We start from the raw sequence: 56,941 nt of genomic DNA, 5'->3' as shown, positions 1-56,941 counted from the left end.
CCCGAAGCGCCGTGGATCACCCGTTGATCCTGCTCCGGGCCCCGGCACGTTCCTCCGCCCTGGAACGAGGTGCCGCGGAACCGCCGGACCGGGCTCGGGGCGGTGGGGGCGGCCGGTCAAGCCCCGTCCCGGACCGCCGGGGGCCGGCCCGGGGCCCTGGGAGACGCCCGGTCGGACCCCGTCCCGGACCGCCCGGATCGTACTCAGCGGGCGCGCGGCACGGCGTTCGCGTTCTCCGGCAGCGGGTAGGCGGCCGGGTTGACGGCCCCGGGCAGACCGATCGCCGGACGGCCCGGAGCCCCTGGGTCCGACAGGGACGGCTGGGCGGGCGGGGCCGGTACCTCGTCGAACGGGATGCCGGGTGGTGCCTGTACCGGAGTCGTCCGGCCCCCGGGCGGCACCTCACCGCGGCGGGGGGTGCCGCAGCCCGCGAGACGCTCCAGGGCGGCGGGGCTCTGGCTGGCCGGCCGGTTGCCCGTGAAGCAGTTGCCGGGGTCGGCCGAGGCCAGGACGAGATCGGTGCCGTTGCCGGTGGCGCGGTTGTCCTCGACGCGGTTGCCGCTCGCCGGATGGCCCGGTGGATCGGTCACGACCACGCCGGCCGCCCGGTTGCCCCGGACCAGGTTGCGCTGGACGCTGTTCCCGGTGCCGCCGCCGATCCCGATGCCGATGCCGAAGCCACCGTCCGCCTGCTCGGGCGTGTCGGGCGCGTTGTTGTCGACGACCGCGTTGCCGGCGATCACAGCGCCGCGCTGCGGGGAGAGGGCTTCCAGGTCATTGGAGTTGACCGTGATGCCGACCCGGTTCCGGGCGACCCGGTTGCCGAGCACGAACAACCGGTCCGACGCGTTGGTCAGTTCGACGCCGACGGCGTTGCGCTCCACCGTGTTGTCCCGGACGACGGTGTCGCAGGGCTTGCACTGGCCGACGTAGATACCGGAGTCGGCGTGTCCGGAGGCGTACGAGCCCTCGATCACACCCTCGCGCGCGTCGAAGGCGTAGATGCCGTACAGGCCGTTGTTGTACGCCGTCACCCGGCTCGCGCGGAAGCCCCGGAGAGCGGGGAATCGCTTGGTGTCGAGCGGGTCGTAGGCGGAGCCTCCGGCGCCGCGCTGTTGCAGTCGTTCGTCGGTCACGCCGGTGAACAGCACGCCGTTGGCGAGATAGCCGCGCACGGTGAGGTTCTCGACCACCGATCCCGCACCGGTCACCGTGATGCCGTTGGCCAGTCGCACACCGCCGTCGAACACCACCTTGTCGCGGTCCGTTCCGCGCAGAACCACACGGGGCTTGGTGACGCGGACGCTCTCCCGGTACACGCCCGGGCCGATCAGCACCGTCTCGCCCTCGCGCGCGGCGTTCGCCGCCTCCTGCACGGTGGGGTAGTCCCGCGGGACGCGCAACACGCTCCCGGCGGGATGCCGCGCGTCGGAGGACGCCGTCTCCGGGCCGGAACAACCGGTGGCGGCCAACGCGGTCGCGACGACCAGTGCCGACAGCCGCCGAACAGTCCGCCACCCGCCCGATGGGCCGCCCGGACGTGCCAACGGACCTCGTGAACACAGGATTTGCATGGATGCTGTTTTATCGTCTCCAATAAGCGTATGCCCACCGATCAGGGAAAAGAGCAGGATTCAGCCAGGCCCTCGGCCCGGGTGGGGCGGCGCAGGGCGCTTCTGGCCGGCGGAGCGGTGCTCGCCGCCGGGATCGGCGCGGCGGGCGGTGAACTGGCGCGCGGCGACCGCGCGGACGGCCGATCCTCCGACGACGCCCCCGCGGGTCCGATCCCCTTCCACGGTCCCCGGCAGTCGGGCGTCACGACCCCCCAGCAACCGGCCACGCAGCTGCTCTCCCTGGACCTCCCGCGGACCTCCGCCACCGCCGACCGGAAGACCCTGCGCGACGTCCTCGGGGCGCTGACCGGTCCGCTCGCCGCCGCCGCGTCCGGTGCCCCGCCGGACCCCCGGCTCCAGGGCGGTGAAACGACCCGGCTCACCTCGCTGGTCGGCGTCGGACCCGCGCTCGCCGCCCGCCTCCGTCTCGGCGTCCCCGCTTCCCTCACCGAGCTGCCGTCCTTCCCCGACGACCGCCTCGACCCGCGCCGCAGCGACGGCGACCTCCTGGTCCAGCTGTGCGCGGTCGACCGCTGGACCCTCACCGTCGTCGCCGAGCTCGTCGCCGCCGCCGCGCACGGCGCCGGAGCCACGACGCGCTGGACCCAGTCCGGTTTCCTCCCCCACACGGCCCCCGGCACCACCCCCCGCAACCTCTTCGGCGCCAAGGACGGCACCGCCAATCCCGACCGGACGGCGGCCGAGCGGTGGGTCTGGGGTCCGCCCGGAGCCCACCGGAACGGCACGGTGCTGGTCTACCGGAGGATCCACATGGACGTGGCGGGCTTCGCGGCCCTCCCTGAGGCGCACCGCGACCGGGCGATGGGACGCCGCATGCGCGACGGAGCCCCCCTCAGCGGCTCGGCGGAGCACGACGAGCCGGACGTCTACGCCAAGAACCCGAACGGCTCCTACGTCATCCCCGCCACCGCCCATGTGCGTCTCGCCAGCCCGCGCCTCGACCGTGGCGCCCGCATGCTCCGGCGCAGCTACAGCTACGACGACGGCCCGGCCGACCGCGGACTCCTCTTCTGCGCGTTCATGCGCGACCCGGAGCAGTTCACCCGCGTCCAGAACCGCCTGTCCGCCCGCGACGCCCTCAACCCCTTCCTCGAACACCGGGCCTCGGCCGTGGCCTACGTCCTGCCCGGTGCCCCGCGCACCGCCACCCTCGGCGAACAGCTCTGGACCTAGCCGGCCGAGGCGGAGTGCCCGGAGGTCCGAGACCGCCGCGCGAGCCCTTCGTCACCGAAAGTGACGGTGCGCTCACCGGTGCCGGTGGCGTCGACGCGGAAGCGAACGCCGACGCGGGCGTCGGCCGGTCGCCCTGGGAGCCCGGAACCGGCGCGGGCCGGGGGGTGCCGGAGGCCGCGCGGACCCCCTGGCGCGCGGGCGGGCCGGTCGCGTCCGCACCCTTTCCGGGGGATTCCGGTCGGGGACGATTTCCGCAGAGGGCGGAGGTGCGAAGGCACCTCCGCCCTCTTCCGTTCCCGCCCGCTCCCGTCCCCGAAGGGGACTGCCGCGCCGCGTCGTCGAGTTTCGGCCGATGCTTCTCAGCCGGTCGTACGAGGGGTGATACCGGAGCGGGCAGGTCAACAGGTAAGTTTGCCAACTGCGCACCGCACATGAATGGTTGACGACTACAGTGTGTGGTCGGTGATCATCGGTAGGCTCATCGCACCACCGTCTCCACCCCCTCCGTCTCCACCCACCGAAGAAGTACGTAAGCGACCCCCGCAACGCCGATTCCTGGGCACGTACCAAGGACACTCATGTCTCAACTTCGCGCACCCGCCTCGCGGTCCGATCGACGCGAGGGCGGGCGGCACGGCCGGCCAGGCGCCCGCTCCGCCCCCGGCACCCCCAGCACCCCCCCGGCACAGCCCCCCGCGCCGCACACCACGGAAGCCCGCATACGCCCCCAACTCCTGCGCACCTCCGTGCTCCCCGCCGTCGCGGTGGCACTGGGCGGGGCGGCGGCCATCCTCTTCACGATCCGTTCCACCGGCGCCAGCCCCACCCCCGGCCTCTGGGCCGCGCTCACCGGAGCCGCCGCCCTCACGGTGGCCTCCGTGACCGCCGCTGCGCTCGGCGCGGACCGCGCCGCCAAGGCGGTGCTCGACCGCTGCAACGCCCTGCGCCGCTCCAGCGCGGTCGGACAGGGTGAACTGCGCACGGTCCTCGAGCAACTGCGCAAGGGGGAGGGCATCCCGCCCCGCCCCGCGCTGCCGACGAGCTCCGGCGGCGACGAGTTCGACCTGCTCTCCCAGGAACTGACGCGCTCTCACGAGGCCGCCGTGGCTGCCGTCGTGCAGGCGTCGAAGCTCTCCAGCAGCGTCGGAAACGAACAGAAGGTCGAGGTCTTCGTCAACCTCGCCCGGCGCCTGCAGTCCCTCGTCCACCGCGAGATCCAGCTCCTCGACGAGCTGGAGAACGAGGTCGAGGACCCCGACCTGCTCAAGGGCCTGTTCACCGTCGACCACCTGGCCACCCGCATCCGCCGTCACGCCGAGAACCTCGCCGTCCTCGGTGGCGCCATCTCCCGCCGCCAGTGGTCGAACCCGGTCACCATGACCGAGGTGCTGCGCTCCTCGATCGCCGAGGTCGAGCAGTACCCGCGTGTGAAGCTCGTACCGCCGATCGACGGTACGCTCCGGGGCCATGCCGTGGCCGACGTCATCCACCTCCTCGCCGAACTCGTCGAGAACGCCACGCTGTTCTCCGCGCCGCACACCACGGTGCTGCTCCGCGCGCAGTACGTCACGGCCGGACTCGCGATCGAGGTCGAGGACCGCGGTCTCGGCATGCCCGTCACCGAGCAGAACAAGATGAACGCCCTGCTCGCCGACCCCGACCAGGTCAACGTCGCGCACCTGCTCCAGGACGGCCGCATCGGACTCTTCGTCGTCTCGGCGCTGGCCCGCAGGCACGGCATCAACGTACGCCTCCAGTCCAACATCTACGGCGGGGTCCAGGCCGTCCTGGTCCTCCCGCAGGGCCTCCTCGGCGCCGACCCGGAGGGGCTGGCGCAGCACGAGCGCCAGGCCGCCGCGACCGCCGGTTCCTCCGCGGTCCCGCCGAACCAGGTGCAGATGCAGCCTCCGACACCCTCGCAGCCCGCTCCCGCCACGCCCGTGACGGCCTCGGCACACCCCCAGGTGCCCGCGCCCCTGGTCATGGGCCCCACGGCCGGCACGGTACCCGTACCGCCGTCCACGCCCTCCCCGGAGCGGGCCGCCGCCCGCCACGAGGAGACCCCCGCCCCGCTCGCCTACCCGGGTACGGGTGCGGGGAACGGTGCGCAGCCGGGCGCGTACGGCGACCCGACCCGCACCACCGGCGGCTACGGGGACCCCGAGCGCACCTCCGTCGCGAGCGGGTACGGCGAGGTGGACCGTACGTCCGCCACGGGCGGTTACGGGGACATGGACCGTACGTCCGTTCCGAGCGGCTACGGGGACCAGGACCGCACCACCGCTCCGAGCGGCTACGGGGAGCACGGCCACACCCCCTCGGCCCACGGCTACGGCGAGTCCGGCCGCACCCTCGCGACCGACGACTACGGCCACGCGCCCGCGACCGACGGGTACCGGGAGTCCGGCCACGCGCCGGCGACCGACGGTTACGGCGATTCCGGCCACGCGCCCGCCGTACCGGCACAGCCCGCCGGCGCCGACCGCTCGGGTCCGCCCGCCTCGCTCCTCTCGCCGCTGCCCCCGGCGCCCGAGTCCAACGGCCGCCCCCTGCTCCCCAAGCGGCGCGCCCAGGAGCACATCGTCCCGCAGCTGCGCGACGAACCCGTGGCCCGCAAGCCCGAGGAGCACGCCCTGCACGACCCCGGCTTGATGGCCGCGTTCCAACGCGGCATCGGTCTCGCCGAGTCCCAGCCCGCCCCCCATGAATCGCTGCGTCCAGGCGACGCGCACAAGGAGTAGATCACCATGGCGAGCAATGTGCCGACCGGCCATTCCTCGGATCTCGACTGGCTGTTGAGCGGCCTGGTCCAGCGGGTCCCCTACACCCGCAACGCGGTGCTGCTCTCCTCCGACGGCCTCGTGAAGTCCGTGCACGGTCTCGACCCCGACGCCGCCGACCACATGGCGGCGCTCGCCTCCGGGCTGTACTCGCTCGGGCGCAGCGCGGGCGCCCGGTTCGGTGACGGCGGCGAGGTGCGGCAGGTGGTCGTGGAGCTGGACTCCACCCTCCTGTTCGTCTCCACGGCGGGCTCCGGCACCTGCCTCGCGGTCCTCGCGGGGCGCGAGGCGGACGCGGCCGTCCTCGGATACGAGATGGCGATGCTCGTCAAGAGCGTCCGGCCGTATCTGGTCACCCCGGCGCGGCAGGCGGCCGGCGCGGTCGGTGGCCGCGGCCGGTGAAGGTGACGTCCCCTCAGGATGGGCCCTGGCTCGACGACGCGGCCGGCCGGCTGATCCGCCCGTACACGGTCAGTGGTGGCCGTACCCAGCCCACCACCGCCCTGGACCTGCTGTCCATGGTGATGGCGACCGGCTCGTCACCCCAGGCCCACATGGGTCCCGAGCACAGCCTGGCCCTCGGGCTGTGCGGCGGGCCCACCTCGGTGGCGGAGATCGCGGCGCACTTACGGCTTCCGGCCGTGGTCACCAAGGTCCTGCTCTCCGACCTCGTGGACTGCGGGGCGATCACCGCCCGCGCCCCCCGATTCCACGCCAACCCAACCGACCGTTCCTTGCTGGAGGCAGTGCTCGATGGCCTACGACAACGGCTCTGAGCGCCACGACAGTGCCACGACCGACGCCTTCCCCACCGCGCTCAAGATCCTGGTGGCGGGCGGATTCGGCGTGGGCAAGACGACCCTCGTGGGCGCGGTCAGCGAAATCGAACCGCTGAGCACCGAGGAGCTGCTGACCTCGGTCAGCGCCGCCACCGACAGCCTGGAGGGCGTGGAGTCCAAGACCACGACGACCGTGGCGATGGACTTCGGCCGCATCACGCTCGACGACCGCCACGTCCTCTACCTCTTCGGCACCCCGGGCCAGGAGCGCTTCTGGTTCATGTGGGACGAACTCTCCGAGGGAGCGCTCGGAGCGGTCGTCCTCGCCGACACCCGCAGGCTCCAGGAGTGCTTCTCCGCCGTGGACTTCTTCGAGCGGCGGGGCATCCAGTTCGTCGTCGCGGTCAACGAGTTCGACGGCTCCTACCGCTACGAACCGGACGAGATCCGGTCCGCCCTCGACCTCAAGCCGGAGGTGCCGGTCGTCCTCTGCGACGCCCGGATCTCCAGCTCCGGCATCCGCACCCTGCTGACCCTCGTCCAGCATCTGCTCACCACCCTCCCGGCCGCCGCGCCGAGCTACGGAGCCACGCCATGACGTACGACCCGACCGGTCACCTCCTGCTGACGCCCGTCGACAAGGACGCGCCCGCCCGTGTGCAGCGGCTGCGCGAACTCGGTCTCGGTGAGCGGCCGGAACCGGCGTTCGACGAGTTCGCCCACCGCCTCGCCGAGGTCACCGGTGCCCCGTTCTCGATGGTCAACTTCATCGACGAGAACCGGCAGTTCTTCGCCGGCCTGCACACCCCGGAGGGCACCCACTCCGGCAGCGACCTCGGTGCCGCCGCGGCCGGCGCCGGTGGTGTCGGCCGGTTCATGGCCCGTGACCACGGCTACTGCCCGCACGTGGTCGTGCGGCGGAAGGCACTGGTCCTTGAGGACGTCTGCGACTACCCGCGCTTCGCGGGGAACCCGGTCGTGGACGAGATCGGCATCCGCTCGTACATGGGGGCGCCGCTGATAGACCGTACGGGCGTCGCGCTCGGCACCATCTGCGTGGTCGACACGGACGTACGGCCGTGGGGGCGCGCCGGACTGGAGACGATCAAGACCATGGCGGCGGAGCTGATGGAGCAGATCAACCGCCGCGAGGACGGTATGTTCTGACCGTCGGCGTCCGGGACACGTTTGGGACGCGGGGAGCCCCGGTACGGCATCGGCCGTATCGGGGCTCCCGGCATGTCGAGGCGCGACGCGCGGGGGTCGGGCGCGGACGGGTGCCGGGTCCGGGGCGCGGTGGGGTGTGAACGGGTACGGGGTCCGGGGTGCGGAGGTCAGGCGTGGACGGGCTCCGGGGCCGGGGTGCGGACCAGCTCGGACAGCCGCTCCGACCAGCTTCCCTTGTCCTGGCCGAGGGCGACCTCGGCCAGCCGCAGCAGCTGGATGTCGGAGGTGCCGGCCGGGGCGAAGATGTGGTGGGCGTCCCGGAGGTAGCGCTCGATGGCGCGGTCGGTGAAGAGGCCGGCGGCGGCGTGGATCTCCATGGCGTTGCGCCCGGAGTCGATCGCCGACTCGACGTTGACGAGCTTGGCGTTCATCAGCTCGGCGTCGCAGGAGAGTCCCTGGTCGAGCAGGTGCACGGCATGGTACGCGGAGAGCCGGGCGGTCATGAGGCGGGACTGCATCTGACCCAGCTTCAGCTTGACCGTGGGGAGGTCGTGGAGCGGCTTGCCGTAGCGGATGCGCTCGGAGGCGAAGCGGGTGGTCTCGTCCAGGATCGCCTGGTGGATGCCGAGCGAGACGGCGGTGAGGTTGGCCCGTCCGTACAGGACGCTGGAGGAGTACGCGACGGAGAGGCCGTCGCCCTCGTCGCCCAGGCGGTTGGCGGCCGGGATCCGGCAGTTCTCGAAGATCAGCTCGCCGAAGCTGAAGCCGTGGAGACCCATGGCCTCCTGCTGCGGACCGGTCCTGAAGCCGGGGCGATCGGATTCGACCAGGAAGGCGGTGAGTCCCTTCGAACCGGGGCCGGTTCTGACCACGACGCCGTGGAGATCGCCGACGTGGCTGTTGCCGACGAAGACCTTGCTGCCGTTGAGGATGTAGTCGTCGCCGTCCCGCACCGCGCTGGCGGTCATGCCGAGGACGTGGCCCCCGGACTCGGGCTCGGTGACCGCGATGGTCGGCAGGCACTCGCCGGCGGCGATGGCCGGGAGCCAGGTCTTGCGCTGCTCGTCGCTGCCGAAGTGGACGATCTTGGCGGTGCCCAGCTGGGAGGCCTGGACCATGGCGCCCATGGCGCCGCTGACCCGGGACAGCTCCTCGATGATGATCGTCTTGGCCAGATGCCCGGCGCCCATGCCGCCGTACTCCTGGTTGATGGTCGCGCCCAGCCAGCCCTGTTCGGCGATCAGCCGGGACAGCTCGTGGTGGACCGTCCGGGACGCCTCCATCTCGGCTATTCGCGGACGGACCTCCCGCTCCGCGAAGTCGCGGACCGTCTCCCTGAGCTGATGATGCAGTCGACTGCTGAAGTAGCCGTCCATCCGAGTTCCTCCCCTGCGAAACGCCTGGTCGGTCGTCCGGCCAGGTGGTGCATCGGCAGTGGTCCCGTCCCGAACAGGCCGACACTTCATGGTGTTGATCTTTCCAGGAGGGAGCAATATCGCCACGAGATTTGTCCGAAACCCGAACGGTTGACGATCGGATGCGACTGTGATTCCGGCGGTCCCGCCCTGCTGGGGTCGATGAGCACGGGATTCCGCTTAAGCGTTTTTCTGCCACATGCCAACGGCAAAGGACTCTCCGGCATATGCCCATGAAACCTCCTGTTCGCCACACGGGCCCCTTCCGTACCCAAGACGGTTCATCCCGGAAGTCCCCCGGTCGCCGCTCCACCCGATGCGCCGCGCCTCGGAAGCGCTACGGAGAGTGACGCACACCCCTGCGCATGTCCTGCCGTCCGAGGCGCCCGGAAAGGGGTTCGTGACCACCGGGGAAAGTGCGGTATTGTTCTCATGCGCGTTCAGCCAGGGGAAACCCCAGGTCAGACGGGCACCGGGACGTGGCGCAGCTTGGTAGCGCACTTGACTGGGGGTCAAGGGGTCGCAGGTTCAAATCCTGTCGTCCCGACTTGAGAGAGTCGGAATTCGAGGGGCCGTTTCAGAGCGATCTGAAACGGCCCCTCGTTCGTCTCCTGGGGCCGGGCTCCGCCCCTTCGTGAGGTGGGCCGTCCTTCCGGAAGTGTGGGTTCCTGGTCCTCCATGAAGGGGTGGTGAAGGCGACGGCTCTGCTGGACGGCACCGGCCGCAGAGCGACAGGGAGTTCGCCGCCCCGGCGGACCGCCCGACCCGGCCGGGGACGCCGGGCCGGCGTTCGGCGGTGGATCGCGAATCCGTGGGGTCGGCGCTCACTGTGTGTGTCGGTGGCACCCCGTACGGCTCTCCCCGGCGAAGTGTCGGAACGCCCTCGACGGGCCGCGCCGCGACGAGGCCCTGGGGGCGGAGGTCCGGCGGCAGGCGGTCGCCGAGGCCCGGCGGGAGCCCCGGGGTGGTGAGGGGAGGCGGCGGCTCCTCGTCGTCCGGTCGGCGATACCCGGTCCGTACCGGAACCACTACCGGATTCTGCGCCAGTTGCGGGCCGAACAGGCCGACCTGGAGCCGGAGTCCTCGCGGCGCTCGCCGCCCTCGACCGGATGGGTCCCAGCTACGGTCGCTCTGGCCGTCCTCCGCCCCTCGGTGCGAGGATGCTCCTCGTGATCAGGAGCCCCCGATGAACCCCCGCCCCGCACCGCCGTCCTGGCTGACCTGGTGGGAGCGGCCCTTCCCGAACGCCAACACGATCCTGCTGCACGGGCGTCGACCCGCCCTGATCGACAGCGGGTTCGTCGGTCACGCCGAGGAGACCGCCGCCTGGGTCCGTGGGCGGGCCGGCCGGGTCGACCTGGTCGTGAACACCCACTGGCACTCCGACCACGTCGGCGGCAACGCCCTCCTCCAGGCCGGCGGAGCCGCCATCGCAGCCGGCGCCCCCGAGGCGGAGGCCATCACCCGCCGGGACGCGGGCTGTTGCTCCGCCGAGTACCTGGACCAGCCCGTACCCCCGTACACCGTCGACGTGGCCCTCGACGACGGCCAGGTCCTCCGGCTCGGCGACACGGACTGGGAGGTCGTCCGCACGCCGGGGCACACCCCGGGCCATCTCGCCCTGTGGCAGCCCGAGGAGCGGCTCCTCGTGGTCGGGGACGCGCTCTCGGACCACGACGTCGGCTGGGTCAACCTCGCCCTCGACGGGCCCGACGTGGCCACCACCGCACTCGCCTCGCTCCAGCGGCTCGCCGACCTCGCACCCCGTGTGGTCCTGCCGTCCCACGGCCCGGTCCCCGCCGACCCGGCCAGGGCCCTCGCGGCGGCGCTGCGACGGGGACGGCGTCTCGTCGACGACCCCGAAGGAGCGGTCCGGTACGGGGCCCGGCGTATCTTCGCGTTCGCCCTGATGATCCGCGGCGGCATCCCGGCCGACGAGGTGGAGCCGTATCTGCACGCCCGCGCCTGGCTGACCGACGCCGCGCGTCTCCTCGGCGTCGGCCCCGAGGCGCTCGCCGCCGACCTGGTCACGAGCATGCTCGCCAGCGGCGCGACCGTCCTGCGCGACGGCCGGTTCCATGCCGCCGCCGACCACAGCCCGGTCCCGCCCGAGACGCTGCGCGTGCCGTACCCCGGCGGCTGGCCGCCGCCCGAGCCGTACGGGGTCAGGACTCGGTGAAGACGTCCTCGGGGGCCTCGTCGAGCACGAATCCGTTGTCGAAGCGGACGCGGACGGTCACCCGGGTCCGATCCCGCCGGTAGGCGGTCCATTCGGGCTCCAGGGCGCCGACCCGCTCCTCCAGTTGGTTCCGGCTCCCCGGCGGCATCTGGTGCCCGAAGTCGTCCAGGAGGGACTTGAGCCGTTCGTACTCGCGGGCGCCGTCGCTCTGCCGCTTCTCGTGGGTGTCCACGCGCTCGACGGTGCCTTCGAGGCCCGCCGCCAGCGCCAGGAATCCGGCGAAGGTGGCCTCTCCCGGACCCGCCTCCGCCTCAGTGGCGGACCCTTCGGCCCGTGTGACCGCACCGGACAGCCCGAGGTCCGTCGCCAGCCTCACCCGCCGGCCCTCTTCGAGTGTCATCGATCCCTTGTCCGTCTCTCCCGGTCGGCCGGGCCGCGACCCCATGTGTCCGGGGAGCCCGAGGGGTCCCATTATCCCGGTCCCTGCCTCTTCGCTCCGGAGTCCGGTGCCCGATGGCCCAGAGCGGTTGCCAGCACCTTCGCCACGACCACCGGATGGAACAGGAGGGCGGGGGAGGACGTCATGTTGACCACCCGTACGAAACGCGACCAGACCGCCGCGTCCCGCACCGCCACCCGGAACAACCGCGTGTTGTACCAGTGGGCGAACCGGGCGCCGGCCGGCTGCCGTCGGGGGTTCCACATCAGGTCCGAGTTGGTGGACAGCGTCCACGGGGTGAGGACGAGACGGCCGACGCGCCGCTGGAAGTCCCGTGCGACACCGTCGAGCGCCCGGCCCGCCGCGCGCTGCCGGGTGAGCGTCCCCCGCAGCATCTCGGCCTCCATCGCGGCGACGGTGAGCCCCTGCCCGTACACGGGGTTGAAGACGCAGACGGCGTCGCCGACCGCCATCAGCCGGTCCGGCCAGTCCTTGACGAGGTGGTAGGGCCGCCACCGGTTGTCGACGTTGGTGTACCGGTACGTCGGCCCCTGGGCGGACCGCCGGGTCAACTGCTCCGCCAGGTGCGGGTTGTCCAGGGCGTGGGCGAACTCCAGGTAGCCGGCGTCGTCCGTCGGCGGCTGCTGCTCGAACCCGAACAGCGAGCAGGTCCACCGGCCGCCCTCCACGGCCAGCATCACCCCCGCACGGGCCACGCGTGGCGCGAACAGCATCTGGTAGGCGATGAAGAAGTCCGGGTGCCCCTCCTCCGGCCGGTCGAAGTTCATCGAGGTGTACGTGACCCTCGCCCGTACCGTCCGCCGCTCGGGCACCGCGATCCCGAACCCGCGCAGCCACTCCTCCAGGGAGCTGGAACGTCCCGAGGCGTCGACGACCAGATCGGCCGCGAGGGTGGAGGTGGGGGTGGAGACAGGGGGAGGGGTGGGGCGGGAGGAGTGGTCAGGGGCGGGGCCAGGAGTGGTGTCGGGGGTGGGGTCAGGGGTGTGGTCCAGGGCGGTGTCCGGGCCTCGGTACGTCACTCCACTGACCCGGCCGCTTCCGTCGCGCAGCAGGCCCGTGCACGAGGTGCCCGCCATCAGCCTCACCTGCGGCAGGCCGAGGACCCTGCGCCGCAGCCGCCGTTCCAGTTCGTCGCGGGTGAACGTCTGGATCTCCACGCCCGTGCGGGTGCGCGGCGCCGTGCCGGCGGGCAGCAGGAAGTCGATCCCCTCCCCGTAGTCGAAGACCGGCGCGCCCGCCGAGCGCAGTTCCTCGCGCAGCCCGGGGAAGAGCTTCTCCAGTACCTCCCCGCCCTTCGCCAGCATCGCGTGCGCGTGGAAGCCCTGCGGCGCGCCCGGGTGGCTGCCGGTGTCGGCGTCCACGGTGTCGCGCTCCAGGACGAGCACCTTGTCGAAGAAGTCGGCCAGGACGCGCGCGGTCACGAGCCCCGCGTAACTCCCGCCGATGACCACGGCCGTGCCCCAGGGCAGTTGCTTCGTCATGCTGCCCAGCATGGGCGGGCGGGACGCACCCCTCTACGGCACGACCCAGCGCGCCCACCAGCGCGAAGGATCACGGCGGGCGCACTACCCCGGCGTACGACTCCGCCGGGACAGGACGGACGGGACCGGCCCGGATCCCCGGGCCGGTCGGGGTTCCCGAGGAGGCTGGGGTCAGCGGGCCAGGCGGGCTTCCAGCCACTGGAGGATCTCGGGGGTCACCGGGTCCGTGATGTCCGCGAACTCCTCGTGCTTCTTCAGGAACTTCGCCACGTAGGGGCAGACGGGAACGATCCGCATCCCGGAGGCGCGTACGTCCGTGAGGGCCTGTTCGACGAGGATCGAGGCGAGGCCCTGGCCCGCGTACGCGTCGTCGATCTCGGTGTGGAAGAAGACGCGCCGGTCGTCGCGGTCGCGGTACGCCGTGAGGCCGGCGCGCTGCTCCTCGACCAGGATCTCGTAGCGGTGCCGGGGCTCGACGTGCCGGACGACGGGGGTGTTCCTGGGGGTGGTCTCCTGCTCGCTCATGGCGGGCCTTTCGTTGATTCGTCGAGGTGGGGGAGAGGGGTGGGGGAGAGAGAGGGGGGCTACGGGTCAGCCGCGAGGCGGGTTGCCCCGCGGTGTGAGGGCCGCGTTCGGGAGGATCGGGGCGGGGAGGCGGTCGCCGGGATAGCCGTCGACGTGGCCGAAGCGTTCGGAGGCCTGCTCCCACGCGTCCCTGGCCTCGACGATGTCCTGGTGGCTGCGGCCGATGAAGTTCCACCACATGACGATCCGCTCGTCGAAGGGCGTGCCGCCGAGCAGGACGGCCCGCGCCCGGCGGTCGGACTCGTTGGTGAGGGTCAGGGTCTCGTGTCCGGTGCCGACGTAGCCCAGTTCGGCGGGACGTACCCGTGCGCCGTCGACGAGGACGGTTCCCTCGTCGACCAGCAGGCCGTGCTCGAAGGCCGCGTCGACGGTGAGGGTGAGGGTGGCGCCCGCGTCGAGGAGCAGTTCGGCGCCGAGGAGCGGGGTGAACGTGGGCACCGGGGAGGTGTCGCCGGCCAGCGTGCCGAGGAACACCCGGAGTTCGGCGCCGTGGAGACGCACCGGCTCAGGGGCGTGGTGCCGGAAGTCGCGTTCGGTGTGGCGGTGTTCCTCCGGCAGCGCGACCCAGAGCTGCACCCCGTGCAGGACGGTGGTGCCGGGGGTGGAGACCTCGGTGTGGCTGATGCCGTGGCCGCCGGTCATGAGGTTCAGCTCGCCGGGCCGTACGATCGCGTGACTGCCCAGGCTGTCGCGGTGCTCGATCTCGCCGCTGAACAGCCAGCTGACCGTCTGCAGACCGGTGTGCGGGTGGGGAGCGACGTCCATGCCGCCGGACTCCGCGACCTCGTCGGGGCCGTAGTGGTCGGCGAAGCACCAGGCGCCGATCAGCGTGCGTGACCGCTGGGGCAGGGTGCGTCGTACGGTCATGGCGCGCGGTCCGCCCAGCGGTACGTCCCGGGCGGTGAGGATCTCGACCTCGGTGTCGTGCATGCCCGACCCCTCTCGCACAAGGCGATGTAGTTTCGTTTTCAACAATTATGGGTGATCATAGCCCCAGAACCCGTGACGCGCACGGGATCGCCGAAGGAGCGCATCGTGAGTGACGTGACACAGGCCCGTGGCGGCCGGCGGATCTACCTCGACAAGCAGAGTCCGGCGGCCTACCAGGCCCTCGTCAGGACGGCCGACGCCGTCCGCGCGACGGCCGCGGAGGCCGGTCTCGACCGCGTCCTCGTGGAACTCGTCAACCTGCGGGTGTCACAGATCAACGGCTGCGCCTCCTGCCTCGACGTCCACACCAGGGCCGCGCTCCGCGCGGGCGAGGCGACGCGCCGCCTCGGCGTGCTGCCCGCCTGGCGGGACACCGAGCTGTTCACGCCCCGGGAGCGCGCGGCGCTCGCCCTGGCGGAGGCCACCACCCACCCCGCCGACGCCCGCGCGCAGGAGCGGGCCTACGACGACGCCCGCGAGGTGCTGGACGAGGACGAGCTGTCCGCGGTGATCTGGGTCGCGATCACCATCAACGCGTTCAACCGCGTCTCGATCCTGAGCAAGCACCCCGTACGGGAGGCGTGACATTCCGTACGGGAGGAGACCGTAGGGGATGGGGGGCGGCCCGTAGGGGATCCGGGGCCGCCCGTAGGGGAGGTCTCGCGGCCCGTACGGGAGCTGTGGCGGCCGTGTCAGGGATGCGTCGGGCGGCCCGTACGGGTGGGGAGCCGTGTCCGTCGGCCGGGCGGGCCGTTGTGAGGGTGTGACTTCAACCCGACGCATCACCTCCGTACTGGCCGTGGCCGCCGCCTTCTCCTGCCTCGGCGCCTCCGCGGCCCAGGCCGTCGCCACCACCAGCCCGCTCGGCCCGCCGATCAACCCGATCAGCGAGCTCGACGCCATCTCCACCACCGGGATTCCCGCCGAGTCCCGCGAGCAGTTTCCCGGGATCGCCGGTCAGCTGGGCGGGCTCAACCGCGTGAACGACCTCAACCAGCTCCGCCAGCTCACCGACCTGGCCGCGCCGGTCGCCGGGGTGCTCCCCGAGATCTCCTGATCGGTACGGGGCGGCCCCGGGCGGTACAGAGCAGCCGGTGCAGCACGAGCAGCCCGGTGCAGTACATGGCAGGCGACGGCAGGGCGGTACCGCGTCACAGCGCGCGGTGCCGCCCTGTCGGCCGTACGGAGGTCCGGGTCACCAGCCGAAGCGGCGGTTCACCAGGCCGGCGAACTCCTCGAAGCTCAGCACGCGGTCGCCGTTGAGGTCCGCCTCGTCGAAGAGGGCCGAGGCGTCGTCCGCGTTCCCCACGCCCCAGAGCGGTATCACGCCCTGTGCCGCGAGCGTCGGGCCCTTGGCCTGGAGCGCGAGGATGACCTCGGTACGCGTCAGGGTGCCGTCCCGGTCGAGGTCGAGCGCGTCGAAGAGGGTGCGGGCCTTGTCGCTCATCGTGTGTCCTGTCCTGTTCCCCCGGCCGGGAAGGTCCCACCCGGTGGTGCCGGCCTGAAAGACGTCGTACGCGCCCCGGGCGTTGCCTCGGGTGGTTGTCCACAGGTCGCGGCGGACCCGGCCGGAGTGTCCTTCCCGGCCTATAGGCTTGACGAATGGTCCTCACCGACGAATCCGCCGAGATCTCCGACGCAGCGCGGGTGCTCCACCGCGTCTTCGGCTACAGCTCCTTCCGAGGGGAGCAGCAGGAGATCATCGAGCAGGTCGTCGACGGCGGCGACGCCCTCGTCCTGATGCCGACCGGTGGCGGCAAGTCGCTCTGCTACCAGATCCCCGCCCTGGTCCGGGACGGCACCGGCGTGGTGATCTCGCCGCTCATCGCCCTCATGCAGGACCAGGTGGACGCGCTCAGGGCCCTCGGGGTGCGGGCCGGATTCCTCAACTCGACGCAGGATCCGTACGAGCGGCAGGCCGTCGAGCAGGCCTTCCTCGCCGACGAGCTCGACCTGATCTACCTGGCCCCCGAGCGGCTGCGGACCGAGGGCACGCAGCGGCTCCTCGACCGCGGCAAGGTGTCACTGTTCGCGATCGACGAGGCCCACTGCGTCGCCCAGTGGGGCCACGACTTCCGGCCCGACTACCTGGCGCTCTCCATGCTGCACGAGCGCTGGCCCAAGGTGCCGCGCATCGCGCTGACCGCGACGGCCACCGAGGCCACGCACAAGGAGATCGCCGCGCGGCTCGGTCTTGAGGAGGCCCGGCACTTCGTCGCCGGATTCGACCGGCCCAACATCCAGTACCGGATCGTCCCGAAGAACAACCCGCACAAGCAGCTGCTCGAACTGATCCGCACGGAGCACCAGGGCGACGCCGGAGTCGTGTACTGCCTCTCCCGGTCCTCGGTGGAGAAGACCGCCGCGCTCCTCGTGGAGAACGGCATCGACGCCGTGCCGTACCACGCAGGCATGGACTCCCGTACGCGCGCGGCGAACCAGGCCCGCTTCCTGAGGGAGGACGGGGTCGTCGTGGTGGCGACGATCGCCTTCGGCATGGGCATCGACAAGCCCGACGTGCGGTTCGTGGCCCATCTCGACCTGCCGAAGTCCGTCGAGGGCTACTACCAGGAGACCGGTCGCGCGGGCCGTGACGGCGAACCGGCGACGGCCTGGCTGGCCTACGGCCTCCAGGACGTGGTGCAGCAGCGCAAGCTGATCGACGGGTCCGAGGGCGACGAGCAGCACCGTCGGGCCCTGGGCATGCACCTCGACGCGATGCTCGCGCTCTGCGAGACCGTCGACTGCCGCCGGGTGCGGCTGCTCGCCTACTTCGGGCAGGCGGGCGAGCCCTGCGGCAACTGCGACGCCTGCCTCACCCCGGCCGAGTCCTGGGACGGCACGGTCGCGGCGCAGAAACTGCTGTCCACGGTGTGGCGCCTGGCCAAGGAACGGCGCCAGAAGTTCGGCGCCGGCCAGATCATCGACATCCTCCAGGGCAAGAAGACCGCCAAGGTCATCCAGTTCGACCACGACGGGCTGTCCGTCTTCGGCGTGGGTTCGGATCTCGGGACCGCCGAATGGCGCGGTGTCGTCCGGCAACTGCTCGCGCTCGGGCTCCTCACGGTGGAGGGCGACTACGGGACGCTCGTCCTCACGGAGGGCAGCGGCGAGGTGCTCGGCGGGCGCCGCACCGTCACGATGCGGAAGGAGAAGGCGCCGGCCGCCGCCTCCCGCAAGGAGTCCGGTTCGCGCTCGGGCAAGGGGGCCCGCGTGCCCGTCGACCTGCCCGCCGCCGCCGTGCCGGTCTTCGAAGCCCTTCGCGCCTGGCGGGCCGCGACGGCCCGCGAGCAGGGCGTCCCCGCGTACGTCGTCTTCCATGACGCGACGCTGCGGGAGATCGCGACGCTGCTCCCGACGACGGTCGAGGAGCTGGGCACCGTCGGAGGCGTGGGCGAGGCCAAGCTCACGAAGTACGCCGAGGGTGTGCTGGAGGCGCTGGCGGAGCACGGCGCAGGGGCGGGCGCGGGGAGTCCTTCCGCCGCCGCCCCTGCTGACAAGGCCGTCGCGCCCACCGCCAGGGCCGCCACCGCCAAGGCTCCTGCCAAGGCCCCCGGCACCGGGACCAGCGCTTCGAGCGCTTCGAGCGCCGCCGGTCCCGGGCCCGACTCCTTCTCGTTCGACGAAGAGCCGCCCTACGACATCGACGAGTCGGAGGAGCCGCCGTGGGAGGACTGGCGGTAGCCGGATCGGACGGACGCGAAGCCGGACACCTGATCAGGCCGGCTGCGGCGTGAGGCGGCGCAGGCCCCTGCGGTCGTAGTAGTGCGTCATGGCGAGTCCGAAGGCCAGGGCCAGGACGACGCCGACGGCGATCATGACCCAGCCTCGTGCCAGCCCCGCGTCCGCACGGGCGTCGAAGTAGAGGATGGACCGCACCCCGGCGCTCAGCTGGTGCATGGGCTCGAAGATGCTCAGGAAGCGGAAGAAGCCGGGGGTCGCCTCCAGGGGCACGGTCGCCCCGGAGGAGGGGAGGGCCAGGGCGATGAAGACGAACATGGAGACGAGCTGTCCGATGCCGCCGAAAGCGGCGTTGATGGCCTGGACGCCCAGACCGACGGCGGTCGTCGCGCAGTAGGAGAAGAGCCACAGCATCGGCAGGTGCGATGCGTCCATGCCGAGGATCACGATCGTGGCCACCATGACGAGCGTGGTGGTGAGGACCGAGATGCCGGCCGTCATGAGCATCTTGAGGACGAGCGTCTGGGTGCGGCTGATCGGCACCGTGGGGTGGCGGGAGTGCCAGGGGCCGATCTCGCTGTCCGCGTAGCCGAGTGCGGTGTCGACGCCGCTGTTGACGAGGTTGCCGCCGATGAAGCCGCCGAGGACCAGGAGCAGCGTGTAGTAGAAGGCCGAGAGGCCCAGGCCGCTGTGGCGGCCGATGGGATGGCCGACCCGGGTCGTGACGCTCACCGGGTCGGTCAGCAGCAGCCGGGTCGTGGAGTCGGCGGAGGCGGTGGCGGGCGAGGCGGCGAGCTGCTTGCCGAGGGTCAGTGAGGCCTGGTGGGCGGCGGCCTGGTTGATCTGGGACGCCATCGACGAGCCCAGGCTGCCGAGCCCGGGGTTGGTGAGCACGGTGAGCGTCGGCCGGACCTTGGCCCGCTCCGTGGTCAGCGCCGCGACGGAGGCGGTGAAGTCCTCCGGGACGACGAGGGCGCCGTAGACCTTCCCCGAGGCCAGTGCGTCCTGGGCCTGAGCGGGGTCGAGCCGCTGCCAGTCCACGTCGGTCTTCGAGGAGCCGGTGGCGGCGATGGCGTCGGTGATCTGCCGGCCCAGGTTCTCGCTCTGCCCCGGCAGCGGCCGGCCCTGATCCGCGTCGACGAGGGCGATGGGCAGTCGATGGAGGCTGTCGTTCGGGTTGAGGATGCCGCCCATGTAGAGGAACGCGAGGCCCAGGGCGACCAAGGAGCTCAGGACGGTGGGGACGAGCCACAGCTTGGGGCGCCGGACGAGGTTGCCGGCCCGGACCTGCGGGCCGGGGGTGTGCGGGGGGTTCGCGGACGTCATGGTGCCATCGTCGACGGGCGCGCGCCGGAGCCCGGGATTGCGGGCCGTACGGGGTGGGCGGGCGTGTCGGCGCGGGTGCTACGGCGAGGGGGAGTGGTGAGGTGGTCGGCGGCCCCTCCCGGGCTTCGTCGGGATGCCCGCCCGTGGTCTGGCGGCGGCCCGCCGGGATCCCGTCACGGCCCGGCCGCACCCCCGTCGCGGCTCCGGATTCAGGGGCATTCGTTCCGGTTGCGGAGCCCGGGGCGTCGCGTTTGAGTGGGGGCGACCCCCCATGCGTCCCTGGAGCTGAGATGTCGATGGCGTTCGGTTCACCCTTCGGTTCGTCCGACCCGTTCAGCGACATGCTGAACCGGTTCTTCGGAATGTCGCCGGCGTCGTCGCCACCCGCCGTGCAACGCGTACCGATCGGGCGTCTGCTGACCGAGTCCTCGCACGAACTCCTCAACCTGGCCGCCCGCAAGGCCGTCGAGGACGGCACCTCCGACCTCGACACCGAGCACCTCCTGTGGGCGGCGACCCGGGTCGACCCCTCGCGCAGGCTGCTGGCCCAGGTCGGGGTCGACCCCGAGGCGCTCGCGGCGCAGCTCGACGAGGTGCTGCCCCGGGAGTCCGGCGAGCCCTCCTCGGAGCCGGGACTCACCCCGGCGGCCAAGCGCACCCTGGCCGCCGCCTACGCCCGCTCGCAGCGGGCGGGCGTGTCGTACATCGGCCCCGAGCACATCCTCGCCGCCCTCCTCGACGACGCCGACTCGGGGGCCACCCGGATGCTCGGCGCGGACGACCACGACGTGAAGAAGCTGCGCGGGCTCACGGACCGGGCGGCCGGCCCCGACGGCGGCGCCCCGGCGGCGGCGAAGGAGCCGGCGACGACGTTGGACGAGTTCGGCAGGGACCTCACGGAGGAGGCGAAGGCCGGAAAGCTCGACCCGGTCGTCGGCCGCGCCGAGGAGATCGAGCAGACCATCGAGATCCTCTCCCGGCGCTCCAAGAACAACCCCGTGCTCATCGGCGAGCCCGGTGTCGGCAAGACCGCCATCGTGGAGGGCCTCGCCCAGCGGATCGTCGCGGGCGAGGTGCCCGACACCCTGAAGGACAAGCGGGTCGTCTCCCTGGACCTGTCGGGCATGGTGGCCGGGGCGCAGTACCGCGGTCAGTTCGAGGAACGCCTGAAGAAGGTCATCGAGGACGTCCAGAACGCCGGCGGCGAGATCATCGTCTTCATCGACGAACTCCACACCGTCGTCGGCGCGGGTGCGACGGGCGAGGGCTCGATGGACGCCGGCAACATGCTCAAGCCCGCCCTCGCGCGCGGCGAGCTGCACGTCGTCGGCGCGACCACGATCGACGAGTACCGCAAGCACATCGAGAAGGACGCCGCCCTGGAGCGCCGCTTCCAGCCCGTCCTGATCCCGGAGCCCACCGTCGAGGAGACGGTGCAGATCCTCGAAGGACTGCGGGACGCCTACGAGGCCCACCACCAGGTCCGCTTCGCCGACGGCGCCCTGGCGGCGGCGGCCGAGCTCTCCGACCGCTACATCAGCGACCGGTTCCTGCCCGACAAGGCCATCGACCTGATGGACCAGGCGGGCGCCCGCGTACGGCTGCGCAGCGCGGGCCGCTCCACCGAGGTCGTCAGCCGTGAGGACCACCTCGCCAAGCTGCGGCGCGAGAAGGACCAGGCCGTCGCCGCCGAGCAGTTCGAGAAGGCCTCCGACCTGAAGCGGCAGATCGCCGAGGTCGAGGGCGAACTGGCGGGCATCGAGGAACGCCGCGAGGGCGTCGTCTCCGTCACCGCCTCCGACATCGCCGACATCGTGTCGCGCCGTACGGGCATCCCCGTGTCCCAGCTGACCGCCAGCGAGAAGGAGAAGCTGCTCAAGCTGGAGGAGGAGATGCACGCCAGGATCGTCGGCCAGGACGAGGCCGTCACCGCGGTCTCCGAGGCGGTCCGCCGCAGCCGCGCCGGCATGGGCGACCCGAACCGTCCCGTCGGCTCGTTCCTCTTCCTCGGGCCGACGGGCGTCGGCAAGACCGAACTCGCCAAGACCCTCGCCGACCTGCTCTTCGGCGACGAGGACCGCATGATCCGCTTCGACATGAGCGAGTTCCAGGAGAAGCACACCGTGGCCCGGCTCGTCGGCGCGCCCCCCGGATACGTCGGTTACGAGGAGGCCGGCCAGCTCACCGAGAAGGTCCGCCGCAACCCGTACAGCGTCGTCCTGTTCGACGAGGTGGAGAAGGCGCACCCCGACGTCTTCAACACGCTGCTCCAGATCCTCGACGACGGACGGCTCACCGACGGCCAGGGCCGCACGGTCGACTTCCGGCACTGCGTCGTCATCATGACGTCCAACATCGGCGCCCACCGGATCCTCGCCCACGAGGGCGACGCCGCCGAGCTGAAGGACGAGCTGATGGAGGACCTGCGCGGGCGCTTCCTGCCCGAGTTCCTCAACCGCATCGACGACATCATCGTCTTCCACAGCCTCACCGAGGCGGACCTGTCGGAGATCGTCGAGCACCTCCTGGACCGCAGCAAGCACCGGGTGCACGCGCAGGGCATGACCCTGGAGGTCACCGAGGCGGCGAAGAAGCTCCTCGTCGCCCACGGCTACCAGCCGGAGTTCGGCGCCCGCCCGCTGCGCCGCACGATCCAGACGGAACTGGACAACCGTGTCGCCTCGCTGCTCCTCGGCGGGGAGGCCGACCCCGGCGACACGATCGTGGCCGACGTGATCGACGACTCGCTGCACTGCACGGTACGGAAGCACGAGGCCGGGACCGGGGCGAAGTCCGAGCCGACGGAGAGCGGAGCGGTCGCCGCGTAGGGGACCCGTAGGGGCTTCCCCGGGCAGGGCGGGGCGACCCTCAGGGGCGCCCCGCCCTGCCCGGCCGGCCACGGGCAGGGGCGCCCGTCAGGCCACAGGCAGCGGTTCGAGCCGCTCGTCACCCGTGTACACGTTCATCGACGTACCGCGCAGGAAGCCGACCAGGGTGAGACCGCTCTCCGCCGCGAGGTCCACCGCGAGCGAGGACGGCGCCGAGACGGCCGCGAGCAGCGGGATCCCGGCCATCACCGCCTTCTGCACCAGCTCGAACGACGCCCGGCCGCTCACCATGAGGACCGACCCGCGCAACGGCAGGAGGCCCTCCCGCAGGGCGTGGCCCACGACCTTGTCCACGGCGTTGTGCCGGCCCACGTCCTCCCGCAGGCACAGCAGCTCGCCCTCGGCCGTGAACAGCCCCGCGGCGTGCAGCCCGCCGGTGGTGTCGAACACCCGCTGCGCCGCCCGCAGCCGGTCCGGGAGCGCCGCCAGCACGTCCGTACCGACGCGCAGCGGGTCCTCGGCCACCGACCAGGCGGCCGTGGTGCGCACCGCGTCCAGACTGGCCTTGCCGCACAGCCCGCACGACGAGGTCGTGTAGAAGTTCCGCTCCAGGGACGCGTCGGGGGCGGCCACACCGGGGGCGAGGCCGATGTCGACCACGTTGTACGTGTTGCCGCCGTCGGCGGTGGCGCCCGCGCAGTAGCGGATTCCGGCCACGTCCGCAGCCGTGTGCACGACGCCCTCGCTCACCAGGAACCCGGCCGCCAGGTCGAAGTCGTCACCGGGGGTGCGCATCGTCACCGTCAGCGGCCGTCCGCCGACGCGGATCTCCATCGGCTCCTCGGCGGCCAGGGTGTCGGGGCGGTAGGAGGAGACCCCCTCCCGCACGCGCAGGACGCGCCGCCGTACGGTCACTCTCCCCATGGTTCGCTCCTCTCCCCGGAGCGCCGCTCCGACGGTGTGTGGTGGTCGTGCCTGTTCGGGCGGCCGGGTACGACTCTGTCACGGGGCGCGGGGAGTCAGGCGGCCGGGAGGACCCTCACCCTGACGTGCTTCATGATCGGCTGGTCGCTCTGGGTGCTGTAGTCGACGAGCGCGCACAGCACGTTCATCTCCGGCATGTATCCGGCCGCGCAGCCCCGGGGGATGTCGTACGGGATCGCCAGGTACCCCTTCAGATGCCGCTCGCTCCCGTCCTTCGCGGTGCTCGTGATGTCGACGGGGCCCATGTCGGCGATGCCGCGCTCGCGCACGTCCGCGCAGTTCATGAAGACGAGGGTGCGCAGGTTCTTGATGCCGCGGTAGCGGTCGTTGTCGGAGTAGATGGTGGTGTTCCACTGGTCGTGGGACCGCATGGTGCCGAGCGCCAGGGTGCCCGGCTCGGGCACGACGTCGGGCAGCGGGGGACCGGAGAACTCGGCGCGGCCCGACGGCGTGAGGAAGACCAGCTCGCGGGCGGGCTGCTTGATGCGGAATCCCAGCGGCAGGCGGACCCGCCGGTTGAAGTCCTCGAAGCCGTCGAGCGCCTTGGCCATGGTGTCCCGGATGCGGTCGTAGTCCTCGACGTACCACTCCCAGGGGGTGGCGCTGTCGGGGAGCGCGGCCCGCGCCATGCCGGCGACGATGGCCGGTTCGGACAGCAGCTGCGGTGACGCGGGGCGCTTCATGCCGAGGGAGAGGTGGACCATGCTCATGGAGTCCTCGACGGAGGTGCTCTGCACGCCCTCGCGTTGGCCCGCCTCGGGTGCACCCGTATCGCGCGCATCTCCCGCGCGCGAATCCCTCACCGCGCCCTCCCCGTCGGGCTGCGGGTCCGATCGTGCACGCTTACCCTGACGCTGTCCCTATCTTCCCTTTTGTTGATCGTTGCTGATCACTTTCCGGCCGGGAGCGCCATGGTCGTCGTCCAGCCCGTCGTCACGTCGCCCACCCGGGCCGCCGTCTTCCTGGTGGCCACCGTCAACCCGGGCGGCGAGACCACGGTGAGGGACGGCCTCCGAGAGCTGTCGTCCCTCACCCGCTCCGTCTCCTTCCGGCTGCGCGACGCCGGTCTCGTCTGCGTCGCGGGGATCGGGTCGGAGGGGTGGGACCGGCTCGTCGGCGGCCCCCGCCCCCGCGAACTGCACCCCTTCCCGGCTCTGACCGGCCCCCGGCACCGCGCCCCCGCCACCCCCGGCGACCTGCTCTTCCACGTGCGCGCTCAGCGCATGGACATCTGCTTCGAGCTGGCCAGGCTGATCATGGACCGGCTGCGCGGCGCCGTGACCGTCGTCGACGAGGTCCATGGATTCACCTACTTCGACGAGCGCGACCTCCTCGGCTTCGTCGACGGCAGCGAGAACCCCTCGGGCGCGGTGGCGTCCGGAGCCGTCCACATCGGCGACGAGGACCCCGGCTTCCGCGGCGGCAGCTATGTCGTCGTGCAGAAGTACCTCCACGACATGGGCGCCTGGGACGCGCTCACCGTCGAGGAGCAGGAGCGGGTCATCGGGCGGTCCAAGGCGTCCAACGTCGAGATGCCCGACGGCGTCAAACCCGCGAACTCGCACGTCGCCCTGAACACGATCGTCGACGAGGACGGTGTGTCCCGACAGATCCTCCGCGCGAACATGCCGTTCGGGCAGGTGGGCGGCGGCGAGTTCGGCACCTACTTCATCGGGTACGCGCGGACCCCCTCCGTCACCGAACGGATGCTCCGCAACATGTTCCTCGGCGACCCGCCGGGCACCACCGACCGCATCCTCGACTTCTCCAGGGCCGTCACCGGCGGCCTCTTCTTCGTGCCGAGCGCCGACTTCCTCGACGACCTGCCGGCCGCGCCGCCGGACGCCGCCCGCCATGGGGAATCCCTCGGCATCGGCGGCCTGAAAGGAGCCTGAGCACCCATGACGACCCCCGACGCCACACCCCCCGCGCCGCACGGACTCACCACGAACAACCTGCACCGAGAACTCGCCCCGATCACCCCGGCGGCCTGGGCCGAGATCGAGGAGGAGGCCCGCCGCACCTTCCGCCGCAACGTCGCGGGACGCCGGGTCGTCGACGTACCCGACCCGGCCGGTCCGGAACTCTCCGCCGTCGGCACCGGACACCTCACCGAGATGAGCCCGCCCGCCCCCGGCGTCACGGCGCACCTGCGCGAGGCGAAGCCGCTCGTCGAACTCAGGGTGCCGTTCACCGTGGCGAGGGCCGCCGTGGACGACGTCGAGCGCGGCGCCAAGGACTCCGACTGGCAGCCCGTCAAGGACGCGGCCCGCGCCATGGCGTTCGTCGAGGACCGGACGATCTTCGACGGGTACGGGGCGGCCGGCGTCGACGGACTGCGCGCCCGCTCCTCGAACCCGGTGGTACGGCTGCCCGCCGAACCGCGCGACTACCCGGACGCGGTGAGCCGGGCGCTGACCGCGCTGCGGCTCGCCGGAGTGGACGGCCCGTACGCCCTGCTCCTCGGCGCCGACGAGTACCGCGCGGTCAGCGAGACCTCCGACCACGGCTATCCGATCGCCGCGCACCTCGGACGGATGCTGGACGGCTCCCCGATCTGGGCCCCCGCCCTCAGTGGCGGCTTCGTCCTGTCCACCCGGGGCGGCGACTTCGAACTGCTCATCGGGCAGGACCTGGCGATCGGCTACGCGGGGCACGACGCGACCAGCGTCCAGCTCTACTTCCAGGAGACGCTGACCTTCCGGACCTTGACGGACGAGGCCGTGGTCGTACTGGAAGGCTGACGGTCCTCACTCCGCCCACTCCGACCACCCCGACTTCGCCCCTGGCCGTCCCGGAGCCCGGGAGCGTCCCGGAGCCCGGGAGCCCCCGTCATGCCCCCTCGGCTGCTGCTCGCCGCCGTACCCCGGCTCGCCGCGTCCATGGTCGTCGGCGCGGCGGCCGGCCGGCTCGTCGGCGCGCTCACCCACGGGCCGCTCGGCGTGCTCACGGGGATCGCCGTGGCGGAGCAGCAGTTCGTCGTCGCGGGCGGCCTCGCGGGCATCGTCGTACTGCTCCTGGTCGGAAGGTCCGACCTGAGCCACGCCGCCGCCGCGACGGCGCTCGGCGGGGTGTCCATGTCCTGGGCGGCGCTGCACCTGATGTACGCCACCCGCTACGCGTACCTCCACTACCGGAAGCCGGGCGGCGGCATCGACTTCAACCCCCCGGAGCCTCCGCGTCATTCCTGCTCCCGTTGTGCGGGGCACGGCTGCGAGCCACAGGCGAAATGCAGCAGACCCGCATCGGGTCAGTCCCGCTCGGGGTTGTCGCTCGACGGAGCCGCCGGGACCGGGATGTCGTAGACGTGGTCCGGCGTCACGACGCGGGTGACGGCCTTGCCGAAGAGGGTGCTGGGCGCGCTGCCCTCGTGCACGACGTCCGTGTTGAGCAGGATGACCAGGGTGGCCTTCGGCTCCGGCAGATAGATCGTCAGGGACTGGTAGCCGGGGAGGGATCCGTTGTGGCCGATCCAGCCCTGGATGTCGAAGATGCCGAGCCCGTATCCGGAGCCGGGGGTGCTCCCCGGGTAGACCTTGAGGCGCTCGGCCTGTGTCCTGGGAGTGAGCAGCGTCCCGGTCGCCACCACCCGGGCCCAGTTCCGCATGTCCTGGAGGTTGGAGATCATCGCGCCGGCCGCCCAGCCCCAGGACGGGTTCCAGTCGGTTGCGTCCTCCAGCTTCCCCGAGGCGGTCTGCTCGGTGTAGCCGTGGGCGTGCGGGCTGGGGAACGCGGCGTCCGTCGGGAAGGAGGTCCGGGCCATGCCCGTCGGGTCGAGGATGTTCTTCTGGATGAAGTCGGGCAGCGGCATGCCGCCGGCCTTCTCCACGACGAGGCCGAGGAGGATCGTGTTCGTGTTGGAGTACTCGAACTCGGCTCCCGGCTGGAACTGGACCGGATGCTCGAAGGCGTAGTCGAGCAGCTGCCGCGGCGTGAACGAACGGTGGGGGTTCGCGGTCAGCGCCTTGTAGAAGCCCTCGTCCGCCGTGTAGTTGAAGAGGCCACTGCGCATGGCGGCGAGTTGACGCAGGGTGATCCTGTCGCCGTTCGGTACGCCGTCGACGTACCGGGAGATCGGGTCGTCCAGACCCACCTTGCCCCGGTCGACGAGCTGGAGCACGGCGGTCACGGTGAAGGTCTTGGTCTCGCTGCCGATGCGCATGTAGAGACCGGCGTCCATCGGCCTGCGGGTGGCCGTGTCGGCGACGCCGAAGGAACGGACGTACGAGCCCTTTCCGGGAGCCGAGAGGGCGACCGTCACACCGGGCACGCCGGCTTCCTTCTGGACGTCCTGGATCGCCTTGTCGAGACGGGCGGCGACGGCGGGGGTGAGCTGGGGGAAGTCCGACCGGGCCGAGGGCGAGGCAGTGGGTGAGGGCGAGGCCGTGACCGATGCCGCGAACGGAGCGGGGGCGGGTGGATCGGCGGCTGCGAACGCCGTACCCGCGCCCACCGGCGCGGCGAAGATGCCGAGAGCGGCGATTCCCGCGGCTGCGGCGCAGACGCGCCCGCGACACCTGCGTGAGCACCTCACGGCGGGCCTCCCGCCTGCCGGGGACAACTCCTCCTCCAGGCTAGGCCGGGTCGAACCGGCCCGCTCGGTGACCTCGCGGCATGGTCTGTTACGTTGCGAATGCCCCGCGCGCGGAGGGCGCCCGGGGCACGAAGGCGAGGGAGAGACCGCACGATGGCCGTCATCCACCACACGACCCTGCGGCCCACGAAGCTGGAGCTGCTCACCGAGTGGCTGCCGACCCGGGAGTGGTACGCCGGTACGGAGCCGCGCCCCGCGAAGGCCGGGGGCTTCCGGCTCGACGACCCGGCGGGCGAGGTCGGCATCGAGTTCATGGCGGTGACGGACGCCGACGGGGCCGCGTACCTGGTCCCCATGACGTACCGCGCGGGCCCCCTGGCGGGCGCCGAGCACGCGCTCATCGGCACCTGCGAACACGGAGTGCTCGGCAAGCGCTGGATCTACGACGGCGCCCACGACCCGGTGCTCGTGGACCGGTTGTACGCCCTGCTCGCCGGCCGCACCCAGGCCCAGGCCCAGTCGCAGACCGACACCCGGGACCTCACGGTCACCGTCTCGCCCGCCGGACGGGGGAGCGAGGGGGAAGCGGAACTCGTGGGGGCGGAGGACGACCGCGAAGGCACCGACGTAGGGGTACGAGTCGCGGGAACCCGGCTGACGCTACGGCTCCACCGAACCCTGACGTCGAGCCCGACCGCGACACCGGGCTCCGACGTCGCGACCCGACTGACGGCGGAGTGGCTGCTCCCCGACGGGACGACGGCACGGGGCACGTACGTGGTCGTGCTGGGCGAGGACGGTTAGGGCGGTTCTGCGACCGGCCACGTCAGGGACGCCGCGTGTGCGGCGGCCTCTCCTCCGCGCGTGGCGTTCCCCGCCACGTACCGTCCGCGCATGACCAGGACAACGCCGCCCGGGCCGAACCGTGGCCGATCTGCCATGAGCCGCACCAGCGCGAGACCCAGGGGTACGCGCCGGATGACATCGGGCGGGGAACTCGACCGCGAGTCGACCACTCGACGCACGAGGACGGCGTAAATCGGTGGCGTCATGCGGGGAGATCGGGAAGTGTCGGGCGCATGGTTTCGGTAGTGCAGAACATGGCGATCGACTGTGCGGATGCCTATGAGCTGGCCCGGTTCTGGAGCGCGGTGACCGGCGCCCGGCTGGACCCGGACCACAAGCCGGGGGACCCGGAGGCTCAGGTGCTCCTGGCGGAGGGCCCGGTGCTGTACTTCCACCAGGTGCCCGAGGCCAAGACGGCCAAGAACCGGATCCACCTCTGCCTGCGCCCGGAGACCTCGCGCGAACAGGAGGTGGAACGCCTGCTGGGCCTCGGCGCCACCTTCGTCACCGACCACCGGAACCCCGACGGCACCGGCTGGGCAGTACTCGCCGACCCGGAGGGCAACGAATTCTGCGTGCTGCGCGGCGCGTCCGACCGCGCTGCCACGTCCGCCTGACGTTTCCACTCAGCGACCGGGCCAAGCCGCGCCGCTTGAGGACCGCCTGCGCCACGTCGACCATGCCGTCGGGGCCGGTGCCCGGGTCACCGGCGGGAATCCCGTGACCGACAGGCCGGCTACCTCCCGACGGGCAGTGGGTCGAGGGTGAACTCCCAGTGGTGGCGGCTCTTGTCGATCACGAGCAGGAGGGGCCCCGCGGGGATCTGGACCTTCTCCTTGACCCGGCGGCCGTTCCACGCGTGAACGAGTTCCTCGGCGGGGCGCCTCAGGTCGGCGGGGGCGTCGCCTTGGTGGTGGTTCAGCTGGAACCACCCGTTGTGGCGGTCCGCCGCCCGGACCTTCAGCTGGGCCGCGGGGCCCGTGTGGAGGAAGACCTCGCGCCCGCTTCCCCGAACCGTTCCGGTGGTGATCGGACGGGCCGCCGACAGGGGCAGGACGGTGAGTGCCCACGTCCCGGAGTGGCCCACCTTCAGCTTCAGGGGCCCGCCCTTGCGCGGTGGTACGAGCAGGGCGCGGCTGTAGTAGTCGGGCAGCTCGGTGCAGAAGATGTCGTCGGAACGTCCCGGGATCTCGACGTGGAGGAACTGGTACTCCTCGACGCGCGCCTCCAGGATCACGGGAGCGGAGCCCGGGGGGAACGGCAGGTCAACGGTGACGGTCTTCCCGCTCTTGCCGCTGAAGTGGATCGGTTCGAAGTCGAGGAAACCGGGTCCCTGGAAGGGACTGGGCGCCGTGGGCACGCCGACGGGGGAGAAGGAGGCCGGTGCGGCCGGCTTGGAGAGGGAAGGGACGAACGTGGAGGCGGACGCGGGAGCCGGTTGCGCGGCCGGCGGTACGGGCGCGGAGGCCGTCTTGCACACGCCCAGCAGAGGGATGGGGCCGGACGTCGGAGGTGCGGCAGGTCCGGACGCGGGCGGGGCCGGCGGTGCGGATGTCGGCGGTGCCACGGGTACGGACGCCGGTGGGGCTGGCGGTGCGGATGTCGGCGGTGCCACCGGCGCGGCGGCGTCGGCCAAGACGACCCCGAAGTCCGTCGCCAGCCCGGCCAGCCCGGTGTCGTATCCCTGACCGACCGCGCGGAACTTCCACCCGCCCTCGCGCCGGTAGAACTCTCCGAGCACGAACGCCGTCTCGCTGGAGGCGTCGGTCACGTCGTAGTGCGCGAGGACCGCGCCGTCGGCGGCCACCACCTGCGCGCACAGCCCGGGAACCTGCCCGAAGACACCGCCGTCGCAGGACCCGACGACCAGCACTCGCTGGACGGCGGGTTCGACCTGCGGCAGGTCCGCCTCCAGCCACTCGGCGAGCTGCCCACCACCCTCGCCGCTGCCCAAGTGCCTTACGGAGCCGGAAGGATGAGCGGGCAGCCCGTGAAAGACGATGTCGGCGTCACCGCGCACGACGCCGTCGGCGTCGAGCAGCAGTGCGGCGGCGTCGACGACGGGACCCCCGGGCACCTGATGCCGCCCGACGGCGATCCGCAACGGGGCGAGGGGGACGGGGACGTTGGCCCCCTTGGCGATGTGCGTCATGGGACACATGGTGACAGTGAAGACGGTGTGAAGAGAAGATCGTCGGCGTAGACGCCGTGGCTCGCCGTTGGCCGTGAACCGCTCGAGGTCTGCGAGGGCTTGAGTTCGGTGCAGTCCGCTCCGGCCGTCGCGTCGCCCTCGTTGCTCAGACGCGTGGGCCGAGGAACAGGCCGCCGCTCGCGTCGACGGTCTGGCCGGTGACCCAGCGGGCGGCGTCGGAGGCGAGGAAGGCGACCACGTCGGCGATGTCGTCGGGGCCGCCCAGCCGGTCGAGCGCCGTCAAGCCGGCGATCTGTTCGGCGAGGCCCGGCACGTCGAAGACGGCTCCGTTGGTCGCCGTCCTGGTGGCTCCCGGGGCGACCGCGTTCACCGTGATCCCTCGTGGACCGAGTTGGTTGGCGAGGGTCCTGCTCATCGTCTCGACCGCGGCCTTCGTCATGGCGAAGGACGTCTGGGCCGGGTTGGCCATCCGGGTCGCCACCGACGAGATCGTGATGATCCGGCCGCCGTCGCGCATCAGGGGCAGCGCGTGCTCGATGATGAAGTACGGCGCCCGCACGTTCACCGCGAACAGGTGGTCGAACTCCGTCCGTGTCGTCGCGCCGAGGGGGCCCGTCGGCGAGGCCGCCGCGTTGTTGACGAGGATGTCGAGCGGCCGACCGGCCAGGCCGGCCTCGACCCCGGCGAAGAGCGTCTCTACGTCGCCGTCCACGCCCAGTTCGGCACGAACGGCGAGGGCGGTCCCACCGGCGCGTTCTATCCCCTCGACTGTCGCCGCCGCCCCGCTCTCGTCCGTTCCGAAGTGCGCGATGACCAAGGCGCCCTCGGACGCGAGCCGGGCTGCGATCGCCTGCCCGATGCCGCGCGACGCACCTGTCACCAGAGCTGTCCTGCCTGCCAGACCACTCATGCCGTCACCTCATCTGTTAGTAACTAACACTAAGGTAGTATCTACCAAATGAGCGAACGGAAACCCACCCTTCGAGAGCGGCGGCGATCCGAGACGAGGCGTGCGATCCAGTCGCGCGCCGTGCGGCTGTTCACCGACCGCGGCTACGACGCCGTGACGGTGGCCGACGTCGCCGAGGCCGCCGGCGTCTCGGCGATGACGGTGTACCGGCATTTCCCCACCAAGGAGGATCTTGTCCTTGTGGGGCGGCCTGCATCGCTCATCGCCGAGCGGGTCGCCGCGTCATCCGCAGACCAGCCCCTGGTGCGCCGCGTCGGCGGCGCACTCGTCGAGGCGGCCACGGCGTTGACGGGCGGCGACGGGGACGAACCGGCGGCGAACGAGCGGTTCTTGCTGGACTGCCTCCGGCTCATGGTCTCGACGCCCGCGCTGCGGGCCCGGCACCTGGACAGTCAGTACGCGCTGCAACAGGCTGTCGTCGATGCCCTCGGGGGCGACGTGGCCGATCCCGAGGCCGCGTTCCGCGCGCGGGCGGCGATCAGCGCCTGCCTGGCCGTGATGCACACGGCGCTGACGCGCTGGGCCGATGACGACGGGCGGTCGAATCTGCCCGACCTGATCGCGCGGGCGCTCGCCGCGTCCTTCGGCCACGACGTCGTCACCACCGCCGCGAAGGACTGAGGCCGCTCGACGCCCACCGTCGGGACGGGCCGCGCTGCCGGGGGCGGCGTGACCGGAGGGTGGCCGCCCGAGGGTCCCGGGGGCGGACAGTGCCTAGTCCTGTGAGGTGTGTTCCCTCAGGAAGGCGCCCGCGTAGGCCGCCGCTTCCTCCTTGGTCGGGTGGGGAGGGGTGGGGGTGGTCGGGCCTTGGGTGCCGTCGGCGGATCGGGCCTGCCAGGTCCAGGTGCCTGAGGTGCGGTCCTGCGTCAGTTCGGCTCTGCCGCCGAACAGTTCAAGGGTTACGGGGGGCGCCGTGGGCCGGCCGCCCATAGCGTCCGGCCACTTCTTTCGGGCGCCCTGGCGGGTGATGCCCCACGCCGCGCCCAGTTGTTCGTAGCTTGCGCCGTAGGCACCCGCGGTGCCCGCGGCCGTTGCCGTGAGGTGTTTGACCCTTGCGTCCAGCACCTTCCAGGTGGCCAGTACCGAGAGGGTCACTTCCACGGGGTCCGCGTCCCACATGCGGTGTTCCGGCAGGCCCGTCGCGCGGGAGCGCAGGGCCGAGGCCAGGGGGTTGAGGGCGTCCAGGAGGGCCTTGTCGAGCGCGGCGCGCTCTTCCGGGGTGATCTCGGGCGACATCGTCATGCGACAACCATAGTTTACGAGGGTGAGAAATGGAAACTTTGGTTGCCAGTTGTCGGTGCCGTTCTTCGTCGCCTCAGACCCAGTTCACCTCCGCCTTCGCCAGCAGCGGGTCGTCCAGCAGTTCCCACAGGGGGACCGCGAAGTTTCCCGTGCGGTAGCGGCCGCCGAAGTGAAGGCCCAGGACGCGGTGGTCCGTGAGGTCGAAGACCGGTGAGCCGCTGTTGCCGCCCAGGGTCGAGCAGTCGTGCTTCATCACCAGGCCGCCCGGCGTGAAGTCGGTCGCCGTCCCCGGCTGGAGCCGCTTCACGTTGTAGACGTCCATGAAGATCCGGCGCATCGACTCCGGCTCGTTGCGTCGCCCGTCCCACGCCGGGTAGCCGATCACGTACACCGGGCGGCCCGGCACGCTCGCCGGTGCGTCCGCCGCCACCGCCAGTGGCGTGGGCAGCCCGCCGTCCGTCGAGGGTTCGACCCGGAGCAGCGCCATGTCGACATCGGGATGGATGCCGATGATCTCCGTGATCTCGTACGCGGCGGACGCCTCCGACGCCGCGCCGTCCACCGGCAGCTCCTCCGCCGGATCCACCCGCGCCGACATCCCGTACGCGAAGTTCCAGCGCCCTCCGTCGCCCCCGTTCCCCTCGAACCGGCTGAACTCCGCAGCCACATGACGGTTCGTCATCACCGTGCGCGGGCCGACGAGGAAGGCCGTCCCGATCCAGTCCAGGCTCGGGTGCCCGGTGACCTCCACCCGCCCCACTCGTGCCAGGGACTCCCGGATCGCCGGCCGGTGGCCGTCCAGGATCGCCCACTCGTCCCGCTGCGCGGCGAAGTCCTGGCGCTGCACCAGGATCGCCGGGCGGCCCTCCAGGAGGACGATCGCCTCCACGCCGAAGGTCTCGTCCCCGTCGAGTTCGTCCTCGCGGTTCGCCGCCAGCTTCTCCAGGCCGCTGACACCGGCCTCCAGGACCCGGGCCCGCTCCTCGCGGGCGAAGCGGGAGATCTCCGCCGCCGGCGCCGCGTCGGCGGGGAGTTCGTACGTGGACTCGGCGATCTCCGCCTCCAGTTCACCGCGCACCCGCGCGGCGACCTCCCGCAGATCCCCGAAGACCCGCTCGGCGGCGGTCGCGACCGGCGACACGTTCCGTGATCCGCTCGGCATGGTCACTCACCTCGGCTTCCCGTTGGTCCCGCCCCCCGGTGCCGGCCGCCCCGACTGGGCCGCCATGATCTCCGCGTACAACTCCGGCCGGAACTCCCCGAGATGGGCGAGGATGCCGCTCATCTGGGTTCCGACGTTCACGAACCTCGTCCTGGCGCCCTGGAACTCGACCTCGTCGACCTTCCGCGTCCCCCGGTGCAGCCCCACGACCGTCCAGTCGTCGAGGCAGACCGGCGATCCGGAGGAACCGCCACGGGTGTCCGTGAAGTACAGGATGTCGTGCTCGTCGGCCCGGTACACCAGGTTGTTGCGCAGGGCGACGCGCTTCGGCAGGCCGCCCGGGTGCTGGATGATGTTGACCGGCACGCGCTGCCGCTCCCGTACCAGCAACGGCCGGGTCGCCACCCGTAGCGTCGGCCTCGGCTCCTGGTCCGGCGAGAGCCGCACCACGGCGTAGTCCAACACCGCGTCCCAGGCGGCGAGTTCCCCCGCCGTCGCCTCCGGCGCCGCCGCGGAGTTCTCGACGAAGTCGAACCGCGAGCGGGACATCATCACCTGGAGCCGCAGGTCCTCGTCGCTCACGTACGGCCGCACGCCCGCCTCCCACGAACGGGCCATCACCACATGGTGGTTGGTGATCAGAAGCCCCGGAGCGATCATCCAGCCCGTACCCCCGTGCGGATACGAGGGAAGCAGCGGCGCGCCCGACTCGTACGGCGGGATCCTGAGCAGCGCGACCGAGGCACCGGCCCGGATGCCCCCGTGCAGGAACTCGTACGGCACGGTGTCGTCCTGGAGGACGATCTCCTCCTTCATCTCCCCGGGCATCATCTCCGCCGGAACCTCCGCCTCGCCGGTGATCGCACGGGACACCGTGTCCAGCGCGCCCTGGAGGACGGCGCGCGGGCCCGGTTCGCGGGTCCGCTCGATGGCGTTGTGCAGCCAGATCTCCAGCGGCACCAGGCCGTCGATCAGCCGCTCGACCTGGTTCATCGCGTTCAGGTCGGCGTGGATCCGGTCGCGGGGGTCGGCCAGCGGCTCCAGAGTGGCCGTGAACGAGCCGGGGATTCCCTTGAGCAGGGCCGGGCGCAGGTCGCGGTCCGCGAGCCCCGCCTCCGTCGCGGCGTTGCGCACCCGGACGAGTTCGCTCTGCGGCAGGAACGGTTCCTTGCGGAGGGCGGCACCCGCGGCGGTCGGCGGCGGGCGGGCCCACGGTCCGGCACCGCCGCGCACGTACGCGGCCGTGGTGCCCCGGACCGCGGAGCGGCGAGACACCGCGGGACCCGTGCCGGGGCCTGGGACAGGACGTGTGCCGGGATCCGGGGTGGCACCCGTGCCGGGACCCGGGCTGTGGTCCGGTGCGGGGGCCGGCAGCGGAGGAGCCGCATCGTGCCGTTCGTCGTCGAGCGGCGGTCCGTCCCTCGGTCCCTCCTCCTGCGGCCCGCCTCCGTGCCCTGCCGGGCCCGCGTCCATCGCCGACGCGACCCCGAGGAGCAGGTCCCCGCTGTCGTCCCGGAGGGTCAGCACCTGCCGGGCGACACTGTCGAGCGTGCCGCGCCGCCGAGCCTCCCGCAGGTCCCGCTCGATGCGGTCGCCATCGAGTCCGGAGCCGATGCCGGCACCGAGGTCCGAGTCGCGGCCGGCGTCGGCTCCGATACCCGGGCCGGACCCGGCCCCGCCTTCCGCCGCAGGCGCCGTTCCGCTCCCCGCCGCCGTCCCCAGAATGCGGTACAGGGGCTCCCGGAGCGTCGGTTCGTCGGCGAGGGTGGTGGCGATCCAGTGAGCCAGCTCGGTCACGACCGCCTCCTCGTCCGCCGGAAGCCCGACCAGGCGCAGGGTGTGCTCCAGGAGTCGCGGGTCGGCCGGGCAGGCAGTGGCCGCCGCCGCACGGGCCAGGGAGGGCTGGCGGGCGAGTTCCGCGTCGGGCATCGCGCGCAGTGTCCTGGCGAGACGTTCCCGCGCCGGGGCCGCGTCGCGGTCCGCAAGCGAGGCGAGCCGGGACCGGGCGACCAGGACGCCGAGCGACTCGTAGCGCAGCCCGAGGCCCGCCGCCATCTCCTCCGCCTCCTGCAGATCCCGGTCGGCGCCCGCGAAGTCCCCCGCGTCCTGCGCGAGCCGCGCCGCCAGCTGGAGCAGTTCGAGCTGCGTCTCCGCGCAGCCCACCTCCGCCGCGCCGTCCACCGCGCGCTCGACCGCCGCGCGCGCCTCCGGCGTCCGCCCGGAGCGTGCGAGGGTCTCGCCGAGCAGCGCGTGCAGCCGGCTGCACGGCGTCCACGGGCGCCGCTCGGTGAGCCGCTGGGCCGCGGCGTCCACGTATCCCTGGGTGAGCAGGTCCTCGACCTCACGGACGGCGATCCGCTCCCAGTCCTCCTGGTCGGCCTCGGTCATGATCTGGTCGGGCACATGGCCGCCGATCCGGCCGAGGAGGAAGGCCGCCGAGCGGTGCGGCATCTCCCGGTGGGCGGTCCCGCCGAGGTACGGGGCGACGCCAGGTTCCCAACGCGCCTCCACCGTACGGGGGTTCTCGCCGAGGCGCAGCCGGTGGTAGATCTCCTCCGCGCGGTCCCGGGAGCCTTCGCCGGCCGCGTAGTACGTGACCGCGCGACGGTCCACCGCCCGCATCAGATCCGTCCGGGCGCTGTCCGAGAGGCGCAGCATGATGATCCGGAGGTCCGCCCGGTGCCGGATGGCCTGGGGGCCCGCCGATTCCATCAGGTCGACCCGCGAGGTCAGCAGCCCGTACAGGCGGCGGGCCTCCGCCGGGGTGTCGACCCGCAGTCCCGCCGGCCCGGCGAGCACCTTCCGCACCAGCTCGGGGGTGATGAACCGCAGTGCGAGACCCGCCTGCACGAGGGCCCGGACGTCGTCCTCCGGGATGTGCTTGAGGATGCGGTCGTACAGCGTCCCCTGGATGAGCATCTGGTCGACCTGGCGGTCGAAGTAGCGGCGCCGGGAGGGGAGTCCGCGCAGCAGGCCGCCGATCTCGGCGGACCCGGAACCCGCGGCGACCGCCGTGCGGGCCGCGAGCCTGAGGCTCAGCGGGTGGCCGCCGATCCGCTCGGCGAGGTCCTCGGCGAGCGTCTCGTCGAGGACTCCGGACGACATCAGGAGGTCCACCGAGGCCTGGTGATCGAGTTCGGTGAGCTCCATCGTGCGCGGGGTGAGGACCCGGGCCGGGTGGTCGATCGGCGCCCGCCCCGAGACGATGAACCGCAGCCGTGAATAGCCCGCCCGCAGCGCCGTCCAGATCGCCCACATCCGCGCCATGACGGGGGAGCCCCGGTACTGGGCCTCCTCGAAGGAGTCGACGACGACGAGGAACGGCGGCGCCGTCCCGCCGGACGCGGGCAGGACCGCCTCGTGGACCGTCGAGGCGACCCGGTGGGCGAGTTCCTGCTCGCGGGCGCTGGCGCGGGAGTGGAAGCCGGCCGAGTAGTCGCGGCCGATCGTGGCCCGGGTGCCGGCCAGCTGGTGGAGCCCGTCGAGTTCGTTGCGTTCGGCGCGCTGTACGGCGGCGGTCCGCTCCGCATCGTCCGCGAGCGCCTCGAAGGCGGCGTGCTGCGCGGGGTACTGGACGCCGAGCTGTCGGGCCGTTTCCGCGATCACGGTGGCGGGTTCGTGGACGGAGAGGGTCGGGCGCGCGAAGTCGATGTACGCGAAGGGGAATCCGTCGGGGGAGGCGGCGGCGAGCGCGTCGACGAGGAACGTGGCGAGCAAGGTGCTCTTGCCGATGCCGCCGATGCCGTGCAGGAGGACCGGGGGCTCCGCGGGCTCCTCGGGCAGGGCGAGATAGGCGTGCAGGGAGTCGAGTTCGGCGGTACGGCCGTGGAAGGTGCCCCGCACGAGACGGTGCATCGGCTGGAGCAGCCGGGCCTTCTCCAGCCGGTGCTGGACGTCGTCGACGGTGGGCAGTCCGCTCACGCCGGGCACACGGCTGAGCCAGAGGACGGCTTGGAGGGTGTCGGAGAGGGCTTCGACGTCGGTGGGGAGGGGTGGGAGGGCGGCGGGTGCGTCCGTGGGAGTCGTCGCGCCCCTACCCGTACCCACGCCTGCGTCCGTACCCTTACCCGCGCCCGTACTTGTACCCGTACCGGCCTCCGCGCCCGTGAGCAGCATCAACGCCGCGCGTTCCGGCCCCGGGCCCTCGGGGCGCAGGTCCAGATTGGTGCGGAGGGCCCGTAGCGCGGTGGCGGGGCCCGCGAGTCCCGTCAGCGCCGTGTCCCGGACCTCCGGCTTCAGGGTCCACATCGTGGCGCCGGGGGAGGGGAGGGCCGTGCAGTCGTCGACGAGCTCAAGGACGGCCCGCCCGGTGGATTGCTCCTCGCCCGGCAGGCGGAGCAGTACCGGATCGAACTCCTGGAGCAGGCAGGCGACTTCACGATAGGAACGACGGGGTTCGAGGACAGTGGCAGCGGGTGCGGCAAGGCTCGCCCGCAGGGTGTCGCGCAGCAGGTGACCGGCCTCAACGGGCGGTGGTGAGGTCGGAGGCAGGGACTGGTGGAACCGTACGACGTCCTCCACCGCCGTACACAGCCGGCGCATGTAACTGTCTCCGTCCGAGGGGGAGTCGGCGGCGCGGAACACTTCGGCGACGGAGGTCTCCACCAGTTCGCGGACGGCTTCCGCCCCTCCCTGTCCGCCCGTGTCGGCGAAGAACTCGCGGAAGAAGGACCTGAGGTCGTCCTCGCCCACGAGGTGCGTCGTGTCCCGGCACTCGTTCTTTCTTATCTCGTACGGGAGTTGGCGCATCGTCGTCGCGTAGCCGAGCAGGACGAGGCGGGGCACGGCGTCGGCGCGTACCGGAGTGTGCTCGTAGATCGCGCGCGCCAGGACGCCGATGGCGTCCCACACGTCCGCGTGCGGGTCGAGCCGGTCGCAGTCGTCGAGTACCAGCCAGAAGCGTTCCTCGGCGGCGGTCGCGCGGGCGACGATCCGATGGGCCGCGTCCTCGAACGAGGGCAGTGGATCGTTCAACCGTGTGGGGTTCAAAGGGAATCCGTCGCTCTCCGGGCCCGCGACGAAGGCCGAGAGCCGCTCCAGCAGACGCGTGGCCGTGGAAGTGCGCGACAGGGTGACCCGTACCGGTCGGAAGTCGAGGTGCTGGCCGAGATGACGGATCAGCTCGTACGTGTAGGAGCGGCCGCTGTCCGGGGGGCCGTCGACGACGAGCACCGTCTGCTCCGGGTCCGCGATGAAGTGCCTGAGTTTCTCGCGCAGTTCGGTCCGGTCGAGGAAGACCTCGGTGCCGTGCTTCAGGAGCAGGCTGTCGAACGGGTCGCGCGGTGAGCGCCGCAGCCGCTCGTCCTCCCGGAGCCGGGTGAGCAGGTTCCGGGCTTCGGCGCCCTGCTCGAAGGCGTGCGGATCGTCGATGGCGGCCAGCGCGTCGAGACCGGCGAGGACGGAGAGCAGCCGGCGCTGGTGGGCGATGTCGCGGCGGGCGGCGGCGATCACGAGGAGGGCGTTGCGGCCCGGGTCCGGGGTGAGCGGCAGATCCTCGACGAAGTCGGCGGGGAGACCGGCGCGCAGCAGCCGTTCGCGTGGTTCGGGGGTGTCGAGGAGATGGTCCCGCACCCAGCTGGCGACGAGCCCCCACTCGGTCTCCGTGAGCGGCATACCGCACCTGCCCGGCGCTCTTCGCGCAGCGCCGGTCGCTCCGGCGCCGCGACGTGAAGGACCGGCTGTGCTCCGGGCGGTCGTCATGACCGCACACGATGGCTACTCCGTGCGGTCGTCATGTCCGCACGCTATGGCTACCCCGTGCGGTCACGACGGCCACCCCGTGCGGTCACGACGGCCACCCCGAGCCATCAACGCGACCGATCCCCGCATCGCTCTGTCGCTTTCATCGTTTCACCGGCCCGGGACGCCCGCAATCTCTGTTCAGGCCCGCTGTCGCCGCAGGTCAGGGGTGCAGCACGAGGTCCTCGTACGTCCGGAGGCGCCGCCAGCGGTCCTCGGGTGCCCGGGTCGGCGGCATGACGTCCACGTCCGGCAGCGGCCCGAACTCCAGCTCGGTGATCTCGGCGACGTCCGAGACCGGCACCTGGTAGGTGCGGAACGGGCCGAGGGGCGGCGGCGCCCCGGCCTTCGCCCCCGCCAGGGCCCGTTCCGCGTCGCGGCTGAGATCCGGACTCTGGTCGAGCACGTACGCGGCGGCGGCGAGCGCCCCGTCCCGCATGAAGGCGGCGACCTTCCAGAAGCGCATCGGCATCTGGATGCCCCGGTAGGGCGGGTCGGAGTCCTGGAGCACCGGGCCCGTGAGGACCGTCAGCTTGCGGTCGTACGCGGCGGCGTGGTCGAGCAGGTGGTTCTCCAGCCCCTGCCAGAGCTGTCTGCCCTGGTTGAAGACATCGGCCTGGGGAGCGGCGTTGGTGAAGTGGAAGGTGTCGGTGTTGGCGCGGCCCGCGACGGCGGCGGCTCCCCACACCGGGTCGAGCCGTCGGACGAGTTGACCCCGGTCGAGGCTGTTGTTCCGGTAGATGTCCTCGCCCGCCTGCTGTTCCTCGGGCAGCCGGGGGTCGTACGACCAGACGTCGTCACGCGGTACGTCCTCCAGGAGCTCGCCGCCCTCGACGCACACGGCCGTCGAGGCGGCGAGCCGCCGGTCGGGCCGGAACACCACGGTGAAATGGGTGTAGGGCAGGATCACCGTCGAGACCGCCTTCCGGGCCGGGAGCGGCAGCGGGACGACCGGACCGAGGAAGGTCTCGTCGTATCCGGTGCGGTCGGCGAGCGCGTGGGGGTCACCGCCCGCGCGGCGGGAGGCACCGCCCGCGTCTGCGGGGGACAGCGGCTCGGAAGGATTCATACGATGTAGGTACCGCGTGGAGAAGGCCGTGCTCGGCAGCGGACCACAGGCCACTCGAACAGACGCTCCCGGTGGCCGCATCGGCAGCCGTCCCGGCCACCCTCCGCTTCCCCGTCAGGAGGCACCCCATGGCCACCGGACTCGCCCTGCACGTCGGACTCAACGGGGTCGACCCCGCCCGCTACGAGGGCTGGGACGGCACCCTCGTCGCCTGCGAGAACGACGCCCACGACATGGCACGGCTCGCCCGCACCGCGGGATTCGAGACGACGACGCTGCTCACCCGCGACGGAACGGTCGCGAACGTCACCGGCGTCCTCGCCGATGCCGCCGCCCGGCTCGTCCCCGGCGACATCCTGCTCCTCACCTACTCGGGCCACGGAGGGCAGGTGCCGGACGCCCCCGGCCCCGACGTCGAGCCCGACGCGCTCGACGAGACCCTCGTCTTCTACGACCGCCAGTTCCTCGACGACGAGGTCCAGGCGGCCTTCCGCGCCTTCGCCGACGACGTACGGATCGTCGCCTTCTTCGACTGCTGCCACAGCGGCAGCGGCATCGAGCTGCCCGGGGGCGCTGACGCGGAAGGCCGCTTCATGCCCGAGCCCCGGCAGCGGCAGCTGTACGAACGCGACCGGGAGTTCTTCACGGAGCTGCGGCGCTCGCTCGCGGACGCCGCGCCCGCCGACGGGGCCGGACCCGACGCCCTGCTCGTGTCGGGCTGCCAGGACGACCAGGTCGCCGCCGACGGCGAGGTCAACGGAGCCTTCACCGAGGCGCTGCTCCAGGTGTGGGACGCCGGCGGCTTCCAGGGCGGCTACCGCGACTTCCACCGGGCGATCCAGCGTGAACTGCCCCCGACCCAGAGCCCGAACCTCCATCTGACGGGCACCCCGGACCGGGGCTTCCTCGACCAGCGGCCGTTCACCATCTGAGCGAGACCGGCGTCATCAGCGCCCTCTACGGCCGCAGCGCCATGGCCAGCTGCGCCCGCGACCGGACGTCGAGCTTCTGGTAGATCCGGGTGAGCCGCGCCTCCACCGTCTTCACGCTCAGATACAGCTTCGCCGCCGCCTCCTGATTGCTCGCCCCCTGCCCCACGAGCCGGGCGAGCCGCAGCTCCGCCTCCGTCAGGGAGGAGAGCGCCGGCAGGGCCTCCTCCCCGCCGGAACCGCTCCCGGGCCCCTCGCCCGCCGCGCTCGCAGGTGCCTCGCTCGCGAGGGCGAGCCACGGGGCCGCTCCCGCCCGCTCGAACAGGGACGCCGCCTCGTGCAGTGCGCTCTGCGCCGCCGACCTGCGCCGTCTGCGCCGCTCCACCCGGGCGAGCGCGATCAGCGCCCGCCCCCGCTCCAGGGGAAGCCCGGCCTGGCCGAACCGCTCGGCCGTGCGGGTGAGCAGGATCGCCGCCTCGTCGGTCCGGCCGTCCGCCGCGAGACACAGGGCGTACGCGCGGTCGCAGCCGAGCAGGACCGTGGACCGACCGAGCCGGGCGGCCACCGGACGCACCTCGTCGAGGAGGGTCAGGGCCTCGTCACCGGCGTCGTTGGCGAGGAGTGCCTCGGCGAGTTCCTCGTGCCAGCGCAGCATGGAGGGGTCCACGGTCGACTGGGCGCGCTCGTCGGCCTGGACGCGGCGGAGCGTCTCCAGGGCCGCGGCGACATCGCCGTTGATGAGCTGGACCCGGCCGAGCGCGTACCGGCTGCGGGAGAGGAACACCCGGTCGCCCTCCTCCTCCGAGGCCTGGACGCTCCGCCGGGCGTAGCTCGCGGCCCGCGCGAAGCTGCCGCCGGCGGTCTCGGCGAGCGCGAGCGCGTACCAGGCGGGGCCGGGGGAGAGGCCCGCCTCCAGGGTGAGGGCGAGCGACTGCCCGGCGTGCGCGAGGGCGGCGGAGCAGGGGCCGATCCGGGACTCGATCTCGGCGAGGGTACGGAACAGCTCGATGGCGTCCTCCACGGCGCCGCGGCGCTGCACCAGCGGGAGCAGCGCGCCGAGTTCGTCGCGGGCGTCGGCGAGCCGGTCGTCGAAGAGAGCGTGACGGATTGTCAGGATCTGTGCGGCGTTTCGGATTCCGAGCGGGCGCTCGGCCAACTCCAGGGCGCGGGCCTGCGCGAGGACCGCCTCGGCGTCCGGGGATCCGAGGGCCCGCTCCATGCGCGCTTGTACGGTCAGGGCCTGCGCGGCGAGGCGCGGATCGCCCATGGAGGCGGCGAGCGCGGCCGATTCGACGGCGGCGGTCCGTGAGCGCTGTGGATCGCCTTCCGCCAGGACGTACTTGACGGCGAGCCGCAGCTGTACGGCGGCCCGCAGCGCGGTGTCCCCCTCCGAGTCCTCCATGGCGTGGACGTACATCTCGTCGAGGCCGGTGAGCCCCTGGCCGGCCGTGTCGAGCACGGCGAGCCGCGCCCTGACCCGGTCGGAGGGGACCGCGTCCCGGGCGAGGAGATCGGTGGCGGCCCGCATCGCGAGGTCGGCCCGGGCCGCGCGCGCGGCCTCCTCGGCGGCGTGGACGAGCCGGGTGATCCGTCGCGTCCCGTGCCGGCCGGGGGTCGACTCGGCCGCGAGCAGGGCGAGTTCGGCGGCGAGCGCGCTGTTCCCGCGCCGCCGGGCCAGATCGGCGGCGGCGGCGACCTCGGCGGCGAGGTCCTCGTCCGGGCTGTCGGTGGCGAGCGCCCGGTGCCGTACCGCTTCCACGGTGTCGTCCACGACCTCCGCGAGGGCCGCGTGCCCGGCGCTCCGCTCGGCCCAACAGGCGTCGTGTACCAGGGTGGAGGGCAGCAGACCGGCGGTGAAGGTCACCGACCCGTCCTCGGCGAGCGAGACGAGACCGGCCCGCTCGGCCGCCGCCAGGTCCGCCTCGGCGTTGGGCCGGCCGGCCCGCCGTACCAGGGTCGCCGAGGGGCGCAGCGCGAGTGCGGCGAGCAGCAGCGTCTGGCGTACGGCGAGGGGTGCGGCGCCGAGCAACTGGCGGGCGAGGTCGCGGGCGCGGCCGGAGAGCGTCAGCGCCTCGGCGTGGTGCACGGGGGTCCGGGCGTCGGCCAGGGAGCGGCCCACGGCGAGCGCGAGCCGTGGATTTCCGCCGCTGGCGCGGTGGATGCGGCCCGCCATCCGGGAGGGCAGCCGGTGGTGGATGAGCAGCTCGGCGATCTCGTCGGCGTGCAGCGGGGGAACGAGCAGCACGTCGGCCTCGGACGGCACCCAGAGATGGGCGGCGTGCGGGTCCTCGTGGCGGTGGGGCTCGCGGTACGGCTCGCCCGCCTCCGCGTACGGCTCGGGGGTCTCGACGGCCACCACCCGCAGGGCCGGCGGTGCCAGGTGGAAGGCGAACCGCAGCAGGTCCGCGCTGTCCGGGTCGACGTGCTGCACTCCGTCGACGACGAGGAGTACGGGCCCCCGGCGGGTCAGCGTGCGCAGGATCTGGGCGATGCCGAGCCGGAGCGCGATCGGGTCCCAGCCCCCCGCGTCGATCGGTGCCTCGCGGCAGAGCATGGCGACGGCGGTGCGCTGCGGACCGGGCAGTTCGTCGAAGACACCGGAGGGCTCGAGGACTCCGGGAGCCCCGGAGACCCGGGAAGCCGCACCGTCCCCGGAAGCCGCAGCGCCCCCGGTGGCCGCGAAGGCCTCAGGCCGGGGTCCGCCCGGTCCGCCCGGCCGGACCACCGTCGCCGCGACCGAGGCGACGAGCGCGGCGGCCGACGCCCCGGGTATCTCGCGGTCGGACGGCAGGGTCGCGAGCCACAGCACGGTCTCGCCGCGCGCCTCCGCGCGGGTGGCCTCGGCGAGGGCGAGTTCGGTCTTGCCGACCCCGGCGGGTCCGGTGAGCAGGGCGCGGCCCCGGGTGTGGAGGGCGCGTTCGAGGCGGGCGAGAAGCTCCTCGCGGCCGACCGGCGCAGGGGTGACTCCGGCGCCCCCGGGGCGCAGGGTGAGGTACGGAGCCGCTGTCGCCACTGTCCCCCACCTCCGCCGCACTCGGGCCCGGCCCGAGGGCCCCGTGGGCAGAGAATACGGAGCCCGCGCGCGGAGTCCAGGCCCCACGTCCGGCATACGGACAGGACGCCTCCGCCGCGAGGCCCCGCGAGACGCCAGGACGCGCCCGTGATGTAGACCACGAGCGCGTCGCTGACCAGCAATGATGCTGATGTGGGGGGTGGTTCGTCGGTGGAGCGGTGGTGCGTCAGAAGGTGAGGCTCCAGGAGTCGATGTAGCCGGTGTCACCCGTGGCCACATCGCGGACCTGGAGCTTCCAGGTGCCGTTGGCGACTTCGCTCGACGCGTCGACCGTGTACGTGGTCAGGACGTTGTCGGTGCCGTCCGAGGAGGAGGACGCCTTGAGGTTGCGCACCGTGCCGTCGGGGGCGATCAGGTCGATGACCAGGTCCCCGCGCCAGGTGTGCTTGATGTCCACGCCGACCTTGAGGGCGGCGGGAGCGTTGCCGGTGCGGCCGGTGACGGCGATCGAGGACGACACGGTGGTGTTGTCGGGGATCGACACGTTCGTCGCGTTGGTGAAGACGGTCCCGGTCGGCGGGGTGGTGCCGAGGACCGCCTCCACGGACTTCGCGGAGTCGGCGATGCCGGTGCCGCAGCCGCCGGTGCAGGTGCCGGGCAGCGGACGGGCGTTGGTCTTGATCGCGGACTCGATCTCGGCCGGGGTGAGCGTGCTCTTGGCCGACTTGAGGAGCGCGGCGAGGCCGGCGATGTGCGGCGCGGCCATCGAGGTGCCCTGGTAGGGCTTGAACGTCTCCGTCGACTGGGTCGTCGCGCCCGAGTTCAGCGTGGAGTAGATGCCGTTCTCGGGGGTGGTGACGGTACCGGGCGTGTCCGTCGAGCGACGGGTCTCGCCGCCGGGCGCGGCCACGTCCACGAGGGTGCCGTAGTTGGAGTAGTACGACCGGTTGCCCTCACGGCTGGTCGACGCCACGGTGATGACGTTCGAGCAGTTCGCGGGCGTGAATCCGGAGGCGTTGGCGTTGCTGTTGCCCGCGGCGACGACGACGGTGGTACCGCGCGAGACGGCGCCGTTGATGGCGGTCTGGTAGACGCTCGGGCAGGTCGAGCTGGCGCCGCCCAGGCTCAGGTTGATGACCTTGGCCGGGCTGGCGTTGGCCGGGACGCCCGGCACGGTGCCGCCGGAGGCCCAGGTGATCGCGTCGGCGATGTCGGAGGACGAGCCGCCGCACTTGCCGAGTACGCGCACGGGCTGGATCTTCGCGTTGTACGCGATGCCCGCGATGCCCTTGGTGTTGTTCGTGACGGCGGCGATGGTGCCGGCCACGTGGGTGCCGTGCCAGGAGGAGTTGGAGGCCGTGGAGCCGGTGCCGCACTCCCCGGCGGTGGCGTTCCAGTCGCCCTCGTCCTTCGGGTCCGCGTCGCGGCCGTTGCCGTCGCGGGCGTCGGCGGAGGTCGAGATGAAGTCGTAACCGGAGACGATGTTGGTCGCCAGGTCCGAGTGGGCGGCGTAGCCGGTGTCGATGACGGCGACGGTGACACCGGAGCCGGTCGTCTTGTCCCAGGCCGCAGGAACGTTCATGCCGCCGGTGGGCTCGAAGAGGTCCCACTGCTTGGCGTAGTCGGTGTCGTCCGGGGTGACCGCCATCGCGTAGGCGCGGATGTCGGGCTCGACCGAGGCGACGGACGGGTCGGCGCGGAAGGCGTCCATGACTTCCGCCACGTCCTGCTTGGTGGCACTGCCGCCCAGGTTCACCAGGGCGCCACCGCCGGCCAGGCGGCGCTCGAAGGAGAGCTTCTCACCCGTCTTCGCCGCCTTCTCGGCCGTGTCGCTCTTCGCGGCGGTGTTGGAACCGGCCTCGGCGGCCCGGCTCTTGTAGGTCACGATGACCTTCTCGACGGGGGCGCTGGGAAGCGCCCGCATCGTCTGCGAAGCCGGAGCCGGCTTCGGGGTGGCAGCGCCCGGGGCGGCGAACGCCCCGGAGGTGGTGGCAGCGGCACCGAGGATCGCGGCGCTCGCGACCACGGATATGACTCTCCGCCTGGAACCGTTCAAGGTGTGGCCCTTTCGAGTACGACGTAACTGCGGAGCAGTGGCGGCGGCGCGGGAGACACGGGGCGAAGTGGGGTCGCGGTCCGGGGTTCCCTGGGCTTGGGGGGCCCGTGCGCCGCCACCGGCGCGACGGCCCGGGTCAAGGCCGTCACCGGCGGACACCACCCTCCGCATGCACCTGTCAGGGTGCTGTCGGGGGATGATATCTGCCGGTGCGGAGGACAGTAGGGAACGGGGGGGTGAACCCGATACGGGGAAAACCCTTGTCACCCCTCGGAGGGTGGCGGGGGGTCGGTGAGGGGGAGGTGCGGGGAGTGCGTAGAGGGCGGGCGGATCAGCCGAGTTCGAGCGTCGTCACGCCGAAGACCCGCTCGTGCGCCACCGGACGGACCGGGCCCGTGTACATCCGGGCCGTCTCGAACGTCGGCTCGAGTCCGCGGTCCCCGGCCAGCCGCGCCGCCGCCGGATTCGACTCCGGCATGTCGACCGCGATCCGGTCCGCTCCGAAGGCCCGCGCCTCGCCGGCGAGCGCGTCGAGCAGCACCGCCGCGTCGGCCGGCGTGTCCGCGAACAACGGTCCGATCCGCGCCTCGTCCTGCGCCGGGCGGACCACCCCGTACCCCGTCGGGCGCCCGTCGACCACCCGTACCAGCGCACGGTGTCCCGGCGTCGTCAGCCACGCGGAGAGGAACCGCGGCCGGTCGGCGTGGTGGCAGGCGCTGTCGTACGCGGCGAGGACGGCCGGATCGACCTGCCCGGCGCCCACCACCCCGGCCGCCGGGCCGTCGGGGGCAGGGATCCCGCCCACGTAACGTGCCGTCCGGTACGCGGTCGTGAAGCCCGAGCGCCGGTAGTTGTCCTGCTGCGCCGGGACTCCGTCGAGCCCCACGGACCGGCCGCCCGCGTGGGCGAGGGCGGCGCGCCAGGTGGCCAGGCCGTGACCGAGTCCACGGAGCTCGGGGCGTACGAGGTAGAAGCCGAGGAAGGCGTACGCGTCGTCGTAGGTGACGACCGAGATGGCCGAGACCGGCTCACCGTCCACCCGGCCGAGGAAGAAGCCCCGGGGGTCCTGCGCGAAGAACGCGGGGGCGTCGGAGAGCCCCGGGTTCCACCCCTCCTCGGCCGCCCAGGAACGGACGAGTTCCCACTCCCGCGCCGTGGCGCGGGAGACGGACAACGAGCCGGAGGGGACGGAGGCCATGGGGTTCCTTCGACAGCCGGGAGCGGGCGGGCGGTTGTCCGGCCGGACGGAAACCGGACAAAGCGCGCCGAGCATAGCGCCGCCCGGGAGGGCGCCGGCCCGGCGCCGATCGATTCCGGCCGCGGTCGCGGGTGGGGGCGTACGGTCGGTCCACGGCGTACGGGCGTGGGCTCGGGACGTACGAGCGGGGGCCCGCTCCGGCAGCGCCCCGAGTGCGCCACAGCGCCTCAGTGCACCAGGCGCAGTCGTGTCCCCGCCACGGTGAGGCGGACGGTCTGACCCCAGGTCAGTTCCAGCGCGTCCGACTCGACGCCGTCGCCGAACGCGACCAGACGGTCCGACTCGACGGTGAGACGCAGCCCCTGCTCCCGGTCGAGCAGCCCCTCCACGCGGGTGGTCCCGGTCGTCGGTGACGGCCAGGCCTCGCGGACGAACCAGGCGAGCCGGGCGTCCGTCGGCGCGGGCAGCGCCAGCGCGCTGGAACGCTGCTCCCACAGCGACCTGAGCCAGCCGGTCGCCCCGGTGCCGGTGCCGACGAGGACACCGGACGAGGCCTGGGGCTCGGGCGCGGCCTCCGTCGCATCCACCTCCAGCGTGTAGCGCGCCGTCTGGTGGCCGCGCGGACCCACGTAGATCTCGTTGAGGGCGAGGAGCCGCTGCGCGTCGTCGGTCTCGGCCTCCACCATCGTCAGCTCGTCGACCGTCGCGCCCGCCGCGACCGCGTACGGCAGCAGCCGGCGTGCCCGGTCCGCGCGGTGGCGGACCAGGACGCCCGGATTCCGCCCGGGGTCGGCGTCGATCCCGATGACGGGCTGCCCGGTCAGGTACTTCGCCGCGTTGGCGACCAGGCCGTCCTGTCCGACCACGACGACCACGTCCTCGGGGCCGAACAGGAACCGGTCCAGGTCGGCGCGTTCCACCCGGGTCTGCCGCCATGTCAGCGGCACCGCGCCCGCCACCTCGGCCAGCGCCCGGTGGGCGTGCTCGTGCCGCTCGCGCACGGCGTCGACCGAGCGACCGCGCGCGGCGAGGAAGAACGCGGCCTGGCCGTGCGTACCGTGCCGGGCGAGCAGCTCCTCGTACTCCGTGGTCCGGTGCACGAGGACCGCGCGCGGTGCCAGGCTCACGACCGCGCCCCGCCCTCGCCCAGCCTGGCGAGCAGCCCGGTCAGCACGTCGGGCGAGAGCGTCAGGTGCTCGATCCGGGGCAGGTTCTCGGCCGCGCTGTTCACGGCGAGCGCGTGCAGTGTGGCGGGTTCCACCTCCCCGTGCGCCCGCAGCCACTCGGACTGCGCTCCGGCGCGCGCCTCGCCGATCTCGCGCGCCGCCTCGGCCTCGGCCCGCGCCAGGCGGACCTTTCGTACGGCCTCGGCCTCGGCGCGCACCGCGTCGGCGGCGGCGTTCTCCTCGGCCTCGCGGCGGGCATTGGTACCGCGCTGCTCGACGAGCCGTTCCTCCTGCCGGGCCAGCTCGATCTTGCTGGCGAGTTCGTTCTCGGCGATGGCGCGTTCGCGTTCGACGGCGACGGCGCGACGCTCGTACGTGGCCCGGTCGGCCTCCTGCTGGATCTGCTCGCGGGCGGGGGTGCGCAGGGCGCGCTCCACCTCCGGTTCCGGGCGGAGTGCGACGACCCGGACGGCGACGACCTCGATGCCGGTGGCCGGCAGGCGCGGCTCGGCCCCGAGTCCGGCCGTGACGCGGTCCCGTACGGCCGCGACGCCGTCGACCAGCGCCTCGGCGAGCGTGGTGCGGGCGAGGACGTCGAGGGCGTGCTGCTGGGCGGTCTCGGTGAGGAGGGTGGCGATCTGCTCCAGCGGGGTGCCGCGCCACGCGCCCGTGTCGGGATCGATGGAGAAGTCGAGCCGGGTGGCGGCGGCAGCCGGGTCGCCGATCCGGTACGTGACGGTGGACTGGACGCTGACGTCCTGGAAGTCGGCGGTACGGGCGTGGAAGGCCATCGCCAGTTCGCGGTCGTTCACCGGGACCTCGGAGAGCGCGGCGGTGCGCGGCCGGAACCAGAAGCTCAGGCCTTCGCCGTCGTGCACGAGCCGGCCGCCGCGCTGGTGGCGGATGTGGGCGGTGGGCGCGGAGCGCAGGTGGCGCCAGCCGGCCCGCCGGGTGATGTCTGCCATGGGAAAGCCCCCTTGTCGTCATGTTGACGATAGGGGGCGTGAGGACTTGTCGTCAAGATGACGCATTCAAGGTCGCGGGGGCGGTCGGGTGGATGGGTGGGTTACGGGGTTGCCTGCCCTCAACCGGCGACCGGCGCGGGGGCGGGTCCGGCGTCAGGAAGGGCGAGACCGGCGTCGGGGAGTGTGAGACCGGTGGCCGCGCGGTCGCCGGAGGTCCGGTCCCCGCCCGGTCGGTCTCCGGCGGTTCGATCGATGACGCTCTGGTTGATGACCGTTCGGTCGGTGGCGGACCGGCCGGTGACGGCGGGACCGGTCGCGCGGGCGGCCGGAACCGGCCGGACCTCCCAAGGGGTACGCGCGCGCGTGGAGCCGGATTTCGCGAGGGCGGGCGCGGCGGCCGGCGCGGGTACGGATGCGGGCACACTCGGCGGCACCGGCACCGGCACCGGCACCGGCACCGGCTCAGGTGCCGAAGCCGCCGTCGGCGCGATCTCTCCGGCTCCCGCCTCGGTGGGCCCGCCCTTCGTCAGCAGGACCACACCCCGGGCCGCCACGAGCGATGCGGTGGCCGCGACGGCCCAGCCCCAGGCGCCCGCGCGGAAGGTCTCGCCGAGCAGGGCCACGCCGATCACTGCGGCCGCCGCCGGGTTGGAGAGGTTGACCACGGCGAGGGGGGCGGCGAGCCCGCCCCGGTAGGCGGCCTGCGAGAGCAGCAGGCCGCCCGTCGCGAAGCCCGAGATGAGGACCGCGAGCAGCGCGGTCTGCCACCAGCGCGGCTCGCTGCCCGGCAGTTCGAGCGCGAGCGCCGCCGTCAGGGTCTGGGTGAGCGCGGAGGCGACGCCGGAGGCTATGCCAGAGGCCGTGGCGTGCCCGAGCCCGCGCCGGGGCCGGCCGGCGGTGGTGCCGTGGCGGCCGGAGGCCAGTGCGGCGATCAGGAGTGCCGTCGCCGCGGCGACGACGAGGGCCTCGGTGAGGGTGAGCGCCTCGCCGGGCGCGGTGGGCCCGGTCACCGCGACCAGTCCGACGAGCCCGCCGAGGGTCCACAGCGCCCCGCGCCACTCGGTACGGGTCACCCGCCGCCGTGCGGCGTACGCGCCGAGGGGCAGCGCCGCCACCAGGGTCAGCGCGCCGAGCGGCTGGACCAGGGTCAGCGGCCCGTAGTGCAGGGCGACGACGTGGGCGAGGGCACCGGCGGCGTTCAGGCCGACGGCCGCCCACCACCGGCCCCGGGCGAGCAGCGCGCGCAGGGCGCCGCGCCCGTCCTGGACGGGGGTGGCGGCGGCGAGCCGGGACTGCGCGACGGCGGCGAGCGCGTAACCGGCGGCGGAGAGGAGCGAGAGAAGCACCGCGAGAACGGTGCCGGCGGCGGGGTTCATCGGAGGGCTCCGACCGGGAGAGGGGCCGTGCCGAGGGCGCGGGGTAGGGGTGGTGGCGCCGTGCGGCGACCGGGGGCGCGGACGGCGAGCAGAGCGAGGCCGAGCAGCGCGGAGGCGGCGATCGCGTCGAACCAGTAGTGGTTGGCGGTGCCGACGATGACGAGCAGGGTGAGGAGCGGGTGCAGCAGCCACAGCGCGCGCCAGCGCGACCGGGTGGCGGCGATGAGGCCGATCGCGACCATCAGGGCCCAGCCGAAGTGCAGCGAGGGCATGGCGGCGAACTGGTTCGCCATCGAGTCGGTCTCCGGGGTCGCCCCGTAGACGGAGGGCCCGTAGACACGGGCGGTGTCGATGAGCCCGTCGGCGGCGAGCATCCGGGGCGGCGCGAGCGGCATCAGTAGATGCAGGGCGAGCGCGGCGCCGGTGACGAGGGTGAGCACCCGGCGCGACCACACGTAGTGGGCGGGGCGGCGCAGGTAGAGCCAGACGAGGAAGGCGATGGTGGCCGGGAAGTGCACGGCCGCGTAGTAGGTGTTCGCGGCCCGGACCAGGGGCTCCCCGTGCAGCAGGAGCTGCTGGACGGCGGCCTCGCTGGGCAGGTGGAGCGCGCGTTCGGCGTCCCAGACGCGGTCGGCGTTCCGGAAGGCGAGGGCCTCGTGGCCGTTGGCGAAGAGCCGGCCGAACTTGTAGACGAGGAAGAGCGCGGTGACGAGGACCAGCTCGCGCGGCAGGGGCGGCCGGGCGCTCTTGCCGCGGTCCCCCTCGCCCGGGCCGGGGGTAGGCGTCAGCCCCGGTCCTGCAGGACGTGGTCCTCGTATCCCGCGTATCCCGCCAGCCATCGTGCGGCCCTCTAATCCGTCAAATCGCCAACAAACGGAGTGAGCCTAGATCCGAATTCATCGAGACGCAAGCGTCTCGATACGTTTGCGTCTCGATTGTGCACCCCCTACTCTCGTATGTGCAGAGACAGAGGTGTCCGGGAGGGATCGATGTCCACAGAGGCCGCGACCACGGCAGCCCGCCGCAGCAAGATCACACCGGAGCGCGAGACGGAGCTGTACGACGCCGTGCTCTGCCTCCTGCGCGAGGGCGGCTACGACTCGGTGACCATGGAGGGCGTCGCCGCCCGGACCAAGTGCGGCAAGGCCACCCTCTACCGGCAGTGGGGCACCAAGCCCCAGCTCGTCACCGCCGCGCTCGCCCGGCGGCGCTGCACCGTCTTCGCCGGAATCGACACCGGCACGCTGGCCGGCGACCTGCGTGAGGCGGGCCGCATCGCCGCCTCCCACCGCGAACGCGACGCCGAGCTGATGGAGGCGGTCGCCCAGGCCTTCATCCAGCACCCCGACCTGCGGGCCGCGCTCCGCGAGACCGTCATCGCGCCCGAGATCGCCGCGATCGACGCGGTCGTGGCGCGCGCGGTCGAGCGCGGCGAGGTCGACGCGGACAACCCCGCCATCGGCTTCGTCGCCCCCTGCTTCATGGGCATGCTCCGCGTCGAGCGACTCTTCGAGGAACGCTTCGCGGACGTCTCGACCATGCGGACCTTCGTCGACGCCGTCCTCCTTCCGGCGCTGCGCGTCGAGGGGTGAGGGCGGGGGCCGTCCCGCACCCTGGGACCATGCCCGCACACAGCCCTGACGTCCGCGTCCGCCGCATCTACGAGACCCCGTCTCCCGAGGACGGCGTACGGGTCCTCGTCGACCGGCTCTGGCCGCGCGGACTCGCCAGGACCGACGCCCACATCGACGAGTGGCCGAAGGCGCTCACCCCCTCGACGGAACTCCGCCGCTGGTACCACGGACCCGAGGGCGAGTACGAGGAGTTCTCCCGGCGGTACGAGGCCGAGCTGACGGCCCCGGACGCGGCGGCGGCGCTCGGCCGGCTGCGGGAACTCGCGCGGAAGGGGACGATCACGCTCCTGACCGCGGCGAAGGACCCGTCGGTCAGCCACACGTCGGTACTGCGACGCGAGCTGGAGGCGCCGGGGGAGTGACCGCGCCGGGGTGGCTCAGGGGCGCCGAGGCGCAACCGTCAGCGGAGCCCGGCCCGCAGGAGGGGCGCTTCGGCGACGGCGTCGACGGGGAAAGCCGGAGCGTGGGCGCTCTCACCGGTCTCGGCGGTCATGGTGACCTCGGTGGTCCCGGGCGGCCCCACCCCCTCCGTACGCGAAGCCAACGCGCGCGCCCAGCTCACGAGTCCGGCCGTGTCGATCCCGTAGGGTGCCGCCGCCGTGCTGCCGGGGCCGCTCGCGAGACGGTCGGCACCCCGGCGCAGCAGCCGTGCCCCGCCCGGCCCGTTGCCGCGTGCGGCGTGCGTCAGGCCCACGCAGAGCTGCGCCAGGCCCTGCCACAGGTCCCGTTCGGACGCGGGGCCGGACTTCCAGGCGTCCTCGAAGACCTCGTGCGCGTGGAACGGCATCCCGGCGTCGAGCAGCCGCTGCGCCTCGCGCAAGGTCTCGTCGGGGGCGCGCACCACCCCCTCGGGCTGGCGGGGCACGCCCTCCGCCCCGTACGGCAGCGGCCGGCCGAGACCGTCACGCGGGCGCGCGCTCCGCGCCCGCCCCTCCTCGTCGCGGTCCCTGCCCCGGCCACTCGGTGTGCGGTTCACCCGCCCATTGTCGCCCCCCCGGGCTCGTCGGCCCGGCGATTGCCCGGTCCGAGGGGGTGGAGCGGGCAATCGCTCCGTGCCGGTCACTCGTACACCCCCACCGTCCTCGGGGAGTCCTCCGCTGCACGGCACCGCCACCGCCCCGGGGCCTGCTCACCCCCGCGACAGGCTCCGCGGAAACCCTCGCGGAAGCGAAGGCCCTGGCCACCGCGCGCGGCGCGATTCTCCTCCTCCAGGACCCGGTGACAGCCCGTGTGTCATTCCGCCCGCCGGAGTGAGGTAATGTTTCCCCTGCACGCCACCGAGGGAGCAACCCCACGGAGACGCGCATCGGGACGTGGCGCAGCTTGGTAGCGCACTTGACTGGGGGTCAAGGGGTCGCAGGTTCAAATCCTGTCGTCCCGACTCGAAAGAGTCGCAGATCAGGGGCCGTTTCAGAGCAATCTGAAACGGCCCCTGACTCGTTTTTGGGGACCACTTGGGGACCAACCCGCCTTGACCGCGTCAGCGGGCCACGACGATCGGGCTCGGCAGGGACCGGGGTGCGCGGAGCACGCTGAGGTGGGCGGTCAGTGCGGCGCCGGCGGCGGTGATCTGGCGGACGTCGGGATGCAGGTATCGCTGGGTGGTGGTGAGCGACCCGTGTCCGGCGATCTTGCGCAGGACGTGCACCGGGACGCCGGCGTCGGCGAACCAGGTGAGTCCGGTGTGGCGGAGGTCGTGGCGGCGGAGGTGTTCATACCCGAGCTTGCTGACGACGTTGTCCCAGTGGGTGGCGTCGCGCAGTACGGCGGTGGAGATGCGGCCCCCGCGTGGCCCCGTGAAGAGGCGGGCGTCGGGATCGGGGCCGGCGGCGAGGACGCGCTGGGCGACGAGTGGCCGGATCTCCTCGATGATGGGCACCTGGCGGGCGCGCTTGCCCTTGGTTCCCTTGTCGACCAGACCGCCGGGGGCTGGGGTCGTCTGCCGGCGGACGGTCCAGATCCAGTTCGTGGTGTCGATGTCCCCGACTCGGCATCCGGAGACCTCACCGATGCGTGCGGCGGTGCACGCGGCGAAGACGACGACATTGCCCCAGCCTCGGTATTCGCCGTAGGAGGCCGCGACAAGGGCGTCGGCGAGCTGGATGAGCGCCTGCCAGTCGGGCAGTGCCAGCGCGCGTGGATTGAGGAGCTCGTCCTCGGCCTGCTTGTAGAGCTTCTGCCAGCCCGTCACCCGAGCCGGGTTGATCTTGATGATGCCGTCGCGGACTGCCTGCTCCATGACGCGGACGAGGACGGCGAGGCTGTTCTTGACCGTTGACCGGCCGTGCTCGTCGGCGATCCAGTTCTGAACGGTACGATCGACCGCACCGTTGGTGATCATCCGAACCGGCAGGTGCCCGAGTGCGGGCACCACGCGGAGCTTCCACCCTGAGAGGTACGGGTCGCGGGTTTTCAATTCGAGGCCGCGTAGGGCGAGTTGCATGTTCGCGGTGCCGTAGTCGGCCAACGGCATCGTGGCGAGCGACGGGTTGATACCGGCCTCGGCTGCTTCGATGAGGCCGGTGAGCCACTCCTGGGCTTCGTCTTCGCTCTCCTTGGCGGTGGAGAGGGACTTGCGGGACTTGGTCTCGGGGTCCCACCAGCGCACACGCGCCCGGTAGGGAGAGGGACGATCGGGGCGGTACTCGACGTCGGTCTTCAGGCGGACGCCGATGGGGATGGTCTCGATGGCGGCGGCCGCGGCGGACGCTATGGCCATGTCAGGCTGCCTGCTCGGGCTCGACACGGCGGCTGCGCAGCCAGAGTTCGACGTCCGTGGCGCTATAGAGGGTGATGCGATCGGACATGCGGACGAACGGCGGCCCTTGCGGGGGGCGCGCTGTGCGCCAGCGACGAAGCGTGGAGGGATCGACGTTCAAGATGCCTGCGAACTCATCGGTCGTGAGCCACTTGCCGGCGATCAGATCGGGCGAAACATCTCGTCCGCTCTTGGCGGATTCCTGGGAAGACATGAGGTCCTTGCAGCGGCGCAGAAGGCCGATGTGGCGAGTCGGTGAATGAAGCAGGTCGGTCACGCTCCCCTGGGCGGAGGAATGGCGGGGACGACGACCATATGAGGGGTGGCGGAAAAGTCCAGCGAAAGGTCGCCGCATTCGCACACGGAGAACAAGCTCTGCTGCGAGTGCAGTTGATGACCCCCTCACTGCGAGGCGTCGGGTTCCTCTCGGGGGTCTGCGGCCGGCCGGGGGCGCTGGCGCCACAACCGTCGAGGCTCGAACCCGCAGCGTAGGTGAGGGGCGGGCGTCCGCTGGTGCTGTGACGGCTGTTTCGCCGGGGCCGGTATCAACCTTTCAAATAGAGGTCGGGGCGGTTCCGGTGGAGGAACGATCATCCGTACGATCCCCGGTTTCGGAAACCGGGGATCGGCCCCTATATTGATCCGAAACGCTTTGAGTTCAGGCTCGTTGACAGTGTGTGAGTGATCTGGTGGGGGATGCGCGGACCTGGTCGCCGGACGCGCAGGAGGC

Annotated in this window: 47 protein-coding genes, 2 tRNA genes and 1 pseudogene (1 of these 50 cut by a window edge); 23 read left to right on the top strand and 27 right to left on the bottom strand. The window is 72.5% G+C overall.

The window, feature by feature from the left end:
• Positions 1–27: the 3' end of a hypothetical protein gene (locus ABT154_RS17100; RefSeq protein WP_351857636.1), read on the top strand. The gene continues 816 nt to the left of window position 1, outside the view; only the last 27 of its 843 coding nucleotides appear in the window; its start codon lies off the left edge, out of view; its stop codon occupies positions 25–27.
• Between the two features lie 176 nt (positions 28–203).
• Here the strand turns inward: ABT154_RS17100 and ABT154_RS17095 are convergent, their stop codons facing one another.
• Complete coding sequence (locus ABT154_RS17095; RefSeq protein ID WP_351857635.1) at positions 204–1,406, bottom strand: right-handed parallel beta-helix repeat-containing protein; 1,203 nt, start codon at positions 1,404–1,406, stop codon at positions 204–206.
• A 198-nt stretch (positions 1,407–1,604) separates the two neighbouring features.
• Here ABT154_RS17095 and ABT154_RS17090 point away from each other — a divergent pair, with 198 nt between their 5' ends.
• From ABT154_RS17090 to ABT154_RS17065, 6 genes are all read left to right on the top strand, one after another.
• Positions 1,605–2,807 carry a Dyp-type peroxidase gene (locus ABT154_RS17090; RefSeq protein WP_351857634.1) on the top strand — a complete coding sequence of 401 codons (1,203 nt, stop codon included), beginning with the start codon at positions 1,605–1,607 and terminating at the stop codon, positions 2,805–2,807.
• A 578-nt stretch (positions 2,808–3,385) separates the two neighbouring features.
• Positions 3,386–5,548, top strand: a complete 2,163-nt coding sequence (locus ABT154_RS17085) for a sensor histidine kinase (RefSeq protein ID WP_351857633.1) — start codon at positions 3,386–3,388, stop codon at positions 5,546–5,548.
• 6 nt (positions 5,549–5,554) lie between these two features.
• Positions 5,555–5,989, top strand: coding sequence for a roadblock/LC7 domain-containing protein (locus tag ABT154_RS17080; RefSeq protein ID WP_056562465.1), 435 nt, complete (start codon positions 5,555–5,557; stop codon positions 5,987–5,989).
• A 2-nt stretch (positions 5,990–5,991) separates the two neighbouring features.
• Positions 5,992–6,363 carry a DUF742 domain-containing protein gene (locus ABT154_RS17075; protein ID WP_351857632.1) on the top strand — a complete coding sequence of 124 codons (372 nt, stop codon included), beginning with the start codon at positions 5,992–5,994 and terminating at the stop codon, positions 6,361–6,363.
• Complete coding sequence (locus ABT154_RS17070; protein ID WP_317876148.1) at positions 6,341–6,964, top strand: GTP-binding protein; 624 nt, start codon at positions 6,341–6,343, stop codon at positions 6,962–6,964. Before ABT154_RS17075 ends, ABT154_RS17070 begins: the two co-directional genes overlap by 23 nt.
• The gene (locus ABT154_RS17065; protein WP_317876149.1) at positions 6,961–7,533 is read left to right on the top strand and encodes a GAF domain-containing protein; all 573 of its coding nucleotides are present in this window, start codon (positions 6,961–6,963) and stop codon (positions 7,531–7,533) included. The genes ABT154_RS17070 and ABT154_RS17065 overlap by 4 nt, the downstream gene beginning before the upstream one ends.
• A gap of 167 nt (positions 7,534–7,700) precedes the next feature.
• Here the strand turns inward: ABT154_RS17065 and ABT154_RS17060 are convergent, their stop codons facing one another.
• On the bottom strand, positions 7,701–8,909 hold the full coding sequence (locus ABT154_RS17060) for an acyl-CoA dehydrogenase family protein (protein WP_351857631.1): 1,209 nt from the start codon (positions 8,907–8,909) through the stop codon (positions 7,701–7,703).
• 512 nt (positions 8,910–9,421) lie between these two features.
• On the opposite strand from ABT154_RS17060, the gene ABT154_RS17055 reads away from it, so the two are divergent.
• A tRNA-Pro gene (locus ABT154_RS17055) sits at positions 9,422–9,495 on the top strand.
• 639 nt (positions 9,496–10,134) lie between these two features.
• Positions 10,135–11,127, top strand: a complete 993-nt coding sequence (locus ABT154_RS17050) for an MBL fold metallo-hydrolase (RefSeq protein WP_351857630.1) — start codon at positions 10,135–10,137, stop codon at positions 11,125–11,127.
• Here the strand turns inward: ABT154_RS17050 and ABT154_RS17045 are convergent.
• The 4 genes from ABT154_RS17045 to ABT154_RS17030 form a co-directional block, all read right to left on the bottom strand.
• On the bottom strand, positions 11,114–11,527 hold the full coding sequence (locus ABT154_RS17045) for a hypothetical protein (protein ID WP_351857629.1): 414 nt from the start codon (positions 11,525–11,527) through the stop codon (positions 11,114–11,116). The two genes, ABT154_RS17050 and ABT154_RS17045, sit on opposite strands and share 14 nt — an antisense overlap.
• 71 nt (positions 11,528–11,598) lie before the next feature.
• Entirely contained in the window at positions 11,599–13,068 is a 1,470-nt protein-coding gene (locus tag ABT154_RS17040) for an NAD(P)/FAD-dependent oxidoreductase (RefSeq protein WP_351857628.1), read from the bottom strand.
• A gap of 171 nt (positions 13,069–13,239) precedes the next feature.
• A complete protein-coding gene (locus ABT154_RS17035; RefSeq protein ID WP_317876154.1) occupies positions 13,240–13,593 on the bottom strand; it encodes a GNAT family N-acetyltransferase in 354 nt (117 codons plus the stop codon).
• Between the two features lie 66 nt (positions 13,594–13,659).
• The gene (locus ABT154_RS17030) at positions 13,660–14,583 is read right to left on the bottom strand and encodes a pirin family protein (protein ID WP_351857627.1); all 924 of its coding nucleotides are present in this window, start codon (positions 14,581–14,583) and stop codon (positions 13,660–13,662) included.
• Positions 14,584–14,688: 105 nt separating this feature from the next.
• On the opposite strand from ABT154_RS17030, the gene ABT154_RS17025 reads away from it, so the two are divergent.
• Positions 14,689–15,168 (top strand): carboxymuconolactone decarboxylase family protein, encoded by a 480-nt coding sequence (locus tag ABT154_RS17025; protein ID WP_351857626.1) that lies wholly within the window; start codon positions 14,689–14,691, stop codon positions 15,166–15,168.
• Between the two features lie 178 nt (positions 15,169–15,346).
• The gene (locus tag ABT154_RS17020) at positions 15,347–15,640 is read left to right on the top strand and encodes a hypothetical protein (protein ID WP_317876157.1); all 294 of its coding nucleotides are present in this window, start codon (positions 15,347–15,349) and stop codon (positions 15,638–15,640) included.
• 138 nt (positions 15,641–15,778) lie between these two features.
• Here the strand turns inward: ABT154_RS17020 and ABT154_RS17015 are convergent, their stop codons facing one another.
• Entirely contained in the window at positions 15,779–16,030 is a 252-nt protein-coding gene (locus ABT154_RS17015; protein WP_332436869.1) for an EF-hand domain-containing protein, read from the bottom strand.
• Between the two features lie 155 nt (positions 16,031–16,185).
• Here ABT154_RS17015 and recQ point away from each other — a divergent pair, with 155 nt between their 5' ends.
• Positions 16,186–18,267, top strand: coding sequence for a DNA helicase RecQ (recQ, locus tag ABT154_RS17010; protein WP_351857625.1), 2,082 nt, complete (start codon positions 16,186–16,188; stop codon positions 18,265–18,267).
• Positions 18,268–18,300: 33 nt separating this feature from the next.
• On the opposite strand, the gene ABT154_RS17005 is transcribed toward recQ, so the two are convergent.
• Positions 18,301–19,590, bottom strand: a complete 1,290-nt coding sequence (locus tag ABT154_RS17005) for a YhgE/Pip domain-containing protein (RefSeq protein ID WP_351857624.1) — start codon at positions 19,588–19,590, stop codon at positions 18,301–18,303.
• A gap of 290 nt (positions 19,591–19,880) precedes the next feature.
• Here ABT154_RS17005 and ABT154_RS17000 point away from each other — a divergent pair, with 290 nt between their 5' ends.
• Positions 19,881–22,418, top strand: a complete 2,538-nt coding sequence (locus tag ABT154_RS17000; RefSeq protein WP_351857623.1) for an ATP-dependent Clp protease ATP-binding subunit — start codon at positions 19,881–19,883, stop codon at positions 22,416–22,418.
• A gap of 87 nt (positions 22,419–22,505) precedes the next feature.
• Here ABT154_RS17000 and fdhD read toward each other — a convergent pair whose 3' ends face one another.
• Positions 22,506–23,342 carry a formate dehydrogenase accessory sulfurtransferase FdhD gene (fdhD, locus tag ABT154_RS16995; RefSeq protein WP_351857622.1) on the bottom strand — a complete coding sequence of 279 codons (837 nt, stop codon included), beginning with the start codon at positions 23,340–23,342 and terminating at the stop codon, positions 22,506–22,508.
• Positions 23,343–23,437: 95 nt separating this feature from the next.
• A pseudogene (locus ABT154_RS16990) lies at positions 23,438–24,151 on the bottom strand (molybdopterin dinucleotide binding domain-containing protein); the annotation flags it as partial.
• Positions 24,152–24,313: 162 nt separating this feature from the next.
• Between ABT154_RS16990 and ABT154_RS16985 the strand changes: the two are divergent.
• The 3 genes from ABT154_RS16985 (at position 24,314) to ABT154_RS16975 (ending at position 26,707) form a co-directional block, all read left to right on the top strand.
• Positions 24,314–25,297 (top strand): Dyp-type peroxidase, encoded by a 984-nt coding sequence (locus ABT154_RS16985; protein WP_351857791.1) that lies wholly within the window; start codon positions 24,314–24,316, stop codon positions 25,295–25,297.
• Positions 25,298–25,303: 6 nt separating this feature from the next.
• Positions 25,304–26,146, top strand: coding sequence for a family 1 encapsulin nanocompartment shell protein (locus ABT154_RS16980; RefSeq protein WP_351857621.1), 843 nt, complete (start codon positions 25,304–25,306; stop codon positions 26,144–26,146).
• A gap of 90 nt (positions 26,147–26,236) precedes the next feature.
• Complete coding sequence (locus ABT154_RS16975) at positions 26,237–26,707, top strand: DUF1345 domain-containing protein (protein WP_351857620.1); 471 nt, start codon at positions 26,237–26,239, stop codon at positions 26,705–26,707.
• On the opposite strand, the gene ABT154_RS16970 is transcribed toward ABT154_RS16975, so the two are convergent.
• Positions 26,653–27,936 carry a serine hydrolase domain-containing protein gene (locus ABT154_RS16970; protein ID WP_351857619.1) on the bottom strand — a complete coding sequence of 428 codons (1,284 nt, stop codon included), beginning with the start codon at positions 27,934–27,936 and terminating at the stop codon, positions 26,653–26,655. The two genes, ABT154_RS16975 and ABT154_RS16970, sit on opposite strands and share 55 nt — an antisense overlap.
• Before the next feature lie 153 nt (positions 27,937–28,089).
• Between ABT154_RS16970 and ABT154_RS16965 the strand changes: the two genes are divergently transcribed.
• Together ABT154_RS16965 and ABT154_RS16960 are read left to right on the top strand one after the other, a co-directional pair.
• Positions 28,090–28,740, top strand: coding sequence for a maltokinase N-terminal cap-like domain-containing protein (locus ABT154_RS16965; protein ID WP_351857618.1), 651 nt, complete (start codon positions 28,090–28,092; stop codon positions 28,738–28,740).
• Between the two features lie 275 nt (positions 28,741–29,015).
• A complete protein-coding gene (locus tag ABT154_RS16960; RefSeq protein WP_351857617.1) occupies positions 29,016–29,399 on the top strand; it encodes a VOC family protein in 384 nt (127 codons plus the stop codon).
• A 119-nt stretch (positions 29,400–29,518) separates the two neighbouring features.
• Here ABT154_RS16960 and ABT154_RS16955 read toward each other — a convergent pair whose 3' ends face one another.
• Positions 29,519–30,934 carry a TerD family protein gene (locus ABT154_RS16955; protein WP_351857616.1) on the bottom strand — a complete coding sequence of 472 codons (1,416 nt, stop codon included), beginning with the start codon at positions 30,932–30,934 and terminating at the stop codon, positions 29,519–29,521.
• 145 nt (positions 30,935–31,079) lie between these two features.
• Positions 31,080–31,844, bottom strand: coding sequence for an SDR family NAD(P)-dependent oxidoreductase (locus tag ABT154_RS16950; protein WP_351857615.1), 765 nt, complete (start codon positions 31,842–31,844; stop codon positions 31,080–31,082).
• A 48-nt stretch (positions 31,845–31,892) separates the two neighbouring features.
• Here ABT154_RS16950 and ABT154_RS16945 point away from each other — a divergent pair, with 48 nt between their 5' ends.
• Positions 31,893–32,525 carry a TetR/AcrR family transcriptional regulator gene (locus ABT154_RS16945; protein WP_351857614.1) on the top strand — a complete coding sequence of 211 codons (633 nt, stop codon included), beginning with the start codon at positions 31,893–31,895 and terminating at the stop codon, positions 32,523–32,525.
• Between the two features lie 93 nt (positions 32,526–32,618).
• Here ABT154_RS16945 and ABT154_RS16940 read toward each other — a convergent pair whose 3' ends face one another.
• The 4 genes from ABT154_RS16940 to ABT154_RS16925 form a co-directional block, all read right to left on the bottom strand.
• A complete protein-coding gene (locus ABT154_RS16940) occupies positions 32,619–33,146 on the bottom strand; it encodes a hypothetical protein (protein WP_351857613.1) in 528 nt (175 codons plus the stop codon).
• Positions 33,147–33,219: 73 nt separating this feature from the next.
• The gene (locus tag ABT154_RS16935; protein ID WP_351857612.1) at positions 33,220–34,308 is read right to left on the bottom strand and encodes a trypsin-like serine peptidase; all 1,089 of its coding nucleotides are present in this window, start codon (positions 34,306–34,308) and stop codon (positions 33,220–33,222) included.
• Between the two features lie 6 nt (positions 34,309–34,314).
• Positions 34,315–39,921 (bottom strand): trypsin-like peptidase domain-containing protein, encoded by a 5,607-nt coding sequence (locus ABT154_RS16930; protein WP_351857611.1) that lies wholly within the window; start codon positions 39,919–39,921, stop codon positions 34,315–34,317.
• Positions 39,922–40,210: 289 nt separating this feature from the next.
• Positions 40,211–41,116 carry a DNA/RNA non-specific endonuclease gene (locus tag ABT154_RS16925; protein ID WP_351857610.1) on the bottom strand — a complete coding sequence of 302 codons (906 nt, stop codon included), beginning with the start codon at positions 41,114–41,116 and terminating at the stop codon, positions 40,211–40,213.
• Between the two features lie 128 nt (positions 41,117–41,244).
• Here ABT154_RS16925 and ABT154_RS16920 point away from each other — a divergent pair, with 128 nt between their 5' ends.
• The gene (locus ABT154_RS16920; protein ID WP_351857609.1) at positions 41,245–42,048 is read left to right on the top strand and encodes a caspase family protein; all 804 of its coding nucleotides are present in this window, start codon (positions 41,245–41,247) and stop codon (positions 42,046–42,048) included.
• 25 nt (positions 42,049–42,073) lie between these two features.
• On the opposite strand, the gene ABT154_RS16915 is transcribed toward ABT154_RS16920, so the two are convergent.
• From ABT154_RS16915 to ABT154_RS16885, 7 genes are all read right to left on the bottom strand, one after another.
• Complete coding sequence (locus ABT154_RS16915) at positions 42,074–45,058, bottom strand: helix-turn-helix transcriptional regulator (RefSeq protein ID WP_351857608.1); 2,985 nt, start codon at positions 45,056–45,058, stop codon at positions 42,074–42,076.
• Positions 45,059–45,284: 226 nt separating this feature from the next.
• Positions 45,285–47,084 carry a S8 family serine peptidase gene (locus ABT154_RS16910; RefSeq protein ID WP_502969525.1) on the bottom strand — a complete coding sequence of 600 codons (1,800 nt, stop codon included), beginning with the start codon at positions 47,082–47,084 and terminating at the stop codon, positions 45,285–45,287.
• Between the two features lie 361 nt (positions 47,085–47,445).
• Positions 47,446–48,312: a GNAT family N-acetyltransferase gene (locus tag ABT154_RS16905; RefSeq protein WP_351857607.1), complete on the bottom strand. Its 867-nt coding sequence runs from the start codon at positions 48,310–48,312 to the stop codon at positions 47,446–47,448.
• A 227-nt stretch (positions 48,313–48,539) separates the two neighbouring features.
• Positions 48,540–49,439 (bottom strand): NAD(+)/NADH kinase, encoded by a 900-nt coding sequence (locus ABT154_RS16900; protein ID WP_351857606.1) that lies wholly within the window; start codon positions 49,437–49,439, stop codon positions 48,540–48,542.
• On the bottom strand, positions 49,436–50,443 hold the full coding sequence (locus ABT154_RS16895) for an SPFH domain-containing protein (protein WP_351857605.1): 1,008 nt from the start codon (positions 50,441–50,443) through the stop codon (positions 49,436–49,438). The genes ABT154_RS16900 and ABT154_RS16895 overlap by 4 nt, the downstream gene beginning before the upstream one ends.
• Before the next feature lie 119 nt (positions 50,444–50,562).
• Positions 50,563–51,819, bottom strand: a complete 1,257-nt coding sequence (locus ABT154_RS16890) for a DMT family transporter (RefSeq protein WP_502969524.1) — start codon at positions 51,817–51,819, stop codon at positions 50,563–50,565.
• Complete coding sequence (locus ABT154_RS16885; protein WP_351857604.1) at positions 51,816–52,658, bottom strand: phosphatase PAP2 family protein; 843 nt, start codon at positions 52,656–52,658, stop codon at positions 51,816–51,818. Before ABT154_RS16885 ends, ABT154_RS16890 begins: the two co-directional genes overlap by 4 nt.
• A 150-nt stretch (positions 52,659–52,808) precedes the next feature.
• On the opposite strand from ABT154_RS16885, the gene ABT154_RS16880 reads away from it, so the two are divergent.
• Entirely contained in the window at positions 52,809–53,411 is a 603-nt protein-coding gene (locus tag ABT154_RS16880) for a TetR/AcrR family transcriptional regulator (protein WP_351857603.1), read from the top strand.
• A 29-nt stretch (positions 53,412–53,440) separates the two neighbouring features.
• Positions 53,441–53,815: a DUF488 domain-containing protein gene (locus tag ABT154_RS16875; RefSeq protein WP_351857602.1), complete on the top strand. Its 375-nt coding sequence runs from the start codon at positions 53,441–53,443 to the stop codon at positions 53,813–53,815.
• A 38-nt stretch (positions 53,816–53,853) separates the two neighbouring features.
• Here ABT154_RS16875 and ABT154_RS16870 read toward each other — a convergent pair whose 3' ends face one another.
• The gene (locus tag ABT154_RS16870; RefSeq protein ID WP_351857601.1) at positions 53,854–54,429 is read right to left on the bottom strand and encodes a DUF309 domain-containing protein; all 576 of its coding nucleotides are present in this window, start codon (positions 54,427–54,429) and stop codon (positions 53,854–53,856) included.
• A 331-nt stretch (positions 54,430–54,760) separates the two neighbouring features.
• Here ABT154_RS16870 and ABT154_RS16865 point away from each other — a divergent pair.
• Positions 54,761–54,834: transfer RNA gene (locus ABT154_RS16865), tRNA-Pro, on the top strand.
• A 99-nt stretch (positions 54,835–54,933) separates the two neighbouring features.
• On the opposite strand, the gene ABT154_RS16860 is transcribed toward ABT154_RS16865, so the two are convergent.
• Positions 54,934–56,172 carry a tyrosine-type recombinase/integrase gene (locus ABT154_RS16860; RefSeq protein ID WP_351857600.1) on the bottom strand — a complete coding sequence of 413 codons (1,239 nt, stop codon included), beginning with the start codon at positions 56,170–56,172 and terminating at the stop codon, positions 54,934–54,936.
• A 1-nt stretch (position 56,173) separates the two neighbouring features.
• Entirely contained in the window at positions 56,174–56,488 is a 315-nt protein-coding gene (locus ABT154_RS16855) for a helix-turn-helix transcriptional regulator (protein WP_351857599.1), read from the bottom strand.
• Positions 56,489–56,941 lie beyond the last annotated feature (453 nt).

The sequence above is a fragment of the Streptomyces sp. NPDC001728 genome, from assembly GCF_040297565.1.
Classification (GTDB): Bacteria; Actinomycetota; Actinomycetes; order Streptomycetales; family Streptomycetaceae; genus Streptomyces.
This window is presented reverse-complemented; position numbering and strand designations above follow the sequence as displayed.

Coding starts and splice junctions, on each gene's coding strand:
- fdhD (WP_351857622.1), bottom strand. CDS start 23,342: ATGGGGAGAGTGACCGTACGGCGGCGCGTCCTGCGCGTGCGGGAGGGG.
- ABT154_RS16985 (WP_351857791.1), top strand. CDS start 24,314: ATGGTCGTCGTCCAGCCCGTCGTCACGTCGCCCACCCGGGCCGCCGTC.
- ABT154_RS17030 (WP_351857627.1), bottom strand. CDS start 14,583: ATGCACGACACCGAGGTCGAGATCCTCACCGCCCGGGACGTACCGCTG.
- ABT154_RS17000 (WP_351857623.1), top strand. CDS start 19,881: ATGTCGATGGCGTTCGGTTCACCCTTCGGTTCGTCCGACCCGTTCAGC.
- ABT154_RS16935 (WP_351857612.1), bottom strand. CDS start 34,308: ATGCCGAGCGGATCACGGAACGTGTCGCCGGTCGCGACCGCCGCCGAG.
- ABT154_RS16945 (WP_351857614.1), top strand. CDS start 31,893: ATGAGCGAACGGAAACCCACCCTTCGAGAGCGGCGGCGATCCGAGACG.
- ABT154_RS16980 (WP_351857621.1), top strand. CDS start 25,304: ATGACGACCCCCGACGCCACACCCCCCGCGCCGCACGGACTCACCACG.
- ABT154_RS17085 (WP_351857633.1), top strand. CDS start 3,386: ATGTCTCAACTTCGCGCACCCGCCTCGCGGTCCGATCGACGCGAGGGC.
- ABT154_RS16960 (WP_351857617.1), top strand. CDS start 29,016: ATGGTTTCGGTAGTGCAGAACATGGCGATCGACTGTGCGGATGCCTAT.
- ABT154_RS17035 (WP_317876154.1), bottom strand. CDS start 13,593: ATGAGCGAGCAGGAGACCACCCCCAGGAACACCCCCGTCGTCCGGCAC.
- ABT154_RS16905 (WP_351857607.1), bottom strand. CDS start 48,312: ATGGCCTCCGTCCCCTCCGGCTCGTTGTCCGTCTCCCGCGCCACGGCG.
- ABT154_RS16885 (WP_351857604.1), bottom strand. CDS start 52,658: ATGGCTGGCGGGATACGCGGGATACGAGGACCACGTCCTGCAGGACCG.
- ABT154_RS16940 (WP_351857613.1), bottom strand. CDS start 33,146: ATGACGATGTCGCCCGAGATCACCCCGGAAGAGCGCGCCGCGCTCGAC.
- ABT154_RS17070 (WP_317876148.1), top strand. CDS start 6,341: ATGGCCTACGACAACGGCTCTGAGCGCCACGACAGTGCCACGACCGAC.
- ABT154_RS16950 (WP_351857615.1), bottom strand. CDS start 31,844: ATGAGTGGTCTGGCAGGCAGGACAGCTCTGGTGACAGGTGCGTCGCGC.
- ABT154_RS16895 (WP_351857605.1), bottom strand. CDS start 50,443: ATGGCAGACATCACCCGGCGGGCCGGCTGGCGCCACCTGCGCTCCGCG.
- ABT154_RS17090 (WP_351857634.1), top strand. CDS start 1,605: ATGCCCACCGATCAGGGAAAAGAGCAGGATTCAGCCAGGCCCTCGGCC.
- ABT154_RS16955 (WP_351857616.1), bottom strand. CDS start 30,934: ATGACGCACATCGCCAAGGGGGCCAACGTCCCCGTCCCCCTCGCCCCG.
- ABT154_RS16880 (WP_351857603.1), top strand. CDS start 52,809: ATGTCCACAGAGGCCGCGACCACGGCAGCCCGCCGCAGCAAGATCACA.
- ABT154_RS17045 (WP_351857629.1), bottom strand. CDS start 11,527: ATGACACTCGAAGAGGGCCGGCGGGTGAGGCTGGCGACGGACCTCGGG.
- ABT154_RS17050 (WP_351857630.1), top strand. CDS start 10,135: ATGAACCCCCGCCCCGCACCGCCGTCCTGGCTGACCTGGTGGGAGCGG.
- ABT154_RS17065 (WP_317876149.1), top strand. CDS start 6,961: ATGACGTACGACCCGACCGGTCACCTCCTGCTGACGCCCGTCGACAAG.
- ABT154_RS17080 (WP_056562465.1), top strand. CDS start 5,555: ATGGCGAGCAATGTGCCGACCGGCCATTCCTCGGATCTCGACTGGCTG.
- ABT154_RS16965 (WP_351857618.1), top strand. CDS start 28,090: ATGGCCGTCATCCACCACACGACCCTGCGGCCCACGAAGCTGGAGCTG.
- ABT154_RS16975 (WP_351857620.1), top strand. CDS start 26,237: ATGCCCCCTCGGCTGCTGCTCGCCGCCGTACCCCGGCTCGCCGCGTCC.
- ABT154_RS17060 (WP_351857631.1), bottom strand. CDS start 8,909: ATGGACGGCTACTTCAGCAGTCGACTGCATCATCAGCTCAGGGAGACG.
- ABT154_RS16920 (WP_351857609.1), top strand. CDS start 41,245: ATGGCCACCGGACTCGCCCTGCACGTCGGACTCAACGGGGTCGACCCC.
- ABT154_RS16875 (WP_351857602.1), top strand. CDS start 53,441: ATGCCCGCACACAGCCCTGACGTCCGCGTCCGCCGCATCTACGAGACC.
- ABT154_RS16890 (WP_502969524.1), bottom strand. CDS start 51,819: ATGAACCCCGCCGCCGGCACCGTTCTCGCGGTGCTTCTCTCGCTCCTC.
- recQ (WP_351857625.1), top strand. CDS start 16,186: ATGGTCCTCACCGACGAATCCGCCGAGATCTCCGACGCAGCGCGGGTG.
- ABT154_RS17015 (WP_332436869.1), bottom strand. CDS start 16,030: ATGAGCGACAAGGCCCGCACCCTCTTCGACGCGCTCGACCTCGACCGG.
- ABT154_RS16860 (WP_351857600.1), bottom strand. CDS start 56,172: ATGGCCATAGCGTCCGCCGCGGCCGCCGCCATCGAGACCATCCCCATC.
- ABT154_RS16930 (WP_351857611.1), bottom strand. CDS start 39,921: ATGCCGCTCACGGAGACCGAGTGGGGGCTCGTCGCCAGCTGGGTGCGG.
- ABT154_RS16925 (WP_351857610.1), bottom strand. CDS start 41,116: ATGAATCCTTCCGAGCCGCTGTCCCCCGCAGACGCGGGCGGTGCCTCC.
- ABT154_RS17005 (WP_351857624.1), bottom strand. CDS start 19,590: ATGACGTCCGCGAACCCCCCGCACACCCCCGGCCCGCAGGTCCGGGCC.
- ABT154_RS17040 (WP_351857628.1), bottom strand. CDS start 13,068: ATGACGAAGCAACTGCCCTGGGGCACGGCCGTGGTCATCGGCGGGAGT.